Origin of the sequence: Nostoc sp. FACHB-892 (assembly GCF_014698795.1) — a bacterium.
Lineage (GTDB): Bacteria > Cyanobacteriota > Cyanobacteriia > Cyanobacteriales > Nostocaceae > Nostoc.
Window position 1 is genome coordinate 1 of sequence record NZ_JACJTR010000005.1, and the last position, 57,671, is coordinate 57,671.

55 protein-coding genes and 1 pseudogene (1 of these 56 running past the window's edge) are annotated in these 57,671 nt (G+C 41.3%); 33 read left to right on the forward strand and 23 right to left on the reverse strand.

Annotated features, from left to right (window positions below):
* Window positions 1-165: 165 nt before the first annotated feature.
* Entirely contained in the window at window positions 166-1,338 is a 1,173-nt protein-coding gene (locus tag H6G96_RS08515; protein ID WP_190911051.1) for an NB-ARC domain-containing protein, read from the reverse strand.
* Window positions 1,339-1,776 carry a hypothetical protein gene (locus H6G96_RS08520; RefSeq protein WP_190911052.1) on the reverse strand — a complete coding sequence of 146 codons (438 nt, stop codon included), beginning with the start codon at window positions 1,774-1,776 and terminating at the stop codon, window positions 1,339-1,341.
* A gap of 634 nt (window positions 1,777-2,410) precedes the next feature.
* Here H6G96_RS08520 and H6G96_RS08525 point away from each other — a divergent pair.
* Window positions 2,411-2,806, forward strand: a complete 396-nt coding sequence (locus tag H6G96_RS08525) for a hypothetical protein (RefSeq protein WP_190911053.1) — start codon at window positions 2,411-2,413, stop codon at window positions 2,804-2,806.
* A 271-nt stretch (window positions 2,807-3,077) separates the two neighbouring features.
* Here H6G96_RS08525 and dpdE read toward each other — a convergent pair whose 3' ends face one another.
* From dpdE to H6G96_RS08540, 3 genes are all read right to left on the reverse strand, one after another.
* Window positions 3,078-6,386: a protein DpdE gene (dpdE, locus tag H6G96_RS08530; RefSeq protein WP_190911054.1), complete on the reverse strand. Its 3,309-nt coding sequence runs from the start codon at window positions 6,384-6,386 to the stop codon at window positions 3,078-3,080.
* Window positions 6,387-6,595: 209 nt separating this feature from the next.
* A complete protein-coding gene (locus H6G96_RS08535; RefSeq protein WP_190911055.1) occupies window positions 6,596-7,264 on the reverse strand; it encodes a response regulator transcription factor in 669 nt (222 codons plus the stop codon).
* 1 nt (window position 7,265) lies between these two features.
* Window positions 7,266-8,369: a HAMP domain-containing sensor histidine kinase gene (locus tag H6G96_RS08540; protein ID WP_190911056.1), complete on the reverse strand. Its 1,104-nt coding sequence runs from the start codon at window positions 8,367-8,369 to the stop codon at window positions 7,266-7,268.
* Window positions 8,370-8,784: 415 nt separating this feature from the next.
* Here H6G96_RS08540 and H6G96_RS08545 point away from each other — a divergent pair, with 415 nt between their 5' ends.
* The 9 genes from H6G96_RS08545 to H6G96_RS08585 all read left to right on the forward strand — a co-directional run bounded on the left by H6G96_RS08545 (window position 8,785) and on the right by H6G96_RS08585 (window position 16,280).
* Complete coding sequence (locus tag H6G96_RS08545) at window positions 8,785-9,009, forward strand: hypothetical protein (RefSeq protein WP_190911057.1); 225 nt, start codon at window positions 8,785-8,787, stop codon at window positions 9,007-9,009.
* A 3-nt stretch (window positions 9,010-9,012) separates the two neighbouring features.
* Complete coding sequence (gene kdpA / locus H6G96_RS08550; RefSeq protein ID WP_190911058.1) at window positions 9,013-10,698, forward strand: potassium-transporting ATPase subunit KdpA; 1,686 nt, start codon at window positions 9,013-9,015, stop codon at window positions 10,696-10,698.
* A gap of 184 nt (window positions 10,699-10,882) precedes the next feature.
* Window positions 10,883-12,952, forward strand: a complete 2,070-nt coding sequence (gene kdpB, locus H6G96_RS08555) for a potassium-transporting ATPase subunit KdpB (RefSeq protein WP_190911059.1) — start codon at window positions 10,883-10,885, stop codon at window positions 12,950-12,952.
* A 19-nt stretch (window positions 12,953-12,971) separates the two neighbouring features.
* Window positions 12,972-13,214, forward strand: coding sequence for a potassium-transporting ATPase subunit F (locus tag H6G96_RS08560; RefSeq protein WP_190911060.1), 243 nt, complete (start codon window positions 12,972-12,974; stop codon window positions 13,212-13,214).
* The gene (gene kdpC, locus H6G96_RS08565; RefSeq protein ID WP_190911061.1) at window positions 13,214-13,804 is read left to right on the forward strand and encodes a K(+)-transporting ATPase subunit C; all 591 of its coding nucleotides are present in this window, start codon (window positions 13,214-13,216) and stop codon (window positions 13,802-13,804) included. Before H6G96_RS08560 ends, kdpC begins: the two co-directional genes overlap by 1 nt.
* 24 nt (window positions 13,805-13,828) lie before the next feature.
* Window positions 13,829-14,950 carry a sensor histidine kinase KdpD gene (locus H6G96_RS08570; protein WP_190911062.1) on the forward strand — a complete coding sequence of 374 codons (1,122 nt, stop codon included), beginning with the start codon at window positions 13,829-13,831 and terminating at the stop codon, window positions 14,948-14,950.
* 299 nt (window positions 14,951-15,249) lie between these two features.
* The gene (locus tag H6G96_RS08575) at window positions 15,250-15,504 is read left to right on the forward strand and encodes an RNA-binding S4 domain-containing protein (RefSeq protein ID WP_190911063.1); all 255 of its coding nucleotides are present in this window, start codon (window positions 15,250-15,252) and stop codon (window positions 15,502-15,504) included.
* Between the two features lie 46 nt (window positions 15,505-15,550).
* The gene (gene arfB / locus H6G96_RS08580) at window positions 15,551-15,967 is read left to right on the forward strand and encodes an alternative ribosome rescue aminoacyl-tRNA hydrolase ArfB (protein ID WP_190911064.1); all 417 of its coding nucleotides are present in this window, start codon (window positions 15,551-15,553) and stop codon (window positions 15,965-15,967) included.
* Window positions 15,968-16,103: 136 nt separating this feature from the next.
* Window positions 16,104-16,280: a hypothetical protein gene (locus tag H6G96_RS08585; RefSeq protein ID WP_190911065.1), complete on the forward strand. Its 177-nt coding sequence runs from the start codon at window positions 16,104-16,106 to the stop codon at window positions 16,278-16,280.
* Window positions 16,281-16,406: 126 nt separating this feature from the next.
* Here H6G96_RS08585 and H6G96_RS08590 read toward each other — a convergent pair whose 3' ends face one another.
* The 4 genes from H6G96_RS08590 to H6G96_RS08605 all read right to left on the reverse strand — a co-directional run bounded on the left by H6G96_RS08590 (window position 16,407) and on the right by H6G96_RS08605 (window position 20,068).
* Window positions 16,407-16,913: a GNAT family N-acetyltransferase gene (locus tag H6G96_RS08590; protein ID WP_190911066.1), complete on the reverse strand. Its 507-nt coding sequence runs from the start codon at window positions 16,911-16,913 to the stop codon at window positions 16,407-16,409.
* A 32-nt stretch (window positions 16,914-16,945) separates the two neighbouring features.
* Window positions 16,946-17,500: a pyridoxamine 5'-phosphate oxidase family protein gene (locus H6G96_RS08595; protein WP_190911067.1), complete on the reverse strand. Its 555-nt coding sequence runs from the start codon at window positions 17,498-17,500 to the stop codon at window positions 16,946-16,948.
* A gap of 106 nt (window positions 17,501-17,606) precedes the next feature.
* Window positions 17,607-18,131 carry a DUF937 domain-containing protein gene (locus tag H6G96_RS08600; RefSeq protein WP_190911068.1) on the reverse strand — a complete coding sequence of 175 codons (525 nt, stop codon included), beginning with the start codon at window positions 18,129-18,131 and terminating at the stop codon, window positions 17,607-17,609.
* 131 nt (window positions 18,132-18,262) lie between these two features.
* Window positions 18,263-20,068 carry an ATP-binding protein gene (locus H6G96_RS08605; RefSeq protein WP_190911069.1) on the reverse strand — a complete coding sequence of 602 codons (1,806 nt, stop codon included), beginning with the start codon at window positions 20,066-20,068 and terminating at the stop codon, window positions 18,263-18,265.
* 486 nt (window positions 20,069-20,554) lie between these two features.
* Between H6G96_RS08605 and H6G96_RS08610 the strand changes: the two genes are divergently transcribed.
* From H6G96_RS08610 to H6G96_RS08625, 4 genes are all read left to right on the forward strand, one after another.
* Window positions 20,555-22,108, forward strand: coding sequence for a GTP-binding protein (locus H6G96_RS08610; protein ID WP_190911070.1), 1,554 nt, complete (start codon window positions 20,555-20,557; stop codon window positions 22,106-22,108).
* Window positions 22,109-22,213: 105 nt separating this feature from the next.
* On the forward strand, window positions 22,214-22,450 hold the full coding sequence (locus tag H6G96_RS08615; RefSeq protein WP_190911071.1) for a hypothetical protein: 237 nt from the start codon (window positions 22,214-22,216) through the stop codon (window positions 22,448-22,450).
* Window positions 22,450-22,851, forward strand: coding sequence for a type II toxin-antitoxin system VapC family toxin (locus H6G96_RS08620; RefSeq protein WP_190911072.1), 402 nt, complete (start codon window positions 22,450-22,452; stop codon window positions 22,849-22,851). The genes H6G96_RS08615 and H6G96_RS08620 overlap by 1 nt, the downstream gene beginning before the upstream one ends.
* A gap of 306 nt (window positions 22,852-23,157) precedes the next feature.
* Window positions 23,158-24,933, forward strand: a complete 1,776-nt coding sequence (locus H6G96_RS08625; RefSeq protein ID WP_190911073.1) for a serine/threonine-protein kinase — start codon at window positions 23,158-23,160, stop codon at window positions 24,931-24,933.
* 555 nt (window positions 24,934-25,488) lie between these two features.
* On the opposite strand, the gene H6G96_RS08630 is transcribed toward H6G96_RS08625, so the two are convergent.
* Window positions 25,489-25,875, reverse strand: a complete 387-nt coding sequence (locus H6G96_RS08630) for a response regulator (RefSeq protein ID WP_190911074.1) — start codon at window positions 25,873-25,875, stop codon at window positions 25,489-25,491.
* Window positions 25,847-28,894, reverse strand: coding sequence for a response regulator (locus H6G96_RS08635; protein WP_190911075.1), 3,048 nt, complete (start codon window positions 28,892-28,894; stop codon window positions 25,847-25,849). The genes H6G96_RS08630 and H6G96_RS08635 overlap by 29 nt, the downstream gene beginning before the upstream one ends.
* A gap of 193 nt (window positions 28,895-29,087) precedes the next feature.
* On the opposite strand from H6G96_RS08635, the gene H6G96_RS08640 reads away from it, so the two are divergent.
* Window positions 29,088-29,492 (forward strand): NIL domain-containing protein, encoded by a 405-nt coding sequence (locus H6G96_RS08640; protein ID WP_190911076.1) that lies wholly within the window; start codon window positions 29,088-29,090, stop codon window positions 29,490-29,492.
* Between the two features lie 16 nt (window positions 29,493-29,508).
* Here H6G96_RS08640 and H6G96_RS08645 read toward each other — a convergent pair whose 3' ends face one another.
* Entirely contained in the window at window positions 29,509-30,576 is a 1,068-nt protein-coding gene (locus tag H6G96_RS08645) for a DUF3616 domain-containing protein (protein ID WP_190911077.1), read from the reverse strand.
* A 266-nt stretch (window positions 30,577-30,842) separates the two neighbouring features.
* On the opposite strand from H6G96_RS08645, the gene H6G96_RS08650 reads away from it, so the two are divergent.
* The 7 genes from H6G96_RS08650 (at window position 30,843) to H6G96_RS08680 (ending at window position 39,393) form a co-directional block, all read left to right on the forward strand.
* Window positions 30,843-31,826, forward strand: coding sequence for a CHAD domain-containing protein (locus H6G96_RS08650; protein ID WP_190911078.1), 984 nt, complete (start codon window positions 30,843-30,845; stop codon window positions 31,824-31,826).
* Window positions 31,827-32,397: 571 nt separating this feature from the next.
* Window positions 32,398-33,984, forward strand: a complete 1,587-nt coding sequence (locus tag H6G96_RS08655; RefSeq protein ID WP_190911079.1) for a B12-binding domain-containing radical SAM protein — start codon at window positions 32,398-32,400, stop codon at window positions 33,982-33,984.
* Window positions 33,985-34,010: 26 nt separating this feature from the next.
* Complete coding sequence (locus H6G96_RS08660; protein ID WP_190911080.1) at window positions 34,011-34,244, forward strand: hypothetical protein; 234 nt, start codon at window positions 34,011-34,013, stop codon at window positions 34,242-34,244.
* A gap of 57 nt (window positions 34,245-34,301) precedes the next feature.
* Window positions 34,302-35,369 (forward strand): DUF2891 domain-containing protein, encoded by a 1,068-nt coding sequence (locus H6G96_RS08665; RefSeq protein ID WP_347242200.1) that lies wholly within the window; start codon window positions 34,302-34,304, stop codon window positions 35,367-35,369.
* Window positions 35,370-35,525: 156 nt separating this feature from the next.
* The gene (gene gap / locus H6G96_RS08670; protein WP_190911081.1) at window positions 35,526-36,569 is read left to right on the forward strand and encodes a type I glyceraldehyde-3-phosphate dehydrogenase; all 1,044 of its coding nucleotides are present in this window, start codon (window positions 35,526-35,528) and stop codon (window positions 36,567-36,569) included.
* Window positions 36,570-36,808: 239 nt separating this feature from the next.
* Window positions 36,809-38,239: a pyruvate kinase gene (pyk, locus tag H6G96_RS08675; RefSeq protein ID WP_190911082.1), complete on the forward strand. Its 1,431-nt coding sequence runs from the start codon at window positions 36,809-36,811 to the stop codon at window positions 38,237-38,239.
* 149 nt (window positions 38,240-38,388) lie between these two features.
* The gene (locus tag H6G96_RS08680) at window positions 38,389-39,393 is read left to right on the forward strand and encodes a transaldolase (RefSeq protein ID WP_190911083.1); all 1,005 of its coding nucleotides are present in this window, start codon (window positions 38,389-38,391) and stop codon (window positions 39,391-39,393) included.
* A gap of 72 nt (window positions 39,394-39,465) precedes the next feature.
* On the opposite strand, the gene H6G96_RS08685 is transcribed toward H6G96_RS08680, so the two are convergent.
* Window positions 39,466-39,915, reverse strand: a complete 450-nt coding sequence (locus tag H6G96_RS08685; protein WP_190911084.1) for a hypothetical protein — start codon at window positions 39,913-39,915, stop codon at window positions 39,466-39,468.
* 197 nt (window positions 39,916-40,112) lie between these two features.
* On the opposite strand from H6G96_RS08685, the gene H6G96_RS08690 reads away from it, so the two are divergent.
* Together H6G96_RS08690 and H6G96_RS08695 are read left to right on the forward strand one after the other, a co-directional pair.
* The gene (locus H6G96_RS08690; protein ID WP_199339456.1) at window positions 40,113-40,631 is read left to right on the forward strand and encodes a rhodanese-like domain-containing protein; all 519 of its coding nucleotides are present in this window, start codon (window positions 40,113-40,115) and stop codon (window positions 40,629-40,631) included.
* Between the two features lie 403 nt (window positions 40,632-41,034).
* On the forward strand, window positions 41,035-41,268 hold the full coding sequence (locus tag H6G96_RS08695; protein ID WP_190911085.1) for an EF-hand domain-containing protein: 234 nt from the start codon (window positions 41,035-41,037) through the stop codon (window positions 41,266-41,268).
* A 137-nt stretch (window positions 41,269-41,405) separates the two neighbouring features.
* On the opposite strand, the gene H6G96_RS08700 is transcribed toward H6G96_RS08695, so the two are convergent.
* On the reverse strand, window positions 41,406-41,603 hold the full coding sequence (locus H6G96_RS08700; RefSeq protein ID WP_190911086.1) for an NblA/ycf18 family protein: 198 nt from the start codon (window positions 41,601-41,603) through the stop codon (window positions 41,406-41,408).
* A 280-nt stretch (window positions 41,604-41,883) separates the two neighbouring features.
* Here H6G96_RS08700 and H6G96_RS08705 point away from each other — a divergent pair, with 280 nt between their 5' ends.
* From H6G96_RS08705 to H6G96_RS41195, 4 genes and pseudogenes are all read left to right on the forward strand, one after another.
* On the forward strand, window positions 41,884-42,060 hold the full coding sequence (locus H6G96_RS08705) for a hypothetical protein (protein ID WP_190911087.1): 177 nt from the start codon (window positions 41,884-41,886) through the stop codon (window positions 42,058-42,060).
* A gap of 362 nt (window positions 42,061-42,422) precedes the next feature.
* The gene (locus tag H6G96_RS08710) at window positions 42,423-42,806 is read left to right on the forward strand and encodes a hypothetical protein (RefSeq protein WP_199339457.1); all 384 of its coding nucleotides are present in this window, start codon (window positions 42,423-42,425) and stop codon (window positions 42,804-42,806) included.
* A gap of 89 nt (window positions 42,807-42,895) precedes the next feature.
* Window positions 42,896-43,033, forward strand: coding sequence for a hypothetical protein (locus H6G96_RS08715; RefSeq protein ID WP_190911089.1), 138 nt, complete (start codon window positions 42,896-42,898; stop codon window positions 43,031-43,033).
* A gap of 331 nt (window positions 43,034-43,364) precedes the next feature.
* Window positions 43,365-43,514 (forward strand): annotated as a pseudogene (locus H6G96_RS41195) (AraC family transcriptional regulator); the annotation flags it as partial.
* Window positions 43,515-44,204: 690 nt separating this feature from the next.
* Here H6G96_RS41195 and glmS read toward each other — a convergent pair.
* The 3 genes from glmS to H6G96_RS08735 all read right to left on the reverse strand — a co-directional run bounded on the left by glmS (window position 44,205) and on the right by H6G96_RS08735 (window position 47,467).
* Complete coding sequence (glmS, locus tag H6G96_RS08725) at window positions 44,205-46,088, reverse strand: glutamine--fructose-6-phosphate transaminase (isomerizing) (RefSeq protein ID WP_190911090.1); 1,884 nt, start codon at window positions 46,086-46,088, stop codon at window positions 44,205-44,207.
* Between the two features lie 382 nt (window positions 46,089-46,470).
* Window positions 46,471-46,716, reverse strand: a complete 246-nt coding sequence (psaC, locus tag H6G96_RS08730; RefSeq protein WP_012411495.1) for a photosystem I iron-sulfur center protein PsaC — start codon at window positions 46,714-46,716, stop codon at window positions 46,471-46,473.
* Between the two features lie 514 nt (window positions 46,717-47,230).
* The gene (locus tag H6G96_RS08735; protein WP_190733110.1) at window positions 47,231-47,467 is read right to left on the reverse strand and encodes a hypothetical protein; all 237 of its coding nucleotides are present in this window, start codon (window positions 47,465-47,467) and stop codon (window positions 47,231-47,233) included.
* A 209-nt stretch (window positions 47,468-47,676) separates the two neighbouring features.
* On the opposite strand from H6G96_RS08735, the gene H6G96_RS08740 reads away from it, so the two are divergent.
* A complete protein-coding gene (locus H6G96_RS08740; protein ID WP_190911091.1) occupies window positions 47,677-48,045 on the forward strand; it encodes a Dethiobiotin synthetase in 369 nt (122 codons plus the stop codon).
* A 154-nt stretch (window positions 48,046-48,199) separates the two neighbouring features.
* Here the strand turns inward: H6G96_RS08740 and H6G96_RS08745 are convergent, their stop codons facing one another.
* From H6G96_RS08745 to H6G96_RS08755, 3 genes are all read right to left on the reverse strand, one after another.
* Window positions 48,200-48,811 (reverse strand): hypothetical protein, encoded by a 612-nt coding sequence (locus H6G96_RS08745; RefSeq protein WP_190911288.1) that lies wholly within the window; start codon window positions 48,809-48,811, stop codon window positions 48,200-48,202.
* A 493-nt stretch (window positions 48,812-49,304) separates the two neighbouring features.
* Complete coding sequence (locus H6G96_RS08750; RefSeq protein ID WP_190911092.1) at window positions 49,305-49,691, reverse strand: hypothetical protein; 387 nt, start codon at window positions 49,689-49,691, stop codon at window positions 49,305-49,307.
* 125 nt (window positions 49,692-49,816) lie between these two features.
* Window positions 49,817-49,993, reverse strand: a complete 177-nt coding sequence (locus H6G96_RS08755) for a hypothetical protein (protein ID WP_190911093.1) — start codon at window positions 49,991-49,993, stop codon at window positions 49,817-49,819.
* Between the two features lie 191 nt (window positions 49,994-50,184).
* On the opposite strand from H6G96_RS08755, the gene H6G96_RS08760 reads away from it, so the two are divergent.
* Window positions 50,185-52,089, forward strand: coding sequence for a chloride channel protein (locus H6G96_RS08760; protein WP_190911094.1), 1,905 nt, complete (start codon window positions 50,185-50,187; stop codon window positions 52,087-52,089).
* Window positions 52,090-52,213: 124 nt separating this feature from the next.
* Here the strand turns inward: H6G96_RS08760 and H6G96_RS08765 are convergent, their stop codons facing one another.
* Window positions 52,214-52,627, reverse strand: a complete 414-nt coding sequence (locus tag H6G96_RS08765) for an AbrB family transcriptional regulator (RefSeq protein WP_190730158.1) — start codon at window positions 52,625-52,627, stop codon at window positions 52,214-52,216.
* A 395-nt stretch (window positions 52,628-53,022) separates the two neighbouring features.
* Between H6G96_RS08765 and H6G96_RS08770 the strand changes: the two genes are divergently transcribed.
* The 3 genes from H6G96_RS08770 (at window position 53,023) to pyrR (ending at window position 55,345) form a co-directional block, all read left to right on the forward strand.
* Window positions 53,023-53,463, forward strand: coding sequence for an Rrf2 family transcriptional regulator (locus H6G96_RS08770; RefSeq protein WP_190911095.1), 441 nt, complete (start codon window positions 53,023-53,025; stop codon window positions 53,461-53,463).
* A gap of 298 nt (window positions 53,464-53,761) precedes the next feature.
* Window positions 53,762-54,733, forward strand: a complete 972-nt coding sequence (gene cbiB / locus H6G96_RS08775) for an adenosylcobinamide-phosphate synthase CbiB (RefSeq protein ID WP_190911096.1) — start codon at window positions 53,762-53,764, stop codon at window positions 54,731-54,733.
* Window positions 54,734-54,808: 75 nt separating this feature from the next.
* A complete protein-coding gene (pyrR, locus tag H6G96_RS08780; protein ID WP_190911097.1) occupies window positions 54,809-55,345 on the forward strand; it encodes a bifunctional pyr operon transcriptional regulator/uracil phosphoribosyltransferase PyrR in 537 nt (178 codons plus the stop codon).
* Between the two features lie 118 nt (window positions 55,346-55,463).
* Here the strand turns inward: pyrR and H6G96_RS08785 are convergent, their stop codons facing one another.
* Both H6G96_RS08785 and H6G96_RS08790 read right to left on the reverse strand, forming a co-directional pair.
* A complete protein-coding gene (locus tag H6G96_RS08785; protein ID WP_190911098.1) occupies window positions 55,464-55,847 on the reverse strand; it encodes a nuclear transport factor 2 family protein in 384 nt (127 codons plus the stop codon).
* Window positions 55,848-55,969: 122 nt separating this feature from the next.
* Window positions 55,970-57,671, reverse strand: partial view of a response regulator gene (locus H6G96_RS08790; protein WP_190911099.1) — the 3' portion only. It continues 188 nt past the right edge of the window; 1,702 of the gene's 1,890 nt are visible here — the last part of the coding sequence; the start codon falls outside the window, past its right edge; it ends in the stop codon at window positions 55,970-55,972.

Below are 57,671 nucleotides of genomic sequence, written 5' to 3' on the forward strand. Positions count from 1 at the left end.
AACGTTGCCCTATTTCTTGTTGTTCCTTGACTTGCCCACTCGCCAGCCACCACAACATCTGTAACTTTTCTTTCTGGTTTCCCAAAGACGTTGTTTGTAGGCGTTTTTTTAGTTCCTCTTCGCTCTCGGCGATCTCAATCTTAAATGGGCGACTCATGGGTATGCTCACTTACCGAGTTTGTTTCTCCTTATTATATGTAGCTTCACATTAAATTGGTATAAGGCATGAATTTTGTAATATCCTTCGCTATCTTCTACTAGTTGCAGCAAGTTGCGCCCGTAGAGTTGCTTTTTAGCTGCGTTTAATTCATCTTTTGACGAAGTTAGAAGAGGCAGGGGAGCAGGGAGCAGGAAGCGGGGGGAACTGTTTTCTTCAGCTTTGGAGGTGTTTGAGTTTTCTAGTTGTTCTATGTTTTTACTTTCTATTGCTACCCAAACAACCAAATCCCAAAGAATCTGTCCAGGAGAAAATAAACTCAAAAATATTCCTAGTTGTTGCGCCAGTGGGTTGAGTTCTGACCAAGTTAAAGCAAAGGCGGCTTTGACTCCCAGTTGAGTTGAGTTGAGAGTTTCCCGGTTTTGTAAAGCTACTTCTGCTAATTTACGTTCTTGCAATCGCCCAAACATAATATCTAAAGATATATCCGGGTCGCGTACTAAATAGCCACCCACTAACTCTATGCCCAAGGGTAAATATTCTAGAGATTCACATATTGCTGCTGCGGCTTGTGGTTTATTTTCAACTCGCCTATCTGCTTTCCCCAACAGTCGTTTTAACAGTTCTAAAGCTTTGCCTGGTTCTTTTTGCGGCGAGAGAACATCTAAAGGAATCTTTTGAATAAAATTTGAGTCTAAATCCCGCAGTCGAGTAGTAATTAAGACTCGGAAGCGGTTATTCTTAGGAACAACTTGGCGGAGGTTGTCTAAATTAGTTACGTCATCGAAGACGATTAAAATAGGCAAGGGAGAGTCGGGATATTTAGACCAACACCAAGCGACTTGTTCTTTCAGGCTTAAAAGCGTTCCTCCTAATTCTTGGGGAATCTCCAAACCTAACTGCAACCGGAAAAACTCTAAAACTTCGGCGGCGAGATTGGTTTCTCTGTCGTTAAACCAGGCAATTCCGCCATAATCTTGTTGATATCGTCTGGCGTATTGGGTGGCTAATTCAGTTTTGCCCACGCCACCCATTCCCGCTATTGCTACATAATCTCCGCGCTGCAAGTCTTCATGCACCGTTGCCAATTCCGTTTCTCGCCCGACGAAATTAACGGAACCGCGATAAGGAATAAATTTTGTGGGAGTTAACTTTGTCCGTTCCCTGTCAGACGACTCCACTCAAATCTGAAAAGTACTACCTCTTTGGTCAATGGTTTGATTTTGAGCCGCATTAATCGCTTTTTCAATATTTTGGGTAAAAGTTGAAGGGTATGATTGTTGAGATTTCTCCACAGCTGCTTTTATCTCCTTGAGAATTTCAGCCAAGTTCGACGGTGGATTATTTTCTGTTAATAATGCCAATTCTTGTGCAGCTTGAGCTACTTCAGGATTAGCTTTAGCCGCAGATTCCACTTCTAATACAGCTTTGCCATAATCGAGTGGTTGTTCTGGTGCTTTCTCAATAGCAACTACAGTCTGGGGAGAATGTTTTTTCAGGGTGACGAGAAACTTGCCAGTCTTATCTAATAAGTTTTCTGTGACCTTTTCGGTTGTTTTTTCTAAGGCTTTGGTGGCTATTATAGTGCCAACAGCGATCGCCGCAGTTTCAAGTATCATATCCTGCCTTGGCTATGTGTATCATACTTAATACACTATTTTTGTTCTCAATTCCGCAGCTAAGTTAAAAAACCCATATTTTATAGCGGTTCTCGTTTACGTGAGGTACATCCGTAAGGGCACGGCAGTGCCGTGCCCCTACACCTTGCAATATAATCTTGTACCGCATCTGAATGGGAACCGCTATACTCAGCGTTACGGATTTTGCCGAGTTCAGCATTACTTTCTCAATATATTGCGTGTGATATCTAAGCTTTTTGAATTGAAACTAGTTGCCGTTACTAAACATCGCCACCAACATCGCGCTTTAAGTTACTAAAATAACGAGTTTAGTTACCACCACTACGATTTTTGTTACAAATATCATAATTTTCGTTACAATATTACAAATTTGTTACTAAAATAACGAGTGTAGTTACGAACGCTACGATTTTTGTTACAAACATCATAATTTTCGTTACAATGTTACGAGTTTAGTTACCACCACTACGATTTTCGTTACAAACATCATAGTTTTAATGGATATTACTTAAGCTATAGTTATATTCAGCACCAAGTTTGTGGATTTTACTCAACCAAAATTCAGCTTTAATAAGGCAAGCTAGTTCTAGAACACAATAAAAAGAACATAATTATGCCTCGTCAAAAGCGTACATATCGTGCTCTAGAAAAAGCTGAATTGAGAATGTTCGGACTCAAAGCAATTGATCCGAATATGGATTTTGGCGATGCTCGCAATTTGCAAAATATCACACAAATAATTCAGCAGTACCGTAGCAAAATAGAAGCTTATAATACTACTCTGGCTGTGATTGACTCTTACAAAAATGAGATGAAAGAGTTGGAAACAACTTTGAGCGACTTGACAGAAAAGATGCTTCTTGGAGTTGCCTTTAAATACGGCAAAGATAGCCATGAATATGAGATGGCGGGTGGTGTTCGTAAAAGCGATCGCATCCGTAAAAGCACAGCAGCACGCTTGAAAGGGACTCCAGAGGAACCAATTACTAAGAGTGCTAAAACTGCATAAAAAGCATTCTCATACCATTTTACTTTAATAATGATACAAATACGTTGGTAAGGGCACGGCATTGCCGTGCCCCTACGAGGAATCTATATGTATCAAGGTTTTTGTGAAATGGTATCAGGCTAAAATCTGGGGCTAGTACCGCAAGGACGTTCGGCGAAGCTCAGTCGAGCCGCAAAAGTCATAAAAGAAGAATTTCAGAAGTCAGAATGGGCTAAACGCTGTGCTATCCGCCAGCCGTACAAAATACCCAACTGAATTCTGTTCGATAATATCACTCAAATTGCACAAGCGATCGCCCCGATACAACAATAAAGCCGACAGAATCGAGCCTAATTTGGGGCTGGCGAATTCCTTGGAGAATGGCTGCATTTAAAGCAGTTTCTATCTTTAATTCTTCAGCTAAGGCATTATCCCAGGTTTGTTGGTTCAAACGCAGACGTAATTGTTCTACTCTATTGGCTAATTTCTTTTCAGCGACCTTAGCACAACTTTGACATAAGTCAACAAAATCGGGACGATTGGAGAGTAGTTCTGAAGAAGTGTTACGCACTTGATAGCAAAAATTTTGCCATTTACTAGGCTCAACAAAATCGTCAATAATTCCTAAGCGCTCTTTTGCCAAATTGTAATCTCGTCCTTGATTGTTGTTTTTATCTTTATATGGACGTTGTAGGATACTTAAGAGCGCTTTATCTTCAACAACACGTATTGGCTCATTACGACCATCAACATAGATAGTTTCTATAATTGGCGGAAATAGAGCATCAACACGCCGCTGCAAGTTTTTAAATTGAGAACTATCGAGTTTGTTATCTAGTAAAACTTGTTTGGCAATTCTTAAATTTGCCTCGACTACATAATTGCACTGGAAACCAAACCACTCTTTCCCTTCTTTAGAATCCCAAGATGCATCAGTGCGCCACAGAGCAAAGGCTTCACCTCGGTCATCCCAGTTTATATAGTTCCAGAGTGCTTCGACAAATCCTTCTCCAACTCGAAAGAGTTTAATACCAGGATTCTGGTTTGCTACCCTACGATTATAAGTACCGAATTGGTCTAGGTAACTATCAGCAAAACGGTTTTTTAACTCATTTATGGGAACCAATGTCCGCGTTGACGGTTGATAACGTCGCATATCTGATGAATCTGGATTATTCAGTCCTCTGAATCCCAGCGCGTCACAAATCCAACCTTCAATTGCTCGTTTCATTTCTAGATGACAAGCATCGTAATTATCTAACTCTTGAAAATACTCGGTGGCAATTTCATCGTTAGCGTCAATTTCATCTAAAGCATTTTGCTCACTAATTTTTGCTATTTCGACTTCAATTTGCTCTTGAATTGGTGAAATCATCTCTAACAATCCAGCAGCACTTGATTTAAACAAAGCTGTTTCTAATTCTGCAAGTTTATCATCTACATAAAACTGTAAACTTGCAATTGATTGTTGGAATATACCAAAGCCATCTTTCAATACTTGATACCAAGCATTGTGGGGGCTATCTTCCAAATAAGGGCCAATCAAAACACAAGATTGGACTCCGATTTTGCTACCAATGCGGTCAAGTCTGCCAAGTCTTTGCTCTAATTGGTTAGGCGACCAAGGCAGGTCAAAGTGAATTAACCAATCGGCAAATTGGAGGTTAAGTCCTTCTTCTCCAGAGCGATCGCATACTAGAATAAAGCAGTTTGGGTTATTCCTGAACTTACTTAAGCCTTCCTCAACTTTGTCTGGTGATTCCCCAAATTGATGTTTGGCTATTGTTTCAGTACCAAAGGTATCAGACAAATACCGGACTATTTCGCCACAAGTTTGCCCAAAACTGGTAAACACAACAAATTTGGGTAGAATATCGCCAGTAATTGGTCTTTTGATTCTCTGCTGTATCCTCGTGATGAATTCTTTTTGATTCTTCCGAACGTTTGCGGGAATTTTGAAGTATGTACCTAGCTGATTTAGCAGCACTGTTTTCAAATTTTCCGTCCGTCCTCCGTCCTCTTGAGGTTGACGAATAATTTTTAGGAAGGATTGCAGAATCTCTTCTTCCCCTGAGAATTTGGGGGTTGTAGTTAATAGGCGAATATCATCTTCTTTAAACTCTTGGGTGAGTTTAGCATGAGGCTTACCAGTTAACCGGGCGGTAATTACTTGCTCTAAAATCCCTAACCAAGTACCAGCAGCTAGGAATAATAACAGAAAAATTCGCTGATATGCCTTTTCAGTAGGAGCTACACTACGCCATTGATTGAGGAGTTCGTGGATATCAGGCGATCGCTCGTCTAAATCATACTCTTCTTTGGGCGTAAAATTGCGGTCAAAAATCACATCTTCCACCGCCGCGCGACGGTTGCGAAGCATTCGGCGGTGTAGTCGATAGATATCGCTGACGTGAGTGCGAATCGCTTGAACGATTTGATCTTGCTCGGTAGAATTTGCTTGTAAATTTTCTAAATCATCCGCCAGCTTTTGTAAATACTCATCCTCGGCCAAGAGGTTTCGTAGTTGCTGCAAGTTGCTTTTGAGAACAGCAGGTTCAGCGCCTTCTTTAAAAGAAAGCAGAAGTTTACCAATTTCTTGACGGCTTTCAACTTTGGCGCGAAAACCTGCTAAATCACCAATTTTATAGGTTGCTGGGTCGAGCAAGTGCAACATGGCCAGAAAATCTTGCTCATGATTGAGAACAGGAGTGGCGGATAATAGAAGCAAGCGATCGCTTTTATGAGCAAGTTCTTTGCAAGTTTGAAAACGCTGGCGCACTGTTGCATCCTTGGAGGTTGCCATTGCTGCGATATGATGGGCTTCATCTAAAATTAAGCAGCCTATCCTCGCTTTCAGGTTGACTTTATGGATATCTTCAACCGCCAGCACCGCTACCCGTTTGCCAAAATGGGAGATGTAAAATTTGTTTTCTAACTCAGTCCGCCATTGTTTAAGCAAATATTGCGGAACTATAACCACCGCACCTTTTTTCGGTTCATCCAGAAGGAATTGACGCAGAATCGCACCCGCTTCAATGGTTTTTCCGAGTCCCACCTCGTCTGCTAGTAAGTAACGCTGAATTGGGTCTTCTAGTACCCGCCGCACAACTTCAACTTGGTGAGGATAAAGATTAATATTTGCCGAAATCAGTCCTGTCATCCCGCGACTGACAGCGCGTTGCTTAATCAAAGATTTCACGAAAGCCAATCTTTTATCGTGGAAGTAAGGCGTTTCGTGACCCTTCATCGCCAGAGTTTCGATAGGGTCTGTGTTTGGGAGATTACAACGAACGTAAATATCTTCTTCAGTAGCGATCGCAGTTTTCTTGTCTGGTAAATCAATTTGATACATTTCTGTATCTTCATCCCAGATGAAAACTCTGCCAACTATCCATTTATCCTGAGTTTGGGACTTAATATAGCATCGAGCTTGGGGTTCAAGCCTGACCTCAGAGAGAGAATTTAAAGGTAAAGTTTTTTGGAGACGTTGCCCTATAGAGCAGAAATACTCAACGTTCGCATTGTCATCAGATATTTCTGTAACTTTTCCGATACCCAAAGAGTTATTCTGGGACTGTACCAATAAACCGAGCTTAATCATAGATCCAGTCCCCTGAATACACTAAAAGAACCTTCCAGACTAGTTTGTTCATCTATATCTGGCAGTTTTGTCAATCAACATTATAGATAATAAACTGACATCACAGTTTTTCGTTTTAGCGATGTCTACGACGGGCTACGTCTCAGCTCCACCATCGCCAACGAGTAAAATCAGTCCAAAGGTTGATTTGCGTTGTGATTACTATTCTTTTATATCAAGTCGCTTTTAATTAGGCGTTTTTGTAAAGCAACAACAACAGCCTGAGTGCGATCGCTCACTCCTAGTTTATGTAAAATAGCATGAACATGAACTCTCACAGTTCCAGGAGTAATATACAATTTTAAAGCAATTTGTTGGTTGGTTTTTCCCTCTGCCAAAAATGACAAAATTTCTTGTTCACGCTGAGTCAAAGGATTAGCAGATTTAGATATATTTTCTAAATACGACTCAGAAGCAAAACTACAATGAATTTCATTTGTTGCTGTTTCATCCCACCAAGATGCACCCGCAGCCACAGAACGGAGTGCTAATAATAATTTTTCCGCAGGAATTCCTTTGAGGCAATAACCTTGAGCGCCGACTGCAATCAGCCGTGCAATCAGGGTTTTTTGAGAATGGGAAGTCAAAACTAAGATTGGTACATGAGGATTCTGCTGCTTGATTTGTTTGCACGCTTCAATGCCACCAATGCCCGGTAATCCCACATCTAACAGCACCACATCTAAAGTCTGTTGATTAACTAACTCAATAGCTGTTTCACCATCTTCAGCCTCAGCAACAATCTCCAGCCCAATTTCTTCTTGCAATCGCACACGCAAACCTAAACGGAAGAGTTCATCATCCTCAACCAAGAGAATTTTTATAGGGTTAGACAGCATCTCACGTAGTTAGAGAGGACTGAAACGGATAGACTGGGAGCTTAAAAGCAAACATAGCTCCAACGGGTAATATGTTCTCTGCCCAGATTATACCGCCGTGGGCTGTGATAATTTGGCGAGATAGATAAAGTCCTAATCCTGAGCCTTTGCTTTGCCGTTGGCTATGTCCTTGATAAAATCGCTCAAATAAATGGGACAACTGTTCGGGCTGGATACCTGCACCTGTATCCAAAATTTTTACAATTTGATAGGCAGATTGGGATTCTAACACGACTTCCACATGACTATTGCGCGGGGAATGGTTAATTGCATTCACTAAGAGATTAATTAAGACTCGTTGCAGTTGTAAAGCATCACCTTTCACCCACAAAGATTGTCGCCAATCAGATTCACCATAGTTAAGCGAGAGATATACACACCGATTTGCTGCTAACTCGGTGAGAGTACTAACCGCTTCTTCTGCCAGCACAGTTAAATCTACAGGTTCTAGATTAAGTTCTAAGCCTTCAGTATCATTACGGTAGATATCTAATAAAGTTTCTAACAATTGCAGTGAAGTTTGATGGCTACGCGCCATTGTGGCTAAAACTTTTTGCTGTGCTGGTAATATGGGGCCAAATTTTTCGCCTTCAAAGGCTTTGAGAGTTTCAATTGCTCCTAATAAAGGTGTTTTCAGGTCGTGGGTAAGTGTAGAAGCAAAATCTTCTCGGACTCTGACTAATTCTTCTTGTGCTTCTAGCTTGGCACTAGTTGAAGCGATCGCTTCCTCAGAAAGACGCAGGCGATCGCTCAACACACCTGTAACAATCAACGCTATTGCGGCGATCGCTCTACTAGTAATTGTGGAAGCATTGATGATTTCGCCTGCTGGCACTACAAGATTCAACATGGTTAAAAACACAGCTGTAAAAGTAGCTTGAAAAGTCGCCCGCTTTCCCAACCAGGAATTTGTCAATAAAATCGGACCTGTGTAGAGATACCCAAAAACGTAGGGAATGGGTGTAGAAAACTCCAGAACAATCACAAATGTATATAAACCAGCAATGATGAAATATCTGCCCAAATGGAATCCTTTATTAAAATGTTTAGCTATAAAATGTCTCATTCAATAAATTAAGTATTACTAATTAATTTTCCCAAAATGTTCAATTTTTAGTTTTTAGTAAGTACGATGATGCTCAAAATGATACAGCACTTCTATTCTTTTTATTTTATTATATTTGAAATATTAATAGGATTATCTGGAGCGTTTAGCTAAAAATAAACACTTCACTAAACATCATAAACGCTGACATATAGTTTAAATAAACACTAAGTATAGAAAAATGAACCCCGTTTTATACCCTTCTAATACTTGCTTTAATAGAGAAATTAATTGATGATAAAAATTGTTGCAAATTGATAGAACCGAATTATGTTCTCTATCAATCAGATAAATGTTGACATGTCATTAAGTTTAATAAGTACAAAAATCACGAATAATAGCTGTCCATTGTGGCATTGCCTTAACCAGCTTGAAAATGCCAAACAAATGCTTTGCTTTGGGGATCATCAGAAATAACCAAATCATCCTAGCAAGTGCCAAACCAATAATTTGGTGTGAAGATTACATCCTGGCTGTAGCTCTAAGTGCAGCCTCAGTTCCAGAGCTAAAATTTGCCCTAAATAAAACGCATCCGGTTCACTATTCATCCCAAGAATGTCCAATTAAAAATCTAAAAACAACTTATTGGGAGCCTTTTTAATTCATGTTACAAGGATGGATACAAATTAGTTTAACCTTACTAATAGTCATAGCCACAACTCCTTTACTGGGAAGGTACATGGCGCGGGTGTTCATGGGGAAACAAACACTACTTGACCCCATCATTAATCCGTTGGAAAAAGTAATATTTGCCATTAGTGGGGTACGTCCCCAAGAAAATTTAACAGGTCGGCAATATGCCAAAGAATTGCTGTGTAGCAATCTTATCATGGCGATTTTTGCCTACTTCATCCTGATGTTACAAGGATGGTTACCACTAAATCCCACAGGATTAGATGCACCTAGTTGGGATTTAGCCCTACACACCACTATTTCCTTTGTCACCAACACCAATCAACAGCACTACTCTGGTGAAACAACCTTCAGCTATGCCAGTCAAGTTTTCGCTCTTGGTTTTTTGATGTTTACCTCGGCAGCCACGGGTTTGGCACTAGGAATTGCCTTTATTCGCGGTTTAACTGGTAGACCATTGGGCAACTTTTACAGTGACTTAATTAAGGCAATCACGCGAATTTTGCTACCAATATCTATCATTGGGGGATTGTTGTTAATTGTGGCAGGTGTGCCAGAAACTTTAGCAGGCCCAGCCATAGCTACCACCCTAGAGGGTGCAACTCAAGTGATTGCCCGTGGCCCAGTTGCCCACTTTGAAATTATTAAACAACTAGGAGAAAACGGGGGTGGCTTCTTTGGCGTTAACTCAGCTCATCCCTATGAAAATCCCAATGGTTTCTCAAATTTCTTAGAAATGTGGGCAATGATTTCTATTCCGTCAGCATTAATTTATAGCTACGGTATATTTGCTAACAACCGTAAACAAGCATGGTTAGTGTTTTGGATGGTCTTTGTCATCTTTGTCTTCTTAATAGGTGTTGCCGCAGTAGGCGAGTTTCAAGGAAATCCCTTGGTTAATTCTCTGTTGAGAGGACAGCCACCCAACTTAGAAGGCAAAGAAGTGCGATTTGGTTGGGCGCAAACCGCACTATGGGCAGTCATGACCACAGCAACCATGTGTGGTGCTGTTAATGGTATGCACGATTCCTTAATGCCAACGGGAGGGTTTACTACTCTGTTTAATATGTTTTTGCAAATTATTTGGGGAGGTCAGGGAACTGGTACAGCTTACCTATTTATCTATCTAATTTTGGCAGTGTTTTTGACTGGGTTGATGGTAGGACGAACACCAGAATTTTTAGGACGCAAAATTGAGAAAAAAGAAATTGTCCTGGCCAGCGTCATTTTATTAGTTCACCCCTTTGCTATTCTTATCCCTTGGGCAATCTTTTTTGGCTTTCACTCTACCCTGTTAGGCATTACTAACCCAGGATTTCACGGAGTTTCTCAGGTAGTTTACGAATATGCTTCAGCTGCTGCTAACAATGGTTCTGGTTTTGAAGGATTAATAGATGACACCTTGTGGTGGAATCTCACCACCAGTATCAGCATTTTGGCAGGGCGTTATATCCCCATTACTGCCCTACTGCTGCTGGCAGATAGTATGTCCCGCAAGCAACTTGTTCCTATAACCACAGGTACCTTAAGAACTGACACCAGAATCTTCACCGGAGTTACAGGTGGCGTGATTTTGATTCTTGGTGCGCTCACCTTCTTTCCTGTACTGGTCTTAGGCCCCATAGCAGAAGCATTCCTGATTGCCAGAGTTGGATAATCAGCAATTCAAAACGAAAGAAAGAAACCAGTTATGGTCATTATCCTGGCTTCTGGCATTATGCAACACCAAAAATAATTAACCTTCATAACCTTTTGCGCTTGTCTTTGCGCCACCTAGTTAACAAAAACGCTGAATGGCGAACTACGCTGTGTGTGAGCTTTTTTCATCAAAATAACTACCAATGACACCATCTACTAAACCACGACAAGAACGCAAACATACACCTAAAATCAAACAATCCGGACTCTACAGACGTGCGTTTCAACAAGCATTCGTTAAGTTGCACCCACGTCATTTGCTCAAAAATCCTGTGATGTTTGTAGTCTGGTTAGGCACAATTATTACAGCATTGTTGACCATTACACCTAACCTGTTTGGCCCAACTCCTGATGACAATCCCAGATTATTTAATGGTTTAATTACCCTGATTCTATTCTTAACCGTTCTGTTTGCTAACTTTGCTGAAGCTGTGGCTGAAGGTCGAGGTAAAGCTCAGGCAGATGCTTTACGATCTACAAAATCCGATGCCAAAGCCAAAAAACTCCTTGCTGATGGTTCTATCCAAGAAGTTAGTTCTACAGACTTACGGCGTGGCGACCAAATCAAGGTAATTGCTGGTGATATTATCCCTGCCGATGGTGAGGTAATTAAAGGTGTTGCTTCTGTGGATGAATCTGCAATCACGGGAGAATCTGCATCAGTATTGAAAGAACCAGGGACAGATATTGCTAGTTCCGTGACTGGTGGAACGCGGATTATTTCCGATGAACTGACTATTCGCGTTACCGCTGACCCCGGACAAGGCTTTCTCGACCGGATGATTAACTTAGTAGAAGGAGCTTCCCGCAGTAAAACTCCCAATGAAATCGCTCTGACGGTTTTATTGGCAGTCCTGACACAAGTATTTTTAGTAGTCATGGCAACTCTACCTACAGTGTCATTTTACGTAAACTCACCTGTAAGTATTGCTGTATTAATCGCCCTCCTAGTGGCATTGATTCCAACCACCATCGGCGGATTATTAAGTGCGATTGGGATTGCTGGTATGGATAGAGTTGCTCAGTTTAACGTGATTGCCACCTCTGGACGTGCAGTAGAAGCCTGCGGTGATGTCAATACCCTAGTGTTAGATAAAACGGGTACAATTACTTTGGGCAACCGCATGGCAGAGGAATTTATTCCCGTCAACGGTTATTCTCTGGAAGAGGTAGCAAGGGTTGCTCTCGCATCGAGTGTGTTTGATGAAACACCGGAAGGAAAATCCATCGTCAAACTGGCAACACAATTAGGGGCAAAAGTAGATTTTGACACTAAGCAAGCAGAAGGTATCGAATTCTCTGCCAAAACCCGCATGAGTGGTACTGATTTAGCCAACGGCGTGCAAATTCGTAAAGGTGCAGTGAATGCTATTAAAGGATTTGTGCGCTCCCGTAATGGACAATTAACACCTGAACTTGATGCTGCTTTTGAACGAGTTTCCAAATTGGGTGGTACTCCCCTGGCACTCTGTCAAAACGAAGTGATTTACGGTGTTATTTATCTCAAAGACATTATTAAACCGGGAATTAGAGAACGGTTTGACCAAATGCGACGGATGGGAATTCAAACTATCATGCTGACAGGAGATAACCGCATTACAGCATCTGTAATTGCCCAAGAAGCAGGAGTTGATGATTTCATCGCCGAAGCCACACCAGAAGACAAAATAGAAGTAATTCAAAAAGAACAGGCCCAAGGCAAGTTGGTAGCAATGACTGGAGATGGTACTAACGATGCTCCAGCTTTAGCACAGGCCAATGTGGGGGTAGCGATGAATTCTGGTACGCAAGCAGCGAAGGAAGCGGCTAATATGGTAGACCTAGATTCTGACCCTACGAAGTTAATTGATATTGTCACTATTGGTAAACAACTGCTGATTACCCGCGGCGCACTAACTACCTTTTCCATCGCCAACGATGTCGCCAAGTATTTCGCCATTATTCCTGCCATCTTCGCTGGTATTGGTGTTGGTAGTCTCAACATTATGGGTTTAGCCAGCGCCCAATCTGCTGTTTTATCCGCTTTGATATATAACGCCTTGATTATTCCGGCACTGATTCCCTTAGCTTTGACTGGCGTTAAGTTTCGACCACTCACAGCAGATCAACTTTTGCAGCGCAACATCTTTATATACGGATTGGGTGGTGTCATTGCACCTTTCATTGCCATTAAATTAATTGATGTTTTGATTGTGGCGGTCGGTTTGGCATAGTTTTATTGGACTTTGGATTATGGAATCTTTACCACAAGCTTTTTTGGAAGTGTTTGGCTTCATGGCCTGCAAACGAAATCGCATTCCTCTATCTCTGTTTTTGCTGTTGTGTTTTAACGCCATACTCGCACCAGCAGTACAAGCACTAACACCAGGAGAACTATCACGTACTGCATCTTACGCTCTTGCTCTTTTGGGATTGGTGACTCTGAGCGTGTGCGTTTATTTGTTCGTTGTCATTTTTCAACCGGAGAAATTCTAATGAGTCAGATACGTCAACTCAATAAAGCTGTTCGTTCCACTTTAGCACTGTGGTTGTTAACAGCATTAATTTATCCTTTATTTATGTTAGTTTGTGGACAGATAGCATTGCCTTTCCATGCAAATGGCAGCTTAATCACTAATACTCAAGGCCAAGTCATAGGTTCAGTATTGATTGGTCAGCCTTTTAATAGCGAGCGCTATTTCTGGAGTCGTCCCAGCACCGTTGACTATAGTACAAACCCAAAAGTCCCCATGACAGGAGTATCAGGAGCTAGCAACCTCGCACCCGGCAATCCCGAACTCCTCAAACGTATTCAAGTAGAAATAGCACAGCTGCGACAAGCCAATATTCAACCGACTGCCGATTTAGTTTATGCTTCTGGCTCCGGTTTAGATCCACATATTAGTATTGCCGCAGTCCAAGCACAAGTGCAACGTATCGCCACTACCCGCAAGATTAACCCGTCCCAAATTCAAAGCTTGATAGCCAAAAACACTGATGGTAGATTCCTGGGTATTTTTGGCGAACCTGGAGTCAACGTCTTAAAACTGAATCTGGCATTAGACACTTTGCAACCCAACCTTTAGTTTGTCAAGGCTTACTCTTAATTCATGTTTCATCCTTCTCACTCTTCCCCTGACAGTTCTTACATACATCCTGCCCGACGCGGGAAGCATAAAATTTTTATTGGTATGGCTCCTGGTGTCGGTAAGACTTACAAAATGCTAGAAGAAGCACATCTTCTCAAGCAAGATGGTATTGATGTCGTGATTGGCTTATTGGAAACTCATGGACGCAAAGAAACGGCCATGAAAGCTACCGGACTAGAGATTATTCCCCGCAAAGCCTTTATCCACCAGAACATCGTCCTACAGGAAATGGACACAGATGCAATTGTGCAACGCGCTCCCCAATTGGTGTTAGTGGATGAACTCGCTCATACTAACGTTCCTGGTTCCCCACGAGAAAAACGCTATCAAGACGTAGAAGTAATTTTAGCAGCCGGAATTGATGTTTATTCCACTGTCAATATTCAACACTTGGAAAGTTTAAACGACTTAGTAGCAAGAATTACAGGTGTTGTAGTGCGAGAGCGCATTCCTGATTACCTACTAGATGAAGCTGATGCTGTTGTTGTCATTGATGTTACTCCAGAAACTTTAGAATATCGCTTGCAAGAAGGTAAAATATACGCCCCTGAAAAAATCGAGCAATCCCTAAAAAATTTCTTTCAGCGTCGTAATCTCATTGCTTTAAGAGAACTAGCATTACGAGAGGTAGCAGATACAGTTGAAGAATCTGCAAACACTTCTAACTTATTAGGACAAAATTGTAATATTCACGAAAGAGTTTTAGTGTGTGTATCTACTTATCCTGATTCAGTACAATTATTACGCCGAGGCGCACGCATTGCTAATTATATGAATGCGCGACTGTATGCTATATTTGTAGCCAATCCTGAACGATTCCTCACTAAAAAAGAAAGCTTACACATCGATATGTGTAAGGGATTATGCCGAGAGTTTGGGGGTGAGTTTTTATATGTTAAAAGCAAAAATGTTGCTAAAGAGATTTCTCAAGTTGCAACAGATAATCATATTACACAAATTATTATTGGTGAAAGCCAGCAGCCACAATGGAAAAAATTTTTAAAAAAGTCTTTTACTCAACAACTCATAGATTTAATTAGAGAGAAAAATATAGATTTACATATTATATCTACCGAAAGATGATTTAATAAAATCACATAATCACGGGAATAACGCGATTTTTTTTAAGTTGAATCAAAAACACGTGATGCCTTGTCTGTGAGAGGCTTCGCACTTTTTTTGTTCGATTTTACAAAATTGCATTGTTTGCGTCCTGTAGTTTATCAGGGCGCATTGGTATTGCATACAGGGTATTGTAAAATTTAGTTCGCTATGAATTTATAAAATACTATACTGAAATTAGCTGATTATGTGGTGCAATAGATTCACACTTTGCCTTGATCATGCCACGATATAATTAAGATGATGTAGTTTTATTTACTATGAAGAAAATTAGAGACAACACAATTAAGTTAAATCAATATTTAAAGTTGATGGGTATAGTCCCAAGTGGAGGCCAAGCCAAGCTGATGATTCAAGGTGGCGATGTCCAAGTAAACGGTATGCTAGAAACCCGACGAGGGCGGCGATTAGTACCAGGTGATAAAGTGACGATCGAAGGAAAGACTTTAGAGGTCAATTTAGATAACAATGAAGACCAAGATGTAGTAATAGATTCTTCCGAAGAAACTGAGTAAAGGATTTTATCCTAAATTGAAAAGTTCCTTTTTTACCTTGTGAGTAATGCTGCACATTTCCAACAAAGTTATTATCCCAGAGAGTGAGATTGAAATTAGTGCAATTCGTTCGCAAGGAGCGGGAGGCCAGAATGTGAATAAGGTTTCCACGGCGATTCACTTGCGCTTCGATATTGCGGCTTCATCATTACCGAATTATTACAAAGAACAGGTTTTAAAGCTGAATGATCGACGCATCACCCAAGACGGGGTTATTGTAATCAAAGCACAGGAACACCGAAGCCAAGAGAACAATCGGGAGTCAGCTTTGAAACGACTTCAAGAACTCATTCAAAGCGCAGTTGTAGTGAGGATAAAACGTAAGCCTACGAAACCAACTCGCAGTTCTCAAAGAAAGCGCCTTGACTACAAAACTAAGCACGGACAGGTTAAGTCTAACAGAGGACAAGTGATAGATGAATAAATTAAACCTTAGTACTCAATTTTGTTGCAAAATCTTACCAGAGAACTAAGGCGAATTCCTTCGATTGACACTGACCAAGGTCATGACTTAGTTGGTTAACTTGAGAGTAGCAACTATTTCTTAAAGGTGGAAAAAGATGAATAAGACGTTACTAACAATTTTGATGCTTGCACTGTTACTCTTATTCATTATCTCTCCCTTTGCTGCCCTTACTAGTTTAATGCTGCTAGTGTTAGTTTCGGCGTTTTTCTCTTTACTAGGAAACTTGTTCAAAGCAATAATTGGTGGTGACACCGACCCTAAAAGGTCATAAAAGCAAAATTCCAAATGAAGATCAGATTTCAGAACTATTGTGATGTTACAGCAAAAAGCCGCTTTCAAGGTGCGATCGCTTTGGCGCTTTCTTATTTACACTCCCCACAATTGACGAGCTTTGAGCTTAAAAATCAATTTTCATCTTAAAAGAGATATCACCAACTCGGTTGATTGTCTCACTGTCAGCAAGAACTTCCCAGCCAAATCGTTTATATAAACCCACGGCTGGGTTTGTCGCTCTGGTACTAAGTGATATTGATGGATAAGATGTTTTAGCTGATGCTAACAAATGTGTGAGTAACTGCGTTCCTATACCTTTATTTCTATGTTGAGGAAGAATGGCAATAGCTAGTTCAGGAGTTTGATCATCAACATAGCCATATCCTTTATTTTCACCTGTCAATAGACGCAGCCATGCCGCCCCTATTCGTTGATTACTACTTTCCAGAACAGCGACAAAGCCGCTATCATCTTTACGTCCCCAATCTTTAACATATTTTGCCAAATCAGGATTATTCATCGCATCCTGCACTGTCAAATTACCTTCTTTTACCAAATGCGCTGCTTCGTAAAGCATTTGCCAAAGAAAAGGCTCATCTTCTTGTGTGAGTGGACGAATAGAATAATCCATAACTCATGCCCCAAAGTCCGCTTTTGTAAAATTTAAGATAATTTACTTAGTGGTGTGGCTAAACCGTCAATGCTGACGAGATTTTTCTTCTGTTGATATTCTCGGACTCCCTCTTCGCCTTTTTTACTAGCCCAGTTTACTAAAGTCTCGCGCTCACCTTGATATTCATAGAGTGGTACGCCAAAACCACAGGAAGTCTGTATTTTGTCAATGTCAGCGACGATAATTTGACGAGTTCCAGGCATCGGCACAAACAAAGAGTACAGAGAGTCCCAGTCGGGAGAACTCGGTAAAATGGTCTTTCCTTGACCGTAAAGGCGCAGAATAGAGGCGGGTTCTTCAAAAGCGCAAAACATAAAGGTTATCCGCCCATTTTCTTGCAAATGGGCTGATGTTTCGTTACCACTGCCTGTAAGGTCTAAATAACCTACTCGGTTGGGAGAGAAGACGCGAAAGCAGCCTAAACCTTTAGGAGACAGGTTAACATGACCTGTAGGACTCAAGGGTGCAGAGCCAACAAAGAAAATGTGTTGGGCAGCAATAAAGCCTTGCAGTTCTTCAGTAATACAGTCAAAAAGTTTAGCCATAGACTATTTGCAAATTTCCCATCTTCTCAGCCTATGTCTTTGCTAAACATCTAGCAAGGCCTAACTGCCGATGTTTAAGGGAGTAGAGAGCGAGAGTTAAAAAGTATTAACGTTGCATATGCCGACTAGCCATTTGGATGGCATCAGCGATATCGACATCACCATCGCCGTCAGCATCCAAAAAAGAATTCAGTACAGAATTCCCGCCAGCTTGGGGATTCTGAACATTCGCACCTGATTTCAAAAAATTAAGTACCAAAGGTACTGCTAAAGGCAGCAATTGTTGAACTATCCCTGCATCCAATCCAGTGCGCTGGGCAGCAACCTGAGCTACCTGTTGTTGTATCTGAGGAGAAAACAGCGAATTGACGGCTTGGGGGTTAGGAGAAGTACCTGCATATTGATTAACTAGAGTTTGTGCGGCTTGATTACCATCTGTGGCTTGCTTTTGTTGTAAAGCAGAACGCACTTGACTACCGACAATAGATAAAACTGATTGGATGGTAGAAGGGTTTGTGCCAGTGCGATCGCTCATCTGCTGTACACTGTTGACAATACCTCCGAGTTGACCTAAGCTGCCCTGTTGATTGGGATTAGCAACGGCACCAAGAATTTGATCGAAAAGTCCCATAAGTTTGTTTCTCTCTTTGTTCTCAAAAGCTTGCCAAAATTGCTATTGATCTACTTAAAAGTTAGAACATGCAAGCTTCATAATGAACGAATAAAATTTCAAAAGCTACTAACTTAAGGATGAGAAATCGGTTAAGTGATACCTGCGGTGGTCACTGAGCTTGCGTTGCCCTGACTTGTACTGAGCGAATCTCGACTTTGCTCGATTTTTGCGAAGTCTAGGTTAGTACCTTTGTCATAGGGTCGAAGTGTGGGCAGAGCCAATACAAACTCTGTACCTCGATTTAACTCAGATTGGCAGGTAATTTTACCTTGATGTTTTTCTACCACAATCTGATATGCGATCGCTAGCCCTAAACCAGTACCAATGCCTCGTGGTTTAGTTGTAAAAAATGTTTCAAATATCTTTTTCTGATTTTCTGCTGAAATACCAGAGCCGTTGTCTGCAATTCGTACTATCACCAAATTATTCTGCCAGTATTCTGTGGTAATGGTGATTTCAGGGAGAAATTCGGGGTTCTCAGCCGATTTTTCCTCCAAAGCATCGATGGCATTGCTGAGAAGATTCATAAATACCTGATAAAGTAAACCTGTGTAGCCTGGAATTGGGGGAATTTCTCCATAGCTGCGAACAAGGTTAATATTATTTTTCAGGCGATTGTTCAGAATCAATAGTGTACTATCTATACAAGCGTGTAGCTCTAATAACTGCGCTTCCCCATCATCTAAACGAGAGAAATCTTTCAAACTTCGGACAATTTCTCGTGTACGGTCAGCACCAATTGTCATAGAGCTGAAGAGTTTTGGCAAATCTACTTCAAGAAACTCCAAATCAATTTCTTCTATTAAAGTTTGCAGATTAGTGGAAGGATGAGGAACTTCAGCTTTGTATGTTTGTAGTAGCGATAACAGGTCTTCAGTATAGGTTTTCGCGTGTACGAGGTTTCCAGAAATAAAATTTATAGGATTATTAATTTCGTGAGCGACACCAGCCAACATCCGTCCTAAACTAGACATTTTTTCGCTCTGAATTAAGCGAACTTGCGCCTCGGCTTGTTGTTCTTCTAAAAGGTGCTTCACCTGTTGGATTAGCTGGTTAAGGGAACTAGTTAAAGCTCCAACTTCATCTTGGGTAATTACAGGCGCTTGTAAGTCAAAATTGGCTTCTTGGGTAACTCTTTTGGCGATATTCGTCACCGCGTTAATGGGATGGGCAATAATTCTACTTGTGTAGAAAGCCAGAATTGCAGCGATCGCCACTGACAGCAGCATACTACCAATAATAATCTGAGCTTGCATGAGTGCAGCCTTTTCTTGGGCTACATCAGCTTCCTCTTGACGTTCGTGAACTGTTTTAGCAAAGTCAGTTAACTCATGGGCAAATTGATAAAACTTTAGAGCATCCTGACTTTGACTGAATTTTGAGATTAATTGCTGTGCTTTTATAGCTCCCTCTGGCTGTGAAGTTAATGGCAAAATTTGCCGAATCAACGACTTTAGTTGTTCAAAATATGTGGCTATTGGGCGGTTATGCTTTGTGAGCAGAGCTTGTAAATCCTCTTGGGAAGTGGTTTGACTAAATTCTTGTGCCTGAAAAAGCAACGTTTCCGCATCTGCCATATCGGTTTTAAAATCAGAAATTCCCCTTTGCAACGCTTGCGGTTGCTGCAAAGAAGGCAGTATTTCTTGCTGGTGGATCTGTATTACTAACAGTTCGCCTTGCAGACTACTTAACAAGCTCCCTTCTTCATCTGCCAGGATCATCTGTTGTTTAGCTTGTTGGAAATAGCGATCGCCTATTACTAATCCTGTCGTTGTTCCCAAAACTGCAACTCCCAAAGCCAGCCCGTACCCACAAAAAATTTTTTGCCGAATACTGAGCTGGTGGAATCTTTGTTTAAACCAGTTAAAGTATCTTAATTTAGGTGTAGCAGTCATGGTATAACTCGCTATTGAATTTTTTTAGTAGGCGGTTTTTCATCAAAAACAAGAAATCCAGCCGCAAGGGAGAACACATTTGATACAAAATGCGCTTTTAGTTTATCAAAAGAAGCTTTTTTGTATCCTGGTTAAAAATACTGAAACTATGAATATTAGGAGTATCTGTCTGCTAAATGTTTACAGAAGAGAGCAGGGAGAAGGTGGTCACTGAGCGAAGCCGAAGTGCGGCTTCGCTCAGTGACTGGGGAGCAGGAAAAGCAAAAAGGCTTAACTGAACCGTATTGAAATACAGATTTTTTGTAGGGGTACAGCAATGCTCTATCTTTACAAGATTATTAAAGTGAAATTGTACCAGAACCTCAACTTTCACCCTCAAAGGTTCAAATTTCACAAAAGCTGCTTCTTGCTACTCTGGTAAAAAATGCTGAAACTATTAAAATCAGAAGCATCTGCCTACTGAATATCCACTCATATTTCCCAACCATGCCTCTGCCACGCATAGTAACGCTGATTGTTGGTCTGATCGTCATTTTGGGGCTAGCCCTATGGCTAATTGATTCCCTATCGCGCCTCTATTGGCAATTGTCCTATTCGCCGTTGCTGGGCAATTTGCTGCTATTGCTGCTGATTGTCCTTATAGGAGCGTTGGTTGCCGCTTTTGTCTATTATGTACTGGTGATTCAATCTGGAGAAAAGCGATCGCGCCGCAACCCGAAGCGAGTAACTGCGGCGCAAATTCCTGCTGCTAAATCTGATGCTGCTTCTACAACTCTCCAAGCTGTACGACAACAGGTAGCGCAAATTCAAGATGAAGTAGCACGCCAAGCTTTATTAACTAAATCACGAGAGATTGAAGCTAACTTGGCACGGGGTGAGATTCAAGTAGTGGTATTTGGTACAGGGAGTGCTGGCAAAACTTCCCTAGTTAATGCGATTATGGGACGCATGGTTGGTCAAGTCGATGCACCGATGGGTACAACCCAGGTTGGAGAAACTTATTGTCTGCGGTTGAAGGGATTAGAACGCAAGATTTTAATTACGGATACGCCAGGGATTTTAGAAGCAGGGGTGGCGGGAACGGAACGCGAACAAATGGCGCGAGAACTGGCGACAGAAGCAGATTTACTGTTGTTTGTAGTAGATAATGACTTACGACGCTCAGAATATGAGCCACTGCGGGGATTAGCAGAAATTGGTAAGCGATCGCTCTTAGTGCTTAACAAAACTGATTTATATACAGATGAAGATAAAGAAGCCATTCTCGCTAGATTGCGTCAACGGGTACGGGGATTTATTAATACTAATGATGTGGTGGCGATCGCTGCTAATCCCCAATCTGCACAACTAGAAACTGGCGAAACCTTCCAGCCAGAACCCGATATTGTTCCTTTGCTGCGGCGCACAGCTGCTGTTTTACGGGCTGAGGGTGAAGATTTAGTTGCAGATAATATTCTTTTGCAATCTCTGCGATTGGGAGACGAGGCGCGAAAACTCATTGATGGTCAGCGTCGTCGTCAAGCTGACAAAATTGTAGAACGCTTTCAGTGGATTGGGGCTGGTGTGGTATCTGTTACGCCTATTCCAGTGGTAGATTTGCTAGCAACAGCTGCTGTTAATGCTCAAATGGTTGTGGAAATTGGTAGAGTGTATGGCTGTGAATTGAATATGGAACGGGGACGAGAATTAGCCCTTTCTTTAGCAAAAACCCTTGCCAGTTTAGGTATTGTCAAAGGAGCGATTCAATTATTATCTACAGCTTTGCAACTCAATGTTGCTACTTTTATTATTGGTAAAGCAATTCAAGGTGTGACAGCAGCTTATTTAACGCGAATTGCTGGTAAAAGTTTTATTGAATATTTTCGTCATGACCAAGATTGGGGTGATGGTGGAATGACAGAAGTTGTGCAGCGACAGTTTCAAATTAATCGCAGAGATGAATTTATCAAGGCTTTTATTCAAGAAGCGATCGCACGCGTAGTAAAACCGTTACAAGATAAATCGGAAGTAATTGAACACGATGAAGAAGTTAATAGTTAAAGGAGTTAAAATTAAAAGAATTTGCTTTGTTTTTTTATTAAATTTAATTAACATACACTGTATAAATGTGCTAGACTATTGGCAATTAGTCAAGAGAAAAGAACAATGCATCAAACTGTAACTCTTGAAGAAGCATTAAAGTTAATAAAACAGCTTTCATTGATAGATAAAATTCGCCTAATCGAGCAAATTGCACCCCAAATTGAACGCGAATTAATAAATATTCAGCCGAAACAGCGAAAGTCGTTACGAGGATTGTGGCGAGGTAGTAATGTTTCTGAATCAGATATTGCACAAATGCGGCAACAAGTTTGGACAAACTTCCCACGTGAGGATGTTTAATGTCTGATTTGGTAACAGACACTCATGCACTGATTTGGTACTTAGAGGATAGTCCAAACCTTAGTGTTCCTGCAAACGAAGCATTTGACAAATGCGATAGGGGTGAAATTATAATATACATACCAACAATTTGTTTAGTTGAAATAGTTTATTTGCAAGAAAGAAGACGAATATCAGCAGATATGAAATTTCTGCTAGATAATGCATTAGCTAATGAAAGTAGTGGATTAGCTTTAGTTAACTTAACAACTGAAATTGTTGATACATTATCTACGATACCACGTGATACTGTTCCAGACATGCCTGATAGGATTATTGCTGCAACAGCAAAATATATGGGTTTACCTTTAATTACTAGAGATGCAAAAATAATATCATCTGGAATAAGTATTATTTGGTAAAAACATCGTGGTCGCTAGCCGAATATACTGTTGGTTTACATAATGCAATCTTCTTAGCTAATTTTTCCTAAAATTAACTCTGAGAATTACTAAACGGATATTAATTCTCAACAATTAAGCGTGTGTATGTTCATTTTTTGCTAAAGATACAAATTTTAATAAAATATTATATTTAATTACGTAAAAATACTTAAAAATTAAACTTGTATTCTAGTATCAAAACTCTAGCAATTTATTTCTAAAGTATTCCGGAAACAGGAGGAAATGTCCGAAAAATAAATAAAAGGACTACTGAGTAACCAGGCCATGACTCACCACATAATCGGTAAATTACTACAAGGGCGTTACCAAATTGTCCAAAGCCTCGGTGCAGGGGTGTTTGGACAAACATACATAGCTGTAGATGTAGATTATCCAGAGAATCCCAAATGCGTTGTTAAACAGATCAAGGTTAGCAGTTCCGAATCAGGCTACCTGGATATGTTGAGGTTAATGTTTCTGACTGAAACTGAAACCCTTAAGCTTTTGGGAAGCCATCACCAGATTCCTGAGTTTATCGCCTGCTTTGAAGAAAACGAGCGATTTTATTTAGTGCAAGAGCTAATAGAAGGTCATGCGCTGGCTGCGGAATTACCCATTGCTCAACAGTGGGGGGCTTTGTGGAGTGAAAGCGAAGTTGTAGAATTTCTGATAGATGTCTTAGGTATTCTAGAATTTGTTCACTCTCAAGGCGTGATCCATTGCGATATCAAACCGGAAAACTTGATTAGACGTAATAGCGATCCCCTACGCAAGTTAGTTCTGATTGACTTTGGCTCAATCCAGTCTATCGATTTTGGCATAGGTGCGGAATTACCCATTTATAGAATTCCCGTCACTTCATTAGGATATATACCACCAGAGCAATTTATTGGACTAACACAGCCCAATAGTGATATTTATGCTTTGGGTATGATTGCCATCCAGGCTTTAACTGGGTTAGAACCACTACAATTAAAAGCTGATCCTTATACTAATGAAATTGTTTGGCGTTCTGAAAACACGCCAGTGAACGATTATTTAGCTGCTGTTCTCAGCCAAATGATCCGTTACGATTACCAAAACCGCTTTCAGTCTGCGAGTGAGGTACTGCGGGTACTTAAACAAATAATATGGGAACCTCAGCCATCACAAATATTAGAAGCAGATGAGCAATTTCCTCTAGAGGCGGCGGTTGCAGATGATGATTCTCAAAATTCTACATCTGGACAATCATCGCCGTTATTAACAGGAATGAAAGTAGGACTGGCGGCTAATTCTTTATTGATGGGATTTGGTGTATGTTCTTTAATTAATGCTGCACCTGCATACTCAGAAACAGAAACTTTATCTAAAGCTACAAAAGAATATCAAGCAGGAGATTTGCAAGAAGCGATCGCACTTGTTAAATCAATTCCTTCTCACAGTAATGTTTATCCAGAAGCGCAAGCCACAATTGAAGAATGGCAAGAGCAATGGCAAATAGCTGCACAGCAATACCAAATAGCTCAAACAGCTTTGAATGAAAGTAAATGGTCAGATGTTCTTGATGCTGTTGCTAAAATTCCAAATATTTTATATTGGCAATCTAAAACAGATAAACTAGTTCAGCAAGCATCGGTAAATATTGAAGCACAGACGCAAGATTTATTAGCAAAAGCTTATGAAAGCGCCGAAATAAAAGATTTTTCTGCTGCATTACAGTATCTGCGTCAAATTCCTAAAGAAAGTCGTGCGGGTGCTTTAGTTCAAGACAAGTTGGCTGAGTACAATCGCAAGCGGCAAATCAGAGCAGCTTACTTTTTACAGAAAGCTTATAAACAAGCATTTGTTGGTGATTTTGATCAGGCTATAAAATTCCTCCAAAATATTCCTAACGATACTTTAGTTTATGCTCAAGCTCAAATCAAATTGAATGAGTATACTCAAAAGCAACGTCTGCGAACTGATTATCAAAAGGTAGCTTCTGCAAAAAAGACAGATTTATTTGTCTCTAAAAACTCAGCTATTAAAATTGAATATCTCCAGGGAGGAAATTATTTGCAAGAGGTGAATATTCGGTAATTACAGCAATTCTTAAATGCATAGACTTTAGGACTAGCCCTTTCAAGGTGTGTTATTTTGCAGCTTTTTCTGGTTTAGAATCTTAGCAGTTGAAACATGGGTCAAGTTCAAGAGGTAAGTTCATTTTGGTTGAGCTTTCTTTGGATCTCGCGGATGACGGCGAAAACTTCTCAGTTTGACCTTTTTTTAATTAAAAGTTAAAAGTTAAAAATTAAGAATAATAATAATTTTTAATTAATTTGAGGTACAAGCCCCCACTGAATCTTTGGTTCAGTGGTCTACAAGACGCTCCTACCGTCTTGCAATTTTTAATTAATAATTTTTAATTTTTAATTGGAGCGTTCACGCAGCGTCTCGTAGAGAAGCGACTTGACAAGGCTTGCCAGATGTTTGAGAGTTTGTGATAATTCTGTGAAGGTCATGCTTTGAAAAACACACCACTCATTAGGAGGGATCGATCGGACAAATAACAATAGGTTGATCGCAGTTCGATTTATTTTCGGTTGCTTTGCTTTGACTTATATAACAAGCTTTGAAACACACAGATGTGCGCCCTTACTTTTCCAGACTCCAGCCCAATGCTACTGCTACTTCAGTAGCTAATTCTAAAGGATTGAATGGTTTAGCGATCGCACTGATCATTCCCATTTGATTATAGCGACGGCGATCGGAAGCCTGAATTTTGGCAGTTAAGAAAATTACCGGAATCGCTTTGGTTAAGGGATTTTCTTGTAACTTTTCAAAGGTAGCTATACCATCCATATTTGGCATCATCACATCTAGTAAAATCGCATCTGGTTGGCAAGTCTCAGCTTTTATTATGCCCTCTTGACCAGAACTCGCTGTCTCAACTTTCCAGCCTGCGATTGTTTCCAAGCAAATCTTGGCAACTTCTTGGATATATTGCTCGTTATCAACCACTAGAATTTGCTTTGTTGTCATCACTCCTATCCTCTTGTTGATTGTAAGAAATTTGCTGAAGTAACTCCATCACCCTTTGTTCAAATTCGTGGGTGGTAACACGCCCTTTGGTCAAAAATTCGGTATCTGAACTTAGTTCGCTATTTATAGTTGGCTCGTGATGACTATAACTTACAGGAATGTCGGAAGAATTTTCTAAATCAGTATTTTGTCCAGTTCTAAACAACGGCAAAGTGACGTAAAAAGTGCTACCTTCGCCCAACGTACTTTCAGCCCAGATGCGTCCACCGTGCTGTTGCATAATGCTCCTACAAATTGCCAAACCCAAGCCAGTACCATCATGGTTACGTGAATCTGAGGAGTCAACTTGTTGAAAGCGCTCAAAGATACTCTCAAGTTTGTCAGTTGGGATACCGCGTCCGGTGTCTTTGACTGTTAACAAAATTTCATCACCTTGTTGTTGCGCCCCCAACCAAACCGTAGATCCAGGAGACGAAAATTTAATGGCGTTGCTTAATAGATTGGTTAAGGTTTGGACAATGCGATCGGAATCTGCCAATACTTGGCCGGGTAGGGGAGAAATGGATAGCGTCATTCCGGCTTTATCAGCCAGAGGCTGCATGACATTTACTGCCTGAGTGATCAGATCAACGATATTGCAGATTTCTGGTTCCATCTTCGCCTTACCCGATTCGATCCGTTCAATATCTAGGATGTCGTTGATTAAGCGTACTAAGCGTTCGCTGCTATCAGTAGCAATTTGCAGCAGGCGTTTTCCCTGCTCTGAATCTGTCGCTAGTAAACCACTGGCTAGCATTCCTAGAGAGCCATGAATCGAAGTTAGAGGTGTGCGGAGTTCATGACTAACAACAGAGACAAATTCATCTTTCATTCGCTCAATTTGCTTGCGCTCTGTTATATCTCGCAATATTACTGTATAAAATATTTCATTACCCATATCTATTTTAGAGATGGAAGCCTCCGCAGGAAATTCAGTGCCATCCTTGCGGCAACCATAAATTTCACGCCGTTCTCCCATTCGGCGGGCAACATTGGGAGATTGGCCAAAGTCAGCCACATGTTGACGATGCGCTTGGAAAAAGCGCTGCGGTAAGAGTAAATCAAGACCCCGTCCAATCACTTCCTGGGCAGAGTAGCCAAAAATTTTCTCTGCTCCTTGATTAAACAAGGTGATGCTTTGGAATCCGTTGATGGAAATAATTGCATCATCAGCAATATCTAAAATCCGGGCAAACCGAGCTTGAGAAAACCGTAGTTCTTCCTGTGTCTGCTGACGTTCATCAAGTTGTGACTGCAACTGTTTATTCACGGTAATTAACTCGGCGGTGCGCTCTGCTACTCTCAATTCCAGTTCGTTGATCGCTTGCAAATTAAGTGATGAGGAGGAATTTACTTCCCCTGCTCCCCCTGCTTCCCCTGCTTCCCCTGCTCCCTTTGCCCTTCTACCCCCCTTCTCCTCTACACCCCTGTCCCCGTGCGCCACGCGCTGCCGCAATTTTAACCGTTCTAAGCGATTAACGATTCGGGTTACTAGTTCTGGTCCAACAATGGGTTTGCTTACAAAGTCATCAGCACCAACACTAAACACCTGATTTACCATCTCGGCATCGCTATGTACAGTGAGAAATAAGATGGGTAACTCACTCCACGGCGAATCATTGCGTACCAATTTGCAAAGTTCTATACCATTTGTATAGGGTAATTCCACATCCAAAATCAGCATATCTGGGGCAACCGCTTCCAAGGTTTCCCATAACTGACGCGGATCTTCAAGAGCGATCGCTGTGAGTCCCCAAGGGCTAAGTAAGGTTTGCAACAATGCCTGAATTTGGGGATCGTCATCCACAACTAATATTTTAGTTTGTGTATAAGGATCATTTTGCAACGGTTGCATCGCTGTTTTTAATGCCTGTGGAATTGGTGGTGATGCAGATATTTCCGTTGCGTCGTTTCCCTCAATTTCTCGACGCAATAACTTTACCCAACTTTCAAGGTTGCTAATCTCAGATTTACTCAAGGTTTTACCAGAACTCAATAGCAGTTCGATATTACGTGCCAATTTTGAGCCAAGAGGTAAGCCAAAAGTACCTAAAGATCCTGCTAAAGTATGCGCTTCTTTGGCTGCAAGGGAGAGCAATTTAATATTTAAACTATTTTGATTTAAAGTTGCGATCGCTTGCTCTATTACCTTCACCTGCTCATCCACCCGCCCTTGAAATCGTTGCCAAATTTCTGCAACTGCTATTAGTGCTTGCTGCTGTGATTTCAGATTTGGAACCGGGGATTTTGCATAATCTAATTCCTCCTTATTCCCTACTCCCTGCTCCCTACTCCCTACTCCCTCTTCCAGTTGTTTGAGACGATAACCAATACCATAAACTGTTTCAACTAAATCACTGGGCGCTCCTACAGCTTTGAGTTTCTGCCGTAACCCTTTAATATGAGTGCGAACAGCTTCTTCTTGTGGAGTATCTTCATAAGACCAAAGATGTTCTAAGATCATGCCGCAGCTAAACACCCGGTGACTATTTCGCAAGAATAGTTCTAACAGAGCAAACTCTTTTGGGGTAAGTGTTAGCAGATTGCCAGCATAGATAACTTCACAGCTACTAGGGTTTAGCTGCAACTTACCATACTCCAATATTGGTTGTGAGATTGCGCCTTTGCGACGCAATAGGGCCCTAATCCGAGCAATTAACTCTTCTTGTTCAAAGGGTTTAACTACATAGTCATCTGCGCCTGCATCTAACCCAGTTGCTTTTTCATGACTACTATCGCGCCCTGTCAATAACAATATTGGCATTTGTAGACCACTAGACCGAATTTGACGACAAAGACTAATGCCATCCAGCTTGGGCAAACCTACATCCAAGAGAATTAGATCATAATCGTAAACTTGAATCAAATCCCAAGCAGCATCACCATCAGTAGCAACTTCAACCGCATAGTTTTGGTTAGTCAAAACGGCGGTAAGTGCATAGGCATTTAACTCGTCATCTTCTACAACTAAAAATTTCATGTTAAAAGCTTTAGAAGTTAAAATGTATACAACAGACAACAAGCAATAAACATAAATTGCAAAACAAATTACAGGGTTTTTAAATAATTAAACCACACCATTCCCTATCCCTACACTCTCTAACTGAGTCATGATCTTTCGAGTCATAAAACTCCCAATACGCTACAACAGAAAAAAGGCTCTACTAAAACCTGTGAAAAAACGAGTAACCCTCACCTTCCCGAAACGCGCTGTGCAAATGCCAGTCACTTACGTCCTGGCCAAAGAGTTCAATGTCGCTGCCAATATTATCCGTGCCCAAGTTGCGCCAAATCAAATTGGCAAACTGGTAGTGGAACTATCGGGAGATATCGATCAATTAGATGCAGCGATCGAGTGGATGCGATCGCGCCATGTTAACGTTTCTTATACTTTAGGCGAAATTGCGATCGACGAGGATGTGTGTGTCCACTGTGGTTTGTGTACTGGGGTTTGCCCTACCGAAGCCCTCACCCTTAACCCAGAGACATACAAACTGACATTCACGCGATCGCGTTGTATCGTTTGTGAACAGTGTATCCCTACCTGTCCTGTACAAGCAATCTCCACTAACCTTTAACAATTTAAAATTGATATTATTCCAGTTTAAACACATCCGCAATTACACTACTATCACCCACCAACCTCGTTTTTGCTGGAGAATCATAAACTACCAATAGCGAAGCCATACCACCTACCTCTTGAAACAGCGTTATTCCCTCAGCATGATCTTCCCGATTTCCATAAGGAATATCTTGCACAAAATCTGGATTGCTGAAAACATCTTCTGGCAAGTTAACGCCATTTTTCCAGCGATAAACTTGTACGGGCCCATCTAAATCCATCGTTGGCCCAGCTAAAATCAACAAATCTTTTCCATCTATACGCAAATCCCGAATTCCCAAACCATTTAACCAGAGAAAATGCTTTTTATATAACTCCTTTGCTTCTCCAATTTGCCGTAATTTCAAAATTCCAGGGCTAGAATCTTCTAACTCAATTTCTAGCATTACAGCCCAACCCCGCAATACAGGGCCACGCAAACCCAAAAAAATACGCTTTTGATTAATGGCTATTCCTTCAATATCAAAGCCGTTATCTTTTCCCGCAATTTCAGCCTTGATAAATAAGCCTAAATGAGCATCATCTGCTAAAGCCGTCATCAGCAAATTACCCTGGGTCGTCACCTCTAGTTTTGCGGCATTTAATTGCACATCTGGATTTTCGGGATGTGGGCAAGATGAGAATAACTTGCCGTCTATCAAAGGAATCCGTCCTAAGAGGTAACGGTTGGGTTCTGATTCAATTTTTGCCAACCTTTTAAAGTTTTGTGCATCGGTTTTATCGGGTTTAGCTTTTTTACGTTTGTAGCTATGAGAACCAACAAACCACAAGTAATTATCTGTATAAGCAAGTCCTTCTATATCAATTTCTTGGTCTTCTGGCGCAGGTAAATCGATAAATTCTGCTACTCTAAATTGTTGATGGCCTGTAAATTTATTAGTATCAACCAAAGATAGACGTTCAATAGTCGAGGTTTCATCTGACCCCAACCATAAATATTTATCGTTGGTTAGCAGCACTGCTGATAAATCTTCTCTATGCTCTTTAAAATTATCTACAAAAGTCAAAAAAACTTGATTGAGAAAATTTGAGTTTGCCATTTTATTATTCCATAAAGATTAATAATGCTATCATAATAAATTATTTTATATTATAATATTATAATAAATATCTTTAACAAGGTCGCAAGGGTGAACTGTTCCTTAGACCTTTGATAGATATTCAATGTTTCTATAAGAGGATACAATTAATAATCTTTGTAAGCATAATTATAATAATCATGCAATAAAAAATATCAAAAAGATATACAACTTTTTAACTAATGCTATTATGCAATAACTTCATGAGGTAGTCATTAAGAGTAATTATGAAATTAGCCACACAACTCACGGTAAAAACTTTAGGGGACTATGCCTATCAAGCGATTGAAAAACACTTTAAGAAAACCTTGAAGTGGGAAAAATCAGTAAAGAAAGATGAAGATCCAGAAGCGTTGCACCAAATGCGAGTGGGAATGCGTCGCTTACGAACAACTGTAACTAGCTTTGGGCTAGCGGTGGATCTGCCGAAACCAGTTAACGATAAAAATATTGGTAAAATAGCCCGTCGTCTTGGTAGTCTGAGAGATTTAGACGTACTTAAAGAAAGTTTGGAAAACAATTACAAACCAAACTTACCCTGCAAAGAGCAAGAATCTTTAAAAAGAGCTTTCAATGCATTAGCTAAACAACGCGAAGATGTACAATCAAGCGTACAAAAAACGTTAAAAGATGAATCTTATAAGTCTCTAAAAGATGCATTAGACAAGTGGTTGGAAAAGCCTAGTTATCAACCTTTGGCATCTTTTACTATTCAGCAGGTATTACCAGATTTACTTTTACCAGAAGTAAGTAGCTTTTTATTGCATCCAGGTTGGCTAGTTGGCACTGAATTTGTTGAATCAGAAGTGAAAATCCAGAAAAACTGGAAACCAGAAAAGATAGAAAAACAGTTGACAACAGAAGGTGAACTTCTTCACAGCTTGCGAAAAGAAGCTAAACGTCTACGTTACCAAATGGAGCTATTTACTGACTTATATGGTGAGTCTTACGTAGCTTATCTTACAGAAGTGAAAAATATCCAAGAAATTTTGGGTACGATGCAAGATAGTGCTGTCTTAACTGACTGGCTTACAGATGTCTTCAAGTCAGAAATCCAGACTGAACTGCCTACCCTCGCTACTTTGTTAACTGAAAATCGCTACCAGTCGTGGCAGAAGTGGCAACCCTTACAAGAACGGTATCTGAAAGCTGAAACTAAGCATAGCTTTCATTTAACAATACTGCACCCGCTTTCAGGAGTAATAGGGTAAACTACCCTGCTGTTTAGACGGACTGAGCTTGCCGATTCATTGGGAATAACCGCAGAACTCCATAGTTCTGGGGTAAACAGGGGAGGCAGAGGAAGCAGGGGGGAATTTTAGAAGTTACGAAATCATCCCGTTAATATGTAACGCCCCCAAATCTTTTTCTTGCAGTCCTCTGCCTCATGCCTTCATTGATAAATAAGGACGGGTTGCAGCCCGTCTAAATAGCTTGAAAGTGCAAATACACCTTGTATAGTATTGAAAATAACATATATTGGCTAAATCCTTTACCGATAAATATTTGAAAATTTTTGAAAATCGCGTAGGCAAAGCCCACCCTTGGCAAAGCGTCTCGTAGAGAACGTATCGCACTCCTTGCACTCATTGAGCAATTTTGAGTCCTCTCTAGCCTGAAAGCAGTAATAATTGCCCTTAAAAAATATTACTTTCTCTAAATCAGTCATAGTAGAGTTTACAGCTACTAGATACAAAAGCTTCTCTAGAGTGTGTTATTAGAGTGGCTAACTTGTACGTGAACTCAACCAGCAGTTAAGATGAAGGTTTATAAGCATCAAATATGAATGTTTTACTTTTATACCCCCGTTTTCCAAAAAGTTTTTGGTCTTTTGAAAAAACACTGGCTTTATTAGACCGTAAAGCAATGCTACCGCCTTTAGGCTTGGTGACTGTAGCTGCGATATTACCTCAAGAGTGGGAGTATAAGTTAGTAGATCGAAATGTCCGTGTCTGTACGGAAGAAGAGTGGGCTTGGGCAGATTTGGTGATTATGTCGGCGATGATTGTCCAAAAAGAAGATTTACTCTCTCAGATATTAGAAGCAAAACGAAGAGGTAAACGGGTAGCTGTGGGTGGCCCCTTCCCGACAGCGCTACCAGATGAAATGACATCCGTCGGAGCAGATTACTTAATATTAGACGAAGGGGAAATTACGCTACCCTTATTTGTAGCAGCGATCGCACGGGGCGATCGCACAGGCATTTTTCGCTCTGGTGGTGAAAAACCAGATGTAACCAGCACTCCAACGCCTCGCTTTGACTTGCTAGAGTTTGAAGCCTACGCGGAGATGTCAGTGCAATTTTCGCGTGGATGTCCTTTCCAGTGTGAATTTTGCGACATTATTGTGCTGTACGGCCGTAAACCCCGCACCAAAAGCCCAGAACAGCTATTAGCAGAACTTGATTATCTCTATAAATTGGGTTGGCGGCGCAGTATTTTTATGGTGGATGACAACTTCATCGGTAATAAGCGGAATGTCAAATTATTTTTGAAGTCCCTTCTACCTTGGATGGTAGAACATAACTATCCCTTTTCCTTTGCCACAGAGGCTTCAGTTGATTTAGCCCAAGATCAAGAACTGATGGATTTGATGGTAGCGTGTAATTTTGGAGCCGTTTTTCTGGGAATTGAAACCCCCGACGAAGAAAGTCTCACTTTTACTCAGAAATACCAGAATACCAGAGACTCACTCAGTGAGGCAGTGAATAGGATTACCCGCTCAGGGTTGCGAGTTATGGCAGGCTTTATCATTGGGTTTGATGGCGAGAAAGTCGGAGCAGGCGCACGAATTGTCAAGTTTGTTGAGCAAACAGCAATACCCACCGCCTTATTCAGTATGTTGCAAGCACTTCCAGATACAGCGCTTTGGCATAGATTAGAAAAGGAAGGACGACTCCGCAATAAATCAGCCAACATCAACCAAACTACGTTGATGAATTTTGTCCCAACTCGGCCGTTAGAAGACATCGCTCGTGAATATGTGCAGGCGTTCTGTGATTTGTATGAGCCAGAACGGTTTTTGGAGCGTACATACAAACACTTCCGGCTTTTGGGCGAAGCAACCTACCCCAAAAAGGGCAAAGCTGCTAAGAAACCATTGAACTGGAAAGTACTCCGAGCGTTTCTAATTATTTGCTGGCGGCAGGGTGTACGTCGTCAGACGCGCTGGCAATTCTGGCGCAACTTGTGGAGCATGTATCAACATAATCCGGGTGGGGTGAGTAGCTACTTAGCTGTTTGCGCCCAAATTGAGCATTTCTTGGAGTATCGCCAAATTGTCCGCGATGAAATTGAGGCTCAAGTGGCTGAATTTCTGGAAGCAGAAGCTAAGGTAAAACCTGAAGTACAAGTGATGGTTAATTCGTAGCGAATTAAATTTAGCAATACCCCGCAATGCTAATGTATCCCGATGCAATGTTAATGCGTTCCCCTGCAATGCCAATGCATCCCGATGCAATGTTAATGCGTCGCCCTACAATGCCAATGCATCTCGATGCAATGTTAATGCGTCGCCCTGCAATGCCAATGCATCCCGATACAATGTTAATGCGTCGCTCTGCAATGCCAATGCATCCCGATACAATGTTAATGCGTTCGTCTGCATTAAAAACGCTACGCTTTTATTGAGCTATCCGCGCCTAGGCAGCCCCTAAATTTATTTATGGGGTTCAAAATTATTGACTTTTGACTTCTTTAAAAGGGCTGACCATGCCACCCGATAATTTAGAGATTAATGAAGCGACTGCGGCACAATTTGCTCAATTAGTGCTGGATTGTATCGAGCGGGAATATCCTAACAGTGGTCTGTATTGGGCTGATAGCGATGAGGATATAAAACCACCGCGTGAATTGACTCCTGCTTTTTATGGTTGCTTAGATTGGCATTCAGCCGTACATGGTCACTGGTTGCTGGTACGTCTCATGCGTCGCTTTCCTGAAGCCTCTTTTAATGCAGCCTCAAAGCAAGCACTTGGACAGAGCCTAACACCTGAGAAGATTCAAGGAGAAATTGCTCATTTTCAACGGCTACCGTTTTTTGAATTTCCTTATGGTGTGGCATGGCTTTTACAACTGGCTGCCGAACTTCACGAGTGGAATCATCCTCAAGCCAAAGAATGGCGGGTTATATTGGAACCGCTAGAAAAATTAATTGCAGGTAACTTACAGCGTTGGATTGACGGACTGAAACTCCCAAATCGCACAGGGATGCATAGCCAAACAGCTTTTGCACTTGGTTTGATGCTAGATTGGGCACGGATTACCGAAAATGCTGAGTTTATTCAGTTAGTAGAGAACAAGGCACGGCAATTTTATCTTAGCGATCGCAATTATTCCTTACAATTCGAGCCGCTTGGCTACGATTTTCTGTCTCCTGGGCTTGCTGAAGCAGACCTGATGCGGCGAGTTCTGCCAACAGAAGCTTTCACTGACTGGCTGACTGATTTTCTTCCCCAAATACCCATTGATAATTCAGCAAATTGGTTACAACCACCCGGAGTAGATAATCCTAAAGATTATATGCAAGCCCACTTCTACGGTCTTAATCTTAGTCGTGCTTGGATGCTTGAGGGTATAATTTCTGGATTGGCAAATAGCGATCGCCGCATCGAAACACTTCGCTCTACTGCCCTTCACTATCGTCAGCATGGATTAGCAGATATTGTAAGTGAACATTATGCAGCTAGTCACTGGGTAGGTACTTTTGCTGTTTATCTCCTAACGAATCGTGGGTTACAAGGGCAAATTAGTTAATCTCCATGCCCAATGCCCCAATCATTAAAATATGCCAAGTAAATATGCCTTAGCTGACTGAGACTGTCACGATCATAGAGTAAAGAGTAAAAGGCAATCTATTTTGACTTTTAACTTTCTCCTTTTGTTCAACTTTCCACAAGGGTAGGTTTAATCTTGACTAAATTGAAGGTTGGTATCAATGGCTTCGGTCGAATCGGGCGACTTGTGCTTCGCGCTGGCATCGATAACCCCAACATTGAATTTATAGGTATTAACGATCTAGTACCACCAGATAACCTCGCTTACCTATTAAAGTACGACTCAACCCACGGCAGATTAAAGCATAAGGTTGAAGCCAAGGAAGATGGTATCCTCATTGACGGGCATTTCATCCCTTGCGTGTCGGTGAGGAACCCAGCAGAGTTACCTTGGGGAAAATTAGGTGCAGATTATGTGGTAGAAGCTACCGGACTCTTCACTGACCACGAAGGAGCCGCAAACCATCTGAAAGCAGGTGCAAAGCGAGTGGTAATTTCTGCTCCCACCAAAGATCCAGATAGAGTTACTACCCTGTTAATGGGTGTCAATCATCACCTATTTGATCCCAGCAAGGATATAATTGTATCCAATGCTAGCTGCACTACAAACTGTCTAGCTCCCATTGCTAAGGTCATCAATGACAACTTTGGGTTGACTGAAGGGTTAATGACTACAGTTCATGCCATGACTGCTACTCAACCAACTGTAGACGGTCCCAGTAAGAAAGACTGGCGGGGTGGTCGAGGTGCAAGCCAGAATATTATTCCTTCTTCCACAGGCGCAGCTAAAGCTGTAGCCTTGGTTTTACCAGAATTGAAGGGTAGGCTGACTGGTATGGCATTACGAGTTCCGACTCCCGATGTCTCTGTAGTTGATTTAACTTTCAAAACTGCCAAAGCTACTAGTTATAAGGAAATCTGTGCTGCCATGAAGGAAGCTGCCGCAGGTTCGTTGGTGGGTATCCTGGGTTACACAGATGAAGAAGTAGTTTCCACAGATTTTCAAGGCGATACCCATTCTAGTATCTTCGACGCAGGTGCTGGAATTGAGTTGAACTCAAACTTCTTCAAGGTAATTGCCTGGTATGACAACGAGTGGGGCTACTCGAATCGCGTGATTGACCTGATGTTGTCTATGTCACAGAAGGAAAAACTCGCACCGACAGCTGCTGTGGCTTGATTGGTCATTAGTTATTGGTCATTTGTCATTGGTCATTTGTCATTTACTTTTGACTTTTGACCCTTGACTTTTGGGATTTGGGTCAAATGGTAAATACCGCGAAAACAAAACGCCATTTAGTATCTTTATTTACAAAATCAGTGATATAAAGCACATGTGAATTTGGATGCGAAGTCTCTTAATTACGAATTGGTATAAACCATCCAAATTTGCAGGTTACTCCTTAACCCCTAATCCCTATGCGTCGAACCAAAATCATTTGTACTGTTGGCCCGGCTACATCTGCACCTGAAAAGCTGCAAGCCTTGGTAAAAGCTGGAATGAACGTGGCACGGCTGAATTTTTCCCACGGGGCTTATGAATTCCACGCCCAAACTGCTCACTATCTCAGACAAATTAGTACTGAGCAGCAAAAGCCGATCGCAATTATGCAAGACCTGTGTGGCCCGAAGATTCGTTTGGGAACTTTACCACCGGAAGGGTTAAATTTAGAAGCTGGTACTGAAGTCACCTTTGTTTTGCAAGAAAAGGGTGAGAGTATCGATGAACTACCCTTACCATTACCGACTTTGTTCGCAATGGTACGACCAGGCGAACCAATTTTGATTAATGATGGTCGCGTCAAGTTGATTGTTACCGATCGCGATGCCGATCGCATTCGCGCTCAAGTAAAAATTGGCGGGTTAATTTCCACGCACAAAGGAGTAAACCTACCACAAACTCCTTTACCTGTTAGTTCGATCACCGAAAAAGACTTGCTGGATCTGCGCTTTGGGATTCAGTTGGGTGTAGACTGGGTAGCGGTGTCCTTTGTGCGATCGCCACAAGACTTAGAACCCGCCAAGCGAATGATTGAAGCAGCTGGTGCTTCCATCCGCTTAATTGCCAAAATCGAAAGAGCAGAAGCAGTAGAGAATTTTGACTCCATTCTGAAGGTTGCCGACGCGATTATGATTGCTCGTGGCGATTTAGGGGTAGAAGTGCCAATTCACGAAGTCCCCCTAATTCAAAAAGATATTATTCGCCGTTGCAATCGTGCTGGCAAGCCGGTGATTACAGCCACCCAAATGCTAGAGTCGATGATTAGCGCCCCCGATCCCACCCGCGCCGAAGCCACTGATGTTGCCAACTCCATCTTAGATGGGACGGATGCAGTAATGCTTTCTGGTGAAACAGCTGTCGGGCAATATCCCATCGCCGCCGTCGAGATGATGCACAATATCGCTGTGCGGACAGAACAGGCTTTAGATGAAGGTAGCAAACATGCTTGGTGTCATGAAGCAGGCAGTCTCAGCGTTACCGAATCTGTAGCAGAATCCGTGTGTCGCATTGCCTATGAAACAGGCTCACGGGCAATTCTCTGTAACACTTCATCAGGAAATACAGCGAGAATGGTGTCTAAATATCGCCCTACTTCTCCCATTATTGCCCTTACCCCTGATATTACCGCTTATCGCCAACTAGCGCTTTCTTGGGGTGTAGAAGCTTTGCTGATCCCACCAGTCCACAATGCCGAAGAGATGTTTACCAATGTGGTGAACACAGTTGTAGACATGGGTTTAGCGAATAAGGGCGATAAAGTAGTTATTACCTCTGGTGTTCCAATTGGTAAATCAGGAACAACTAGCTTAATTAAAGTGCATTCCATTGGACAGCCAATTTCTGCATAAGGCACTTAGAATAGGGCTGTGGCTGAAGATAGTAAGCAAAATTGGGCAATGATTAAGAAAAATTGCCAGAATCAGAATTGAAGGAAGAGTAAAGAGTGTAAAGAACTGGGGAATAAGTAAATCCTGTAACAAACATCACGGAGTATTTTATGTCTAAGAATTTACTGGAACAATTGCGACAAGTGACTGTTGTAGTCGCAGATACAGGGGATATCCAGGCAATTGAAAAGTTCAAACCCCAAGACGCCACCACCAATCCTTCGCTGATTACTGCTGCGGCGCAGATGCCAGAATATCAGGAAATTGTCGATCAAACTTTACTCCAAGCGAAGAAAGATGCTGGAGCCGGAGCCACCCAAGCACAGATAGTTTCTCTAGCTTTTGACCGTTTGGCAGTTGCCTTTGGATTAAAAATTTTGCAAATCATTCCCGGTCGCGTGTCTACGGAAGTGGATGCTCGCTTGTCCTACGATACCGAAGCTACCCTAACTAAGGCACGGGAATTAATTGCTCAGTATAAAGCTGCTGGAATTGGCCGCGATCGCGTTTTAATTAAAATCGCCAGCACTTGGGAAGGTATTCGCGCTGCGGAAATTCTCGAAAAAGAAGGTATTCACTGTAACCTTACCTTATTGTTTGGTCTTCACCAAGCGATCGCCTGTGCAGAAGCCGGCATTACCCTAATTTCTCCCTTCGTCGGTCGGATTCTTGACTGGTACAAAAAAGATACCGGACGCGATAGCTACCCAGCAGCCGAAGATCCAGGAGTTTTGTCCGTCACCAAAATCTACAACTACTACAAGAAATTCGGCTATAAAACCGAAGTTATGGGAGCTAGCTTCCGTAATATTGGTGAAATTACTGAACTTGCAGGTAGTGATTTGCTGACCATTTCGCCATCACTTTTGGCTGAATTGCAAGCAACTGTTGGAGAACTGCCACGCAAACTCGATCCCGCCAAGGCAGCAAACTTGGAAATTGAAAAAATATCCATTGACAAAGCTACTTATGACAAGATGCACGCCGCTGACCGCATGGCAACCGACAAACTAGATGAGGGCATCAAAGGTTTCACTAAGGCACTAGAAGACCTTGAAAAACTTTTGGCAGATCGACTAGTTCGCCTTGAAGGAGAGGTAGTAGCAGCTCATTAGAACGTAACCATAGTTAGTGGTTAGTGGTTGAATCACCAACCACTAACCATTAGTTAGTTGCATCAGTCCTCATTAATAACGACGGCGGATAATTTGGTATCGCCCGTAAGGCTGCCGTCGTTGGATAATCTGCCGTTGTCTAAACTGCTGCCGTGGTCGAATAATTTGATATCGTCCAAAAGAGCGCCGTGGTCGAATAATTTGATATCGTCCAAAAGAGCGCCGTGGTCGAATAATTTGATATCGTCCAAAAGAGCGCCGTGGTCGAATATTTTGGTATCGTCCAAAGCGCTGCCGACGTCGGATAATCTGCCGCCGTCGGATTATTCGGTATCGTCCTGGTCGCCGTTGAGCAATTAAAAGCTCTCCGGTTTTATCTCCTACTAAATTAGCCTCTGGTGCGGCGCTGTGTTCATTGCGAGCATTACTTAGAGAAATATCCTTTGCTTCAGCTAATGAGGGCGGATACACAAAAGCACATAGCAATAGCGCTATTGAAGATAACTTCTTGAAACCTTTCATGTTTTTGCTTCTACTAGACTTTTAGTAATAACTTTATTAAACACCTTAAAGCCAGCAGATTATTCTCCATCCACTTTTTTTAAACTAATTTAGGATGAAATTGTGGATTTAAATTTCAGACTTATGGTTGATTCTAAATTAGAGTAAACTGTGTTAATAAATAGTGGTCATCCGAAAAATCTGTTTATATCATACTTTTGATATTTACAATCAAACTTACAATTATCTATAAAAGCGAGAGAGTATTTTTACAAGTGCGATCGCTTACATTTAACTTTCTTAAACTTCTAATTAGATTGCAGTTTCCTAATGTTGAGGAAATTACAAGTAAGGAACTAGCTCAATTGCTATTAGATTCTGCAAAGCCGCGGCCATTAGTGCTAGATGCACGAAGTCAGGCAGAGTATGCGGTGAGCCATATCGAAACAGCAGCGCATATAAACGCTCTTTCACCTGATTTAAGAGAACTTTCAATAGTTTCAAAAGGCAGACCAATTGTCCTATACTGTGCTGTTGGCTATCGTAGCGCTAAATTAGCCCAGCAGCTCGATAAAGCTGGGATGAAGTGCATTTATAACTTAAGCGGTGGAATTTTTGAGTGGGCAAATGAAGGAAGGCTCATTTTTAGAGACAAGCAACCGACACAGCTTGTACATCCTTACAATGCAATCTGGGGAAAACTGCTGAAAGCTAGTTACCATGCTCAGGAGCATTGAAGTTTCTGCGATCGCTACTCTTGTAAAAACTACACAAGCTACTTCATTAGAGATTAAATTGGTACGTTAAGAAACGTACCCCATGAGCCAGGAAAATAAAAATTGAACTGGTGAGGTTATAAACAATAGATTGAAGTTTAGAAAAACCACTAGACAATTGAGAAAAATGGGTACTGACAATGGCAGTACCCTACCCCAGTCAAATCTACTACGCGACTACGTTAGAAAGAAGGCGCGTCTATGTAGGTTTATTTTCATAGTCAGACTGTAAACCCTGTAACCCAAAGCCTACAACTGATCTAAGCCCCAGCGATCGCCGTTTCTACGTCTAAGGATATAAGTTTATTTAATTTTGAGAGATTAATGAGATATTAAGTTGAAAACGTTTTTCAGATAGAAACTTATGACAACCGAGCAAGAGCTTCAATCTCTTTTTAATACTTTAGATACCGATCAAGACGGCAAAATCTCCATTAATGATCTTTTTTTAAGTCCTGGCCTAAGTGTAATCATCTCATCAGAAACAAATACCACTACTCCCCAGGAATTACTATTAAATTATGATTCAGACAAAGACGGTAGTATTACCTTTGAAGAATTAAAGGAAGCAGTTGAGAAAGCAAACAATTTAACTTAGCAGTCAAAAAAAACCAATACCAAATACCAATACCCAAAATCCCTCTAAGCGCCCACGTTTTGAGGGATTTTCATGAAAAAGACAATTGTGTGTTCGTTATATTCTCAGTAGCTAAAACTAACCTTGCGAGGTTTGTTTTAGCCCAAAATTGAGTCTGAATCAAGTTCCCACTTATGTTTGAGCAATTCTTGATAAGTAGCTTCCCTAGCTATCATCTGCTTATAGAGCATCAGCAAAAACTCTTGAGCTTGTTCACGGGACATCTGCTTTACTTGATCAGAGAATGTTCTAAGGCTAAATTCTTGTTCTAAAGATAATTCAATGGGTTGATTCATCGCTTTTATTACTTACTCTTTTATTTGGGGCAAATATTGCTTTATATAAATAAATATTACGATAACTTTACAAAACCTAAAGGTGTGGAAACCGTACTAAGTAGGTTAGAATGCCGTATCTGCTGCTAAAAACCTTGATATCACTCCATTGTGGCAACCCAAGTAAAAACCTAACTTCTAAAGTTTCTTACCTTGAGGTTTTTAAAATCATTTTTAGCCTCTGCTTCCGGCTTGCGATCGCCTACGGCCGGCGAAACAGCGCCATCGCTCAAAAGAAGAGATGGGCAATACAATTATTCCTTTGGGCAAGAGTGATGAGCGTTGCGGCGTGATGCTGGAGTTTGAGAATGTGAAGATGACAAATTTACTTAACTGGTGGCAGATGCCCCACAGTGGACTGAATGGATGGTTTGATTTATTCGGCATAGAATCAAAATTGGAGATGTCCACGCCTTAAGTAAGGCGTTGGGGAGAAAGCTACCTTTATCAAAGAAAGTGCCATTCGATTGGCACTATCGTTTACGAGATGCTAAAAATAGCACCTCGCAAACCGTAATGCTTGGATAGCAAAGCACTAATCAAAGGTTAGAATATTTTGAAGCTTTGGGCTATTCATTAGGATCAGGGTTCAGGCATTTCCACGTCTGACTGGGAGCAATGGGAGTGATTGCATCTTTAAAAGATAGATAGGTCTGTGCTTTTACCGTGCCGAAAGGCATCTAGTTTAAACCTTTTTTTCATACTCGAATTACTATAAAAATTATTATACGCATCACTATGCCCCCTTCCATGCTTAAACTTTCACTAATCTCAGCTACTATGATATGCACGCAATTACAGGGTATTGCGTCTGCCCAAAGTAACCCACGTTCTGCTTTTCAGGTAATTAAGGTGCAAGAATTTATCTCTTCTAACCGTATTAAAGTTACTATTCCAAAAGCTGTGGCTGTACAATTGTTTAGCAACTTAGAAGAACAAGAAGGAAGAAAGTCTGAGGACATTTCAGTTGCGTATCCTACACAAAACACATCTGTAATTGTACATACCACAGTAGGTTTGGCTGATGATTCAGTGAGCGGGAAACGAAATCGCATCGAATTGAGACGCAACAAAAATAAATGGGAAATTGTCTGGGTAGGTCGGCAATACAAGTGTCAACCAAATCGAGGTTATCAAGACTGGTCTGGCAGTCTTTGCTCATAATCGCGTTTTTAATCTTCGTCGGTCTGGCTTAATTGGTACTCCAGCCACCGTAATCAAATATATGAAGTAGTATTTTATTTAATGACAAGATGCGTGCAATTTTCACGCTTTTGGTGCAACGCTTCTGGGATGGGGGGAATGCGATCGCCTCGACAAGATTGCAGCACAAGTTCATAGGAAAACTAAACTACTTATGGATTCATTTCTGCGATCGCACTTTAGTCTGACCAATAATGCTAGTTGATAAGCTGTTTTGAAACTCGTCAAACTGCGAGAGTGTAAAACTCGCCTTCTTCGTAGAGCAGATATAACCCTTTGAAACTTGGCGACATTTGACGACATTCAATACCAATATTCATTCAGGCGATCGCTGTCATGGCTTCTATTTATGTAACAAATGATTGCAGACATCAGTCGATTGACCAAGTTTGTCTTATCTCAACTTGAGTTTTTTAAGGGCTAAAGAGAATCAACTCAAATATAAATTTTAATCAATGATACTTAGAATTTATAAGCTATTTATTGATGATATTTCTTAAAAGTAAGAATTTGAAAATACAACTTGAGCATCCGCCATTGCTTTCGGAACTAGCGCAGCAAGTGGGAGTTAGTGTTCGTACTCTCCAGACAGGTTTTTCAGCACTTTTTAACACAACTGTCATGGGTTATTTGACACAGCAACGGCTGGAGAATGCCCAACTGCTAGTCCAGTCACTAACTCCCAGCAATCCCCCTGCCGTTTCGGGAAGTATTGTCACAATTACGGGAGTAGAAAACAAATCCCACGGATAAAGAAAGGTGTAGAGATAATTTTAGAGACAACCCTTGGTGAACAACTGCAACTGACAAAATGTGCCAATGTATGAGCAAGGGTTAAATAAAGACGTTGTAAAAATATACATTTGAATTCTTGCGATCGCATTTGGATAATTTTACCCTTTACTGAAAATCCAGCGAATATTTACCTAACCATTAATAAATATATTAAACTTGTAATCATTGCCATAAAAATGGCTTCTGCAAGTTATAAAACTTCTTCAGAAGCCATCATCATTTAATGTACAAGTATAAAAAAGTTGTACAATTTTGCAGTTTGTAACCCATACATTAGCGTTGGCATTCACGCGACTTATAAAAAGAAAGTTGTACAATTTTCTAAAAATTCGTCATATTGATAAATAAAAAAGTTGTACAATTTATCAAAACCTTACCATATAGGCTTTTCAGGCAATATATTTTCATTTGATCATTTGCTGAAAAAACCTCGGTCTACCTCTAGCTATAAAACATCTCTTGAAGGCGATCGCAATATCTACCCCCAAGAGTTATGTCCCAAATTTGTTATTTAATTTCCAACTTTTTTATTCCTCTACAATTTAATTTAAGTATAAAATTATACTATTCTACGGTGACACTTTTAGCAAGGTTACGAGGCTGATCGACATCCAAACCGCGACGGGCGGCAATATGATAAGCCAATAATTGCAGTGGAACTACTGTCAGAATGGGAGAAAGTAATTCTTCTACATCAGAGATGGGAAGAAGATCGTTAAAAATTTCCGCAGCTTCGCCATCGTTGACGGGAGTCACACCAATTAAGCGAGAATCTCTAGCTTTGGCTTCTTGGGCATTAGAAATAACTTTTTCGTACACACTACCAGGGATTGCGATCGCAACTACTGGTACTTTCGCATCTAAAAGTGCGATTGGACCATGTTTCATCTCTCCAGCCGGATAACCTTCAGCGTGAATGTAGCTGATTTCTTTTAATTTCAACGCCCCCTCCAAAGCAATAGGAAAGTTAATGCCCCTTCCCACAAAAATGAAATCTTTGGTTTCAGCGAATTCGTGGGCTAACTGTTCGGTTAAACTTTCTTGACTTTCTAAAGTTGCCTCAATTTCTTTAGGAATTTGTCGCAACCCGCTAATAATATTCTCTAATGTGTCTGGTGAAACCGTCTGGCGACGATAAGCTAAATCCAATGCTAAAGCATAAAATGCCATCAGTTGAGCGGTAAAAGTTTTTGTCGCCGCTACTCCAATTTCAATTCCTGCCAGAGTACTGATGATATGCGGCATCATATGACCAAGGCTACTTTCTGGACGATTAGTAATTCCTAGCAGTCGTGCTTGATATTTCGGTTCTTTCCCCTGGCGACGTTCTTTTTCCATCGTCAAAGCTGCTAAGGTATCAGCAGTTTCACCTGATTGGGTAACACCAACAATCAAGGTGTTGGGTGTCAATGGTGAGGGTGCATAGCGATACTCAGAAGCGTAATGTACCTGAGTAGAAATTCCTGCAAGTTGTTCAAGTAAATATTTGCCGATTAATGCTGCGTGCCAACTAGTACCACAGGCAACAATTTGAATTTGTTCTAAATCGGTGTAAAAATCTTCTGGCAAACCCAGATTAATTGGCGATCGCTCAGATTGCCCTAAATTATTAAAGTAAGCTTCTAAACTAGCTCTTACTACCCCTGGTTGCTCATGGATTTCTTTGAGCATGAAGTGTTTGAATCCCTGCTTTTCTACCATTGCAGGATTGAAGTTGAGCAGCCGGGGTTGTTTTTTCAACCTGTCGCCAGCAAAATTGTAAATCTCAACGCCCAAAGGTGTGAGGCGGGCAATTTCGCCATTTTCTAGAGGTAGCACTGCACGGGTGTAGGCAACGATCGCAGGCGTGTCAGACGCACAAAAGAACTCCCCTTGCCCAAAACCAATTACCAAAGGTGCTTGCTGGCGAACAACAATCAATTCATCGGGGTAGTCAGCAGAAATCACTGCAAGTGCAAACGCCCCGCGCAAACAGTTAACGGCTTGGCGAATTGCCTCTAGGAAGCCAGATGAGGGAGATGACGGGGGAACATCCTTTAAAAATTCGGCTATAAGATGGGGAATTACTTCTGTATCAGTTTCAGAAAGAAATTGGTGTCCTTTTCCTTTGAGTTCCTCGCGTAAGTCGCGGTAATTTTCGATAATGCCATTTTGCACCACCGCCACTCGCTTTGCCGTATCCATGTGAGGATGGGCGTTGTACTCTTCTGGTTTTCCATGAGTTGCCCAGCGAGTGTGACCTATACCAATTTGGGCAGGCGTTTCTATTTGTTCCAGTTTAGAACGCAGGTTATGCAGTTTACCCTTCGCCCGCACGCAATTAACCTCACCTTCCCAAACAGTGGCGATTCCAGCCGAATCGTAACCCCTATACTCTAGTTTTTCCAGCCCAGCCAGTAAAATGTCTGCCGCCGCTTGAGTGCCTATATATCCAACGATTCCGCACATTGTTCACACCACTTTTTTTCAGGATGATTAAATCCAGTATAGTTCTTGGCACAAACTCGACGTTTTGCAAAGAAAAAAGGGAGTAATTTACTCCCTCTACCACTAGATATTTCTAAAGATGCTTGCTATTAAAAAACTTTAAAAGTTTTGAACACTGAGTTCTGAGTTCTGAGGGCTGAGTGAAGAATCAATAAATTGTTTTTTTGATTTACTTCTTTTGCCTCAGGACTCAAGACCCAGAACTCAGCGAGAACTCTGAGCAAAGCAAAGGCTTGCGCCTCTCCTTTGTTGTCCAAAGAAGACAAGGCAACAGTTCTAGAAGAACGGTTGGGCAGTAGACCCGCATTGCGATCAGAAGTTCGGTGACTTAGCACTGAGCTTTTTAGTAAGCCAGACCCATACTGCGAGTTGTTTCAGCGCCCAGGTAAACCCGGATGCTCAAAAAGTCGGTGGGACAAGCGGTTTCGCAGCGCTTACAGCCCACGCAGTCTTCTGTACGGGGTGAAGAGGCAATTTGAGCAGCCTTACAGCCATCCCAAGGAACCATCTCCAGTACATCAGTAGGGCAAGCGCGGACGCATTGGGTGCAGCCAATGCAGGTATCGTAGATTTTTACGGTATGAGACATTGAAAAAACCGCTCCTTTCGAGGTGTTCTTCTCTGCGAAAGAATCATAATCAACGCATAGTTTACCGCAGTGATTGATAGGCCGTAATCAAAAGGCTACATAACTTCAAACAATGTAATAAGCACCCTTGATAAGTGGTTTTGCGAGATAGCCCCTATTGCTTTATTAATTAGCAACATCATAGGAGCGTATTTACCCCAGTCAAATACCATAATAGGGTTGAATCGTAAAGAGTAATGAAACAAAAGTAAATCTAAAAGACTAGTACCGCAAAGCAAAAGTCAAAATTCATGGGCTTTTTAGGAATTTTAAATGGCTGCTCTATTTCCGCCGTGGCGTACTAGATACAAAAGTTGTCTATGGTATCTATTGATTGGCAACTATAGCAATCCTAAATTAGTTGTGGGAAAGTACTATATCGCATTCCCAGTTTATGACTGGGAACGAGAGATATATAAAAGCTGTATATTTGAGTTTTTAAATCTGGCAAATTTATAATTTCTACTTTTCGATATCAGAGGATTTCAGAAATCGCAAACTCATCAGTTATAGCAGCAATTTCTGTTGGAATCTTTACCTCACTAACCATCACTTGCAGTTGGTCTTCTGATTTTTTCAAATCAGGCAATTTGTCTTTTTTATACTCACTTTCTCGAATTTGTCGAGCAATACTTTCTAACAGCCAAAGTTGTTCTTCCACAGATAAGGCACGGACGGAACGCTCAATTTCTAGTAAATTCGGTGACATCATTTTGCTTCTGATTCCAAACGGGCGTATTTTTCAAAGATATTATATGTCAGTCTATCTAGTTAACCTAGAGCATCGCCAATTATCCATCATCTTCCCCAAGCCTATCTTTTCACAAATCAAATGAGATTGCTATAAATAAGCAAAAGCCAGTTTTATGACTTTTCAATTAAGTATTACTGCTGAAGTAAAATGTACGCTAAACTGACTACATGAATTACGAAACAGCTCGGAAACTCCTCATAGATCAGACAATCACAACCGAGGAAAACCCAGATGCGCTGTTGACGCGTATGAAACAGGGGAAACCGCCGGTGCCCGGTCAGATCACCTCGATTTTGTTGGCATTGAAAGTGGTGTTTGAAGCCCTCAAAGATGCAAAGAGCCTAGACCGAGAGCTGGCTTTGGCACTTTATCAGTTAAGCGTTAAGGCACAACAGCTATTTGCCGCAGGGCGTAAAGCCGGGATAGATTGGCCACCACTACTGAAGGAAGATTTGGTGAGAATTTCCTTAGCATCTGAGAGTATCTTTTCGGGTATATGGCAAACTCTAGCTCCTATGAGCTTGGGGAAGCTATAAAACACTTCAGCAACCTTTAAGTGGAGAAGGGATGAGCAATAAAGGAGCAGAGGGAGATGAGGGAGAATAATTAATGCCAAATACCTCTCTACCAGAGGCTGCGCGTAACTTCCTTCTCCGTAAAAGTATACTCAGTACAATTGTCTAATGCCCATTACCGAATTTGCAGTTCCTTTTCTAACTTGTCTAAGTCAGTTTTGAGCAAAACGGTCATTTGACCGGTAAAAGCTTTGCCAGTTTTGGGTTGGGCAATTTCCACCCAATATACATAGCGATCGCCTACTCGTAATTCTCCCTTTAAAGCTTCCCGAATTGGAGTTTTAGCAAAACGCGCCGAGTTGACTACCTTTTCGTTAGGATACTGGTACACAACTTCGGCGCGATCGTAGTCTTGATAAATCTCCAAGCCATAAATCACCCGCAAAGATTCCTGGAGACGCGCAAATGTCATGCCGTTAATGGCATCATACATGGCAATGCGCTCAGAGCGAATTGTGCCACGGTCTTTGGAAAATTCTACCCTACCGGGAGGCAATACCGATGCTTGAAAAGTGAATCTTTGAGCAGCAGTATCAGTCTTTTGCACGAACAATTGCTCACCACTCCTGGGGCGGAGTGTGGGATGTGCTTTAATCCAAGTGCCTACTTCCTCTGTACTTTGTCCTGGTAAAGCATCCGCGTGGGAATTCCCCAGTATTCCTATAGACAGCCAAGGAACTAGAGAAACAGGCAAAATTAAACAGTTAAGCAGAGATTTTTTGAGCATTTTGCTGTTCAGGATTTTCATGGAAATTTCTCCATTAGGGAGTAACCATAGTCTTCCCGTTTTTCAGCAAGATTATTTCAAGTGTCAACCTAAGTTAAGACATCAGGGATCTTAACTTATAGGAGTTCTCACATAGGTAAGGTCATGTTGAGGCTGGTAACAACAACGCTACACGAACGCCAACTGCATGGCTTCTCTACGAGACGCTACCGCGAACGCTTAGAGCGAGTCTGCGTTCACGCAGGGTCTCGTAGAGAGCGTCCGGGGATTTAGACCCCGACTAACATACGCGCTGCTTGATAGAATCAGGGGACTTAAACCCTCATCACTTGTTAAGGAATCTGATCTTATTGTTTCATAAGAGTGGATCTTGAAACGCATATGATGTACAACCGCGTCCTATTTGGGACAATAAGACACGGTTTCATAAAAGTATTTAGTTATAATATTACAAAAATCAAAGTAATATTTGATTTATACCAAAGTAATCCATTTACTGAGATTCGTTTCCTGGTTTATTAACTTTCTCTGTTGTGGGAACCCCTTGGTGCTCGTAGCTTGTATTTTCCTGAGTCAGAGCGATCGCACTAAAGAAAATGGCACTTCCTACAGCCAAGGCTACCATAGGACGCTTAAGCAAGACAAAATCTCTGATAATCCTAGCTAAAGGTCGGCTTTGACGACGTAGCGACGAAGCAACCATTAATTGTTTCCAAGTAAACGGATCACGGACATAATGACCGCTTTGGCAAACTACTAGCCGTTCTTGGCAATAGGGACAGCAAAATAAGCCCATGCGCGTTTTTATTGGCTTTGGCGTAGCATTTCTTTGGCAAATTGGGCAAGTAACATAATGATTATCAAAGGTGTGTATATTCATTTACCTCGTCCGCCTAGTCCATTTACTCGCTCTATAACAATAGCTATACTGAATTACGATCAATACTTAGCAGACTTCCAAGTATGGTCTGACATCAGCCATAAATCACACATACCATTGTATTACTACCAAGGATGGGTCAATGGTCGCAACACGAGTATAGCTAGATTTAGGCAAGGATGACTCCAAGTTTTTGTTTGCGGATGCGTCCACCCAGCCCACAAAAACTTGTTGTCTTTAGAAAGATGAGCGTTGGCGCTCACTCGCACCCCACTAGCGTAGGCGTAGCCGAAACTAGGCATTGCTGACCCTTAAATAATAATTGTCTCCCATTTAACTATTCTCCCCATAAAATTTTGCACAATGACATTTTTTACTAAATCTTTGTAAATCAAGCAAATAAAGTCTACTTGTCTGGTTGCTAAATAATGGCTCACAATGATAAGTAACAGATAAAAATTTAAATTTTTTCTTACATTTACCTCGCCTCTCAATGACTCTCCTGCCTCCCACTCAACACAGGAAGGTAACGGAACAACCTGCCTTTCCTACACCTTCCGTTCGTTTAGCTTACCTAATTAATCGTTTTCAACCATCCCCAGAAACCGTTGTCCTGTTTTTAGCCATGCTCATTGGCGGTGGTACTGGTATGGGTGTAGTCACGTTTCACTATTTAATCCAGCTGATTCACCAGTTGATGCTGGAAAATTTAATGAGTCAAATCGGTGTTTGGGGTGCTTGGACTCTAGCCTGCGTTCCCACCCTTGGCGGATTAATCATTGGCTTGATGCGCTGGCGCACTCAAGACTTTGGCCCTGGACTTTCATCTCTCATCGCTGCTTCTCAGGGAACAGAGATTAGGCGACCACTACGACCAGTTAGGAAAATGCTGGCTGCATCTGTTTCTTTGGGGAGTGGTGCTTCTTTGGGACCAGAGGGACCGAGTGTAGAAATTGGCGCAAATTTTGGGATGTTGTTCTCTGTAATCCTGAATGTATCTCAAGAACGACAACGTTTGCTTTTGGGTGCTGGCGCGGCGGCTGGGCTTGCGGCTGGATTTAATGCTCCCATCGCTGGAGTATTTTTTGCCCTAGAGGTGGTGATGGGAGCTACATCTTTCGCTACTTCTGCTGTGAGTGTAGTGCTTCTAGCGGCGGTGGTAGCAGCATTAGTTGCTCAAATTGGTTTAGGGGCACAACCTGCTTTTGATTTACCTGCTTACCAAGTCCGCAGCCCCTTGGAATTACCCCTTTATCTTGGGTTGGGTTTAGGGGCCAGCCTAGTTTCTCTGGCTTATACTCAATCAATTCGGGCAGCAAAAGCCTGCTTTGCGGGGAAGGTTCCAGGTTTTGCCTTTTTGGGACGAATCCCTGAACCGATTCATCCAATTATTGGTGGTGTGATGATTGGCGCAGTTGCCTTGCACTTCCCGCAAATTTTGGGCGTAGGTTATGAAACTGTAGAAGCAATGCTTCAAGATGTGGAATTTCCACTCTACCTGTTGGTAGCGTTGTTGGTGATGAAGCTACTGATGACTGCAATTAGCACAGGTAGTGGTTTCATTGGCGGTTTGTTTGCACCAGCAATGTTTTTAGGCGCTTCTTTTGGATCAGCTTACGCCAAAATTTTAGCTGTGGTATTCCCGGCAATTTCCAATCAAATGGCGGCTCCTCCAGCTTATGCAATGGTGGGAATGGCAGCAGTGCTGGCTGGTAGTGTCAGAGCGCCGTTAACGGCTATTTTAATGCTGTTTGAATTAACCCGCGACTATCGCATTGTTTTACCGTTGATGGCAGCAGTGGGTTTGAGTGTTTGGCTAGTGGAAATGATTAAACCAACTTTCAACTCTAACTCTAATCTACAACAGATTGGTCTTTCGGAATTGAAAGATGAAAAAGCGGAAATTGTGCAGCAAATTTTGGTAGAAGATGCCATGCATCCCTATCCAAAAAAGTTACCTGCAACTCTTGGAGTGTTAGATGCAGCTATGGAAATGATCCGCGATCGCGTCAGAACTGCTTTAGTAATTGATGAAGCAGAGCAATTAGTTGGTATACTTTCTCTAGAAGATATTAACCGTGCCCTTGCTCTTTGGCAAACTTATCCAGATTCACTAACTGAAATTCCAGATAATTTATCCAGCCAAACCCTCATAGACATTTGTACTACTGAAATTCTTTATGCATGGCAGGATGAACTATTATCTGAAGCTTTAGACCGCATGACTCTTAGAGGTTTGCATCAATTACCAGTGGTAGCACGAGATAAACCCGATCGCATTTTGGGTTTATTAGAAAGAGAGCAAATTGCATTAACCTGCAATTTAGCAGTTACGCGTAAGGCACTTCGCCACTATTTACCGATCTTACCTACCACAAATATAGTTATTAGTCATTAGTCATTAGTCATTGGTCATTGGTCATTGGTCACTTGTACTGAGTAGAGCCAAAGGAAGCCAAAGTATTGGTCATTGGTTTTCACAAAGGACAAAGGACAAATGACAATAGACTAATGACCATTTATTAAGCTGTGGCTTCTATGGTTTCATCATCTTCGCGATCTTCTGGATCTATCTGTCTTAGACGAATGTGCTTTTTACCTAAAGTGATCACAAACTCATCTCCTGGTTTCAGATTCATCTGTTTTGTATAAGCTGAACCTATAAGTAAGTTACCATTCGATTGCACACTAATTCTATAGCTAGCACTACGTCCACCACGCCCATTAGCACTGGGTGTACTGTCCAACTGAATGCCTTCGGCATCAATTAGGGCATTTAAGAACTTCATCATATTGACGCGCTCTATACCATTTTTGGTAACGGTATAGTAGCCGCACTTTTTGGCTTTGTCTTCTTTGCTCTCGTTCTCTAGCTCTTTGACTTTTTTGAGCAGTTCTTCACCGAGTAGGGGTTCAATTTTTTTCTGTTTAGGCATCAACTTATGTCGAAAATGAATGTTTGAAGTGTTGGAATCGATTTTATTTTAGCTGACGTTGAGCTAATAGGAACATAATCCTTTAGTTTTTATCTCAACCTAGCCAAGTATATTACACTCATAGCCACAATTGTTATGTGATTAACAATATTGTCAAGACAATCTATTTTAGAAAATGCTGGCAATGCTGATAACTATATATATAGTTAGTGAATCACTGTTAGACTATACTTGTTTTAAGTTTTCTAAACTGACGATCGAAAAGTTCTTTACTTGCTGAGGATGATAACTGAGTTACAGAACGATAAGTAAAACTGATCCTTAGTCATTGATAATTGGTTATTGGTCATTGGTTATTTACAAATGACAAAGGACAAACAACAAAGCTTGCCAAAATGAAACTAACTACCAGAGGACACTATAGTGTGAAGGCGTTGCTAGATTTGAGTTTACAGCCAAAATATGGCCCTGTATCTGCCAGAGCGATCGCTAAACGCCAAGATATCCCAGCTCCTTACCTCGAAAAACTACTAATAGAAATGCGTCGTGCGTCAATAGTTAAATCAATTCGTGGTAGCATCGGCGGATACCAATTGGCAAGAGAGCCTGCACAAATATCTATAGGACAAATTTTAGAAGCAGTTGGCGAGACTAGCCATTTACCTCATCACACCCCAGCACCTGCACAAGCTGAAGATTGGGTTACATTTAGCCTCTGGCAGAGACTCAACCAAAAGCTTAAAGAAGCGTTGTACAGTATTACTTTGGCAGACCTTTATTACGATGCTCGTAGCTGGCAAGCTTCCCTTGGAGAAGAAGCTAGTTTTGTGGTTTAGTCAATAGTCAATAGTCTAAATATTAACTACGAATTTTAGATTTTAGATTTTTTGGTTGATACCCCATCCGGTAATTCGTCCCACAACACTTTCGTTAGCGGAACAAATCGAAAATCCTCAATTTAAAATCCGACGTTCGTTCCTTTCTACGAGACGCTGCGCGTAGCAAGATCCCCGTAGGGGTACGTTAATACTGCACTATCAGAGCCAAGTACCCGGACTTCGTAACGCCACGCTAACGTAGTTGGGGTCAATCCAAATCCAAAATCCCAAATTGATTGACTCTTGACTCGTAACTATGACCAATAGCATCTATATCTTAATAATTGCTGCACTTTTAGATTACTTAATTGGCGATCCTTGGAATTGGCCTCATCCAGTGCAAGTTATGGGGTGGGTAATTTCTCGCCTGACAAAATTTTCTCTCCAATTGTGTAAAAATTCTCTCACACAACGCCTAGCTGGAATTGTACTAGGTATTATCCTAATAATTGGTAGCGGTCTTGTTGGCTTTTTGATTATTCAAAGTGCCAAATTGGTTCATCCGTTGTTGGGAATAGCAATAAATATCATTCTTTTGGCTAGTTGTTTTGCTGGCAGAAGTTTGCGAGCAGCAGCAGTGGCTGTTTTAGAACCTTTAACAGTGGGAGATTTGGAGAAGGCTCGGAAGATTTTAAGTAATTATGTTGGTCGAGATACCCAAAACCTTTCACAAGCAGAAATTTCACGAGCCGTTTTAGAAACGGTTGCAGAAAATGCCACCGATGGGGTGATGGCTCCGCTTTTCTATGCAATTGTTGGTGTCTTTGTGCCAGTTGTAGGGCCAACTCCTTTGGCTTTAGCATACAAAGCCAGCAGTACCCTTGATTCAATGGTGGGCTACCGGGAAGCACCTTATACTTATTTGGGATGGTTCTGTGCGCGGTTGGAAGATTGTTTGACTTGGCTACCTTGTCGGTTAACAGTCGTGACTCTGGCGCTCTTATCGGGTAAACCGATGGATGTTTGGCGAGTTTGTCGTCGGGATGCAATTAACGATCCTAGTCCTAATTCTGGCTGGAGTGAGTGCGCCTATGCTGCTTTTTTGGGCGTGCAGATGGGGGGTACAAATTGGTATCGCGGGGTAGCTAAGTACAAACCATTGCTAGGAGATGCTATTTATCCCATTACTACAACTTCTATTCAGAATGCTTTACAGTTGACTCGATATTGTTTTTTGCTATGGTTAGGGATAGCGATCGCAATATTCTTAATACTCGCAAATAGGTAATGATAAATGTAAAGTTAGGAGTTAAGAATAAAAACTCCTAATTCTTAACTGATCACTCCTAACTTATGACTCGCTATGTCTGCTAAAGTAGTTGAAATTCTCTCATCCGAAGAAATCCGTCGTACCTTGACTCGCCTTGCATCTCAAATTGTAGAAAGGACGCGTGACTTGTCTCAACTGGTGCTTCTTGGCATTTATACCAGAGGTGCGTTATTAGCCGAATTGTTGGCGCGTCAAATTGAAACGCTGGAAGATGTAGCCGTGTCAGTCGGCGCTTTGGACATTACATTTTATCGAGATGACCTTGACAAAATTGGATTGCGGACTCCAGCGAAAAGCCAAATTCCTTTTGACCTTACGGGGAAAACTGTTGTACTCGTGGATGATGTGATTTTCAAAGGACGGACGATTCGCGCTGCTTTAAATGCAGTCAACGACTACGGTAGACCAGAGGTGATTCGTTTAGCTGTGTTAGTAGATAGGGGTCATCGAGAATTACCAATCCACCCAGATTTTATTGGCAAAAAGTTGCCTACTGCTAAAGAAGAAGTTGTCAAAGTTTACTTACAAAATTGCGATGGACGAGATGCAGTAGAGTTGATTAGTCATTAGTCATTAGTCATTAGTCATTGGGCATTGGGCATTGGGCATTGGGCATGGGCATTGGCATTGGGCATTAGTTATTTTTCCCCTGCTCCCTCTGCTCTCCATTCTCCATTCTCGCATTCTGTTACCGTAAAACTGGGCTACCATGATGATGTAGTAAATACCACTTCCCGCCAAGGAACTGAAATATATTTGTAGCTGTTGATTGTGCTTCAAATCTTCTCCCACTTACCACTTGGAACACATTTTCTCTCAGTATAACATAGGCAATTTTTTCAGTTATTTCTGTAGCAATTATGTCTGTGTTTATTTCGATATAAGCGGTATTTTTAAATATCTGCTCCCAAGAGGTGCGAATCTCCTTCCAACCTCGCAGTATATTACTTCCAGGATGAATACAAAAACTACCAGTTCCTTGTGACCATACTGCACTCATTGCTTCAATATCTTTTCTTTCAAAAGCTCGATAAAAAGCTGCATTAGCCGCTAAGACTTCATCCTTAGTCATGGGGAGTTAAATAGTTAGGAGTTAGAAGTTAGGAGTTACTAAATTATAACTTTCAAATTTGGCAAATAAATTAGTAATTCTCAATCCCCAATTTTCAATTCTCCATTCCCTATTCCCTATTCCTAATTATTTTTGACTGTGCTAATAGTTTGCAATAATTGGCTAGCTGTATAAGGCTTGGATAAAAAGGCTTTGATACCCATCCCATAAACTTTATTAACTTTATCAGCCAAAGTCAGTCCACTGACAGCAATGATTTTGACATCTGGGTTAATTTTTTGGAGGGTGCGGATAGTAGTTATCCCATCCATAGATGGCATGAGCATATCAGTTAGTACAAGAGATATTTTATCTTGATGTTCTGCATATAAGGCTATTGCTTCAATACCATCACTAGCTGTGATTGCTTTGTAGTTATGGCTTTCTAAAGATGTTTTTGTCACATCTCGAATGGCAGCTTCGTCATCTACAACTAAAATTAATTCTCCTTGTCCTGAAGGTAATCCCTGTTCTTGTTCTTCTATAGTTTCTCTGGCATCTTGTGCGGGCAAATACACTTTAAATTGGCTGCCTTTTCCCTGAACGCTTACTACATCGATAAAACCGCCGTGGCTTTTAATAATGCCAAGTACAGTAGAAAGACCAAGACCAGTACCTTTACCGTGTTCTTTAGTAGTAAAAAATGGCTCAAATATCCGATCTAATATTTCTGGTTTAATACCAATTCCCGCATCAGTAACAGTAATAACAATGTGGTGACCAACTTTAGCATCAAGATGCATCTTGGCGTAATTTTCGTCAATTAAGAGATTTTCTGCCAATATTTTTAAAGTTCCACCATTTGGCATAGCGTCACGAGCATTGACACACAGATTCATCAGTACTTGGTGCAATTGGGTCGCATCACCAGATACAGTCCAAAGATTTTGCGGAATTTGAGTGGAAACTTCAATGGATTTGGGAAAAGTTTCTCTAATAATTTGCTTAATTTCTATTATTAAATGCTTTAATTGTAATATTGTGTGATCGCCCTCAACCCCACGAGTAAAAGATAATACTTGCTTAACTAAATTAGCCCCACGTTTAGCGTTTGTAATTAATATTTGCAATAGTCGTCGAGAACGCTCATCATGGACTTGTGCCTCAAACAGTTGAGCTGTCATTAGAATCGGGGCAAGAATATTATTCAGGTCGTGGGCGATACCACTAGCTAAGGTACCAATACTTTCCAATCGCTGGGCGCGGAGAAATTGTGCTTCCAGTTGTTTTTTTTGTGTGATGTTAGTGTTAACAATGAGAATAGATTGTGCTTTGTTACCGAATTCATGCACCAGTGTCCAACGACTTTCAACAATAATTTCTTTATCTGATTTTGTTTTTTGATGTAACTCGCCCTGCCAAGAGCCATGTTTCATCATAATACTGAGTGCTTTTTCAACTTGAGACAAATTTTTTTCATCCCAGAGAACTTGTGTCTTCTTATTGATAGCTTCTTCTTTTTTCCAACCGTATAGGCTCTCAGCACCTTTGTTCCAAAATAAAATTTTATTGTTTAAATCACACACAAAAATTGCATCGGTGGCAACATCTAGTAAAGCGGCTTGTTCGCGGATTTTCTGTTCTGTTTGTTTGCGCTCAATGGCATAGCGGATAGAACGTTCTAATAAAGGTGCGGTCAACTGGCTTTTTTCGAGGTAATCTGCGGCTCCGGCTTTCATCGCTTCGATGTCTATTTCCCAGTCGCCCTGACCAGTCAGCAAAATTATCGGAGAACAACAGCCGTTGGCAATTGCTTCGCGCAAAAGTTCCAGTCCAGTGTCTGGT

Excerpts from the sequence above, each read along its gene's own strand:
- cbiB (WP_190911096.1), top strand. The coding sequence starts at position 53,762 with ATGACCAATAGCATCTATATCTTAATAATTGCTGCACTTTTAGATTAC.
- H6G96_RS08660 (WP_190911080.1), top strand. The coding sequence starts at position 34,011 with ATGCTAATGTATCCCGATGCAATGTTAATGCGTTCCCCTGCAATGCCA.
- H6G96_RS08560 (WP_190911060.1), top strand. The coding sequence starts at position 12,972 with ATGGAATCTTTACCACAAGCTTTTTTGGAAGTGTTTGGCTTCATGGCC.
- H6G96_RS08610 (WP_190911070.1), top strand. The coding sequence starts at position 20,555 with ATGCCTCTGCCACGCATAGTAACGCTGATTGTTGGTCTGATCGTCATT.
- H6G96_RS08540 (WP_190911056.1), bottom strand. The coding sequence starts at position 8,369 with ATGAGACATTTTATAGCTAAACATTTTAATAAAGGATTCCATTTGGGC.
- arfB (WP_190911064.1), top strand. The coding sequence starts at position 15,551 with ATGCTGCACATTTCCAACAAAGTTATTATCCCAGAGAGTGAGATTGAA.
- H6G96_RS08705 (WP_190911087.1), top strand. The coding sequence starts at position 41,884 with ATGGGCAATACAATTATTCCTTTGGGCAAGAGTGATGAGCGTTGCGGC.
- H6G96_RS08685 (WP_190911084.1), bottom strand. The coding sequence starts at position 39,915 with ATGAAAGGTTTCAAGAAGTTATCTTCAATAGCGCTATTGCTATGTGCT.
- H6G96_RS08710 (WP_199339457.1), top strand. The coding sequence starts at position 42,423 with ATGATATGCACGCAATTACAGGGTATTGCGTCTGCCCAAAGTAACCCA.
- H6G96_RS08765 (WP_190730158.1), bottom strand. The coding sequence starts at position 52,627 with ATGCCTAAACAGAAAAAAATTGAACCCCTACTCGGTGAAGAACTGCTC.
- H6G96_RS08745 (WP_190911288.1), bottom strand. The coding sequence starts at position 48,811 with ATGCTCAAAAAATCTCTGCTTAACTGTTTAATTTTGCCTGTTTCTCTA.
- H6G96_RS08700 (WP_190911086.1), bottom strand. The coding sequence starts at position 41,603 with ATGAATCAACCCATTGAATTATCTTTAGAACAAGAATTTAGCCTTAGA.
- H6G96_RS08615 (WP_190911071.1), top strand. The coding sequence starts at position 22,214 with ATGCATCAAACTGTAACTCTTGAAGAAGCATTAAAGTTAATAAAACAG.
- H6G96_RS08570 (WP_190911062.1), top strand. The coding sequence starts at position 13,829 with ATGTTTCATCCTTCTCACTCTTCCCCTGACAGTTCTTACATACATCCT.
- H6G96_RS08735 (WP_190733110.1), bottom strand. The coding sequence starts at position 47,467 with ATGATGTCACCGAATTTACTAGAAATTGAGCGTTCCGTCCGTGCCTTA.
- kdpC (WP_190911061.1), top strand. The coding sequence starts at position 13,214 with ATGAGTCAGATACGTCAACTCAATAAAGCTGTTCGTTCCACTTTAGCA.
- H6G96_RS08650 (WP_190911078.1), top strand. The coding sequence starts at position 30,843 with ATGAAATTAGCCACACAACTCACGGTAAAAACTTTAGGGGACTATGCC.
- H6G96_RS08760 (WP_190911094.1), top strand. The coding sequence starts at position 50,185 with ATGACTCTCCTGCCTCCCACTCAACACAGGAAGGTAACGGAACAACCT.
- H6G96_RS08755 (WP_190911093.1), bottom strand. The coding sequence starts at position 49,993 with ATGCCTAGTTTCGGCTACGCCTACGCTAGTGGGGTGCGAGTGAGCGCC.
- H6G96_RS08785 (WP_190911098.1), bottom strand. The coding sequence starts at position 55,847 with ATGACTAAGGATGAAGTCTTAGCGGCTAATGCAGCTTTTTATCGAGCT.
- H6G96_RS08625 (WP_190911073.1), top strand. The coding sequence starts at position 23,158 with ATGACTCACCACATAATCGGTAAATTACTACAAGGGCGTTACCAAATT.
- H6G96_RS08635 (WP_190911075.1), bottom strand. The coding sequence starts at position 28,894 with ATGAAATTTTTAGTTGTAGAAGATGACGAGTTAAATGCCTATGCACTT.
- pyrR (WP_190911097.1), top strand. The coding sequence starts at position 54,809 with ATGTCTGCTAAAGTAGTTGAAATTCTCTCATCCGAAGAAATCCGTCGT.
- H6G96_RS08630 (WP_190911074.1), bottom strand. The coding sequence starts at position 25,875 with ATGACAACAAAGCAAATTCTAGTGGTTGATAACGAGCAATATATCCAA.
- psaC (WP_012411495.1), bottom strand. The coding sequence starts at position 46,716 with ATGTCTCATACCGTAAAAATCTACGATACCTGCATTGGCTGCACCCAA.
- H6G96_RS08645 (WP_190911077.1), bottom strand. The coding sequence starts at position 30,576 with ATGGCAAACTCAAATTTTCTCAATCAAGTTTTTTTGACTTTTGTAGAT.
- H6G96_RS08545 (WP_190911057.1), top strand. The coding sequence starts at position 8,785 with ATGCCAAACAAATGCTTTGCTTTGGGGATCATCAGAAATAACCAAATC.
- H6G96_RS08525 (WP_190911053.1), top strand. The coding sequence starts at position 2,411 with ATGCCTCGTCAAAAGCGTACATATCGTGCTCTAGAAAAAGCTGAATTG.
- H6G96_RS08695 (WP_190911085.1), top strand. The coding sequence starts at position 41,035 with ATGACAACCGAGCAAGAGCTTCAATCTCTTTTTAATACTTTAGATACC.
- H6G96_RS08740 (WP_190911091.1), top strand. The coding sequence starts at position 47,677 with ATGAATTACGAAACAGCTCGGAAACTCCTCATAGATCAGACAATCACA.
- H6G96_RS08620 (WP_190911072.1), top strand. The coding sequence starts at position 22,450 with ATGTCTGATTTGGTAACAGACACTCATGCACTGATTTGGTACTTAGAG.
- H6G96_RS08715 (WP_190911089.1), top strand. The coding sequence starts at position 42,896 with ATGCGTGCAATTTTCACGCTTTTGGTGCAACGCTTCTGGGATGGGGGG.
- glmS (WP_190911090.1), bottom strand. The coding sequence starts at position 46,088 with ATGTGCGGAATCGTTGGATATATAGGCACTCAAGCGGCGGCAGACATT.
- H6G96_RS08520 (WP_190911052.1), bottom strand. The coding sequence starts at position 1,776 with ATGATACTTGAAACTGCGGCGATCGCTGTTGGCACTATAATAGCCACC.
- dpdE (WP_190911054.1), bottom strand. The coding sequence starts at position 6,386 with ATGATTAAGCTCGGTTTATTGGTACAGTCCCAGAATAACTCTTTGGGT.
- H6G96_RS08575 (WP_190911063.1), top strand. The coding sequence starts at position 15,250 with ATGAAGAAAATTAGAGACAACACAATTAAGTTAAATCAATATTTAAAG.
- H6G96_RS08535 (WP_190911055.1), bottom strand. The coding sequence starts at position 7,264 with ATGCTGTCTAACCCTATAAAAATTCTCTTGGTTGAGGATGATGAACTC.
- H6G96_RS08680 (WP_190911083.1), top strand. The coding sequence starts at position 38,389 with ATGTCTAAGAATTTACTGGAACAATTGCGACAAGTGACTGTTGTAGTC.
- H6G96_RS08600 (WP_190911068.1), bottom strand. The coding sequence starts at position 18,131 with ATGGGACTTTTCGATCAAATTCTTGGTGCCGTTGCTAATCCCAATCAA.
- kdpB (WP_190911059.1), top strand. The coding sequence starts at position 10,883 with ATGACACCATCTACTAAACCACGACAAGAACGCAAACATACACCTAAA.
- H6G96_RS08655 (WP_190911079.1), top strand. The coding sequence starts at position 32,398 with ATGAATGTTTTACTTTTATACCCCCGTTTTCCAAAAAGTTTTTGGTCT.
- H6G96_RS08590 (WP_190911066.1), bottom strand. The coding sequence starts at position 16,913 with ATGGATTATTCTATTCGTCCACTCACACAAGAAGATGAGCCTTTTCTT.
- H6G96_RS08595 (WP_190911067.1), bottom strand. The coding sequence starts at position 17,500 with ATGGCTAAACTTTTTGACTGTATTACTGAAGAACTGCAAGGCTTTATT.
- kdpA (WP_190911058.1), top strand. The coding sequence starts at position 9,013 with ATGTTACAAGGATGGATACAAATTAGTTTAACCTTACTAATAGTCATA.
- H6G96_RS08750 (WP_190911092.1), bottom strand. The coding sequence starts at position 49,691 with ATGAATATACACACCTTTGATAATCATTATGTTACTTGCCCAATTTGC.
- H6G96_RS08585 (WP_190911065.1), top strand. The coding sequence starts at position 16,104 with ATGAATAAGACGTTACTAACAATTTTGATGCTTGCACTGTTACTCTTA.
- pyk (WP_190911082.1), top strand. The coding sequence starts at position 36,809 with ATGCGTCGAACCAAAATCATTTGTACTGTTGGCCCGGCTACATCTGCA.
- H6G96_RS08605 (WP_190911069.1), bottom strand. The coding sequence starts at position 20,068 with ATGACTGCTACACCTAAATTAAGATACTTTAACTGGTTTAAACAAAGA.
- H6G96_RS08770 (WP_190911095.1), top strand. The coding sequence starts at position 53,023 with ATGAAACTAACTACCAGAGGACACTATAGTGTGAAGGCGTTGCTAGAT.